The sequence below is a fragment of the Burkholderia sp. MSMB1835 genome, assembly GCF_001526365.1.
Taxonomy (GTDB): domain Bacteria; phylum Pseudomonadota; class Gammaproteobacteria; order Burkholderiales; family Burkholderiaceae; genus Burkholderia.
In genome coordinates this window covers 1-55,558 of the sequence record NZ_LOYP01000034.1, presented here as the reverse complement: position 1 = coordinate 55,558, position 55,558 = coordinate 1, and the positions used below count along the sequence as shown (strand labels likewise).

The following is a 55,558-nucleotide window of genomic DNA, read 5'->3' as shown; positions in this document are numbered from 1 at the left end:
TCGCCCGCGCGGCCGAGCGGTGTCTGCGCGCCGAGACGGGCCGCACGGTCCGGCTGACCGCCGCTTGCATGAATGTCGGTCTCGATCAGGCCGGGGCGCACCGCGTTCACGCGCACGCCGTGCGGGCCGAGTTCCTTTGCCAGGCCGATCGTCAGCGAATCGACCGCGCCTTTCGAGCCCGCGTAGTCGACGTACTCGTTCGGCGAGCCGAGCCGCGACGCGATCGACGACACATTGACGATCGCGCCGCCGCGGCCGCCGCGGTCGGTGGACAGCCGGCGCGCGGCTTCGCGCGCGCACAGGTAGGCGCCGAGCACGTTGGTATCGAACATCCGCCGCAGCCGGTCGATCGGCATGTCGGCGAGCGGCATCGACGGCGCGACGATGCCTGCGTTGTTGACCAGCGCGTCGAGCCGCCCGAATTCGGCGGCAACGGTGTCGAACATCGCAACGACGTCCGCCTCGTTCGCGACATCGCCCGCGACGATGCACGCGCGGCCGCCCGCGTCGCGCACGGCCTGCGCGGTCCGTTCGGCCGCCGCCGCGTCGCGCGCGTAGTTGATGCCCACGTCCCAGCCGCGCTCGGCCGCGAGCACGGCGGTCGCGCGGCCGATGCCACGGCTCGCGCCGGTGATGAGGACGGCCTTGCGGTCGGACGGTGCGGTCATCGCGTGCGGGTTCCGGTGACGGTTACTTCGCTGCGTCGGATGCCCACTTGTCGCGGGCGGGCGGCTGGTAGCGGCGCAGCCGCTCGATCAGCCCGGCGGGTTCCGATTCGACGCACAGCGCGTCGAAATAGGCGGGCCGCATGAAGCCTTCGTCGACCGTATGGCGCAACAGCGCGATCAGCGGATCGTAGAACGCATCGATGTTGTAGAGCGCGACGGGCTTGCGGTGATAGCCGAGCTGCGCCCACGTGTAGACCTCGAAGAGCTCCTCGAGCGTGCCGGCGCCGCCGGGCATCGCGACGAACGCGTCGGAGAGGTCGGCCATCATCTTCTTGCGATGGTGCATGTCGGGCACCACGTGCAGTTCCGACAGCCCCGTATGGCCGACTTCCTTGTCGACGAGCAACTCGGGGATCACGCCGACCGCGCGGCCGCCGGCCGCCATCACTTCGTCGGCGATCACACCCATCAGGCCGACGCGGCCGCCGCCGTACACGAGCGTGAGGCCCGCGTCGACCAGCGCGCGGCCGAACGCGCGCGCGGCATCGGCATAGACGGGCCGCACGCCGGACGACGAGCCGCAGTAAACGCAGACTGCCTTCATTGCTTGGCGTCCTTGGCGGCGGCTTGACCGGTGGCGACGGGGCCGCCGGCCGGGCGCGGCGAACCGTCGCGCGGCGGCAGGTAGTCGGAGAACTGGCGCTTGGGCAGCTTGCCGGAGACCAGATCGTCGAACAGCTGGCGCGAGCGGCCGCGCAGGTACGGCGCCATGATCGAGATCACGTGCATGCTCACCTGGTGCAGCTCTTCGCGGATCGCGTCCTGATCGTTGTATTTGCGCGGATGCATCACGTACTGGTACGACAGCCAGTACGTCGAGATCACCGCCATGTTGGTCGCGATGACTTCGATCTCGGCGGGCGTCGCGACCATTTCGGCGTCGGAGACGAGCAGCTCGCACATGTCGTGCGCGAAGCGCACCTTGTGGCTGATGATCTGCTTGAAGTGCGTCTCGAGCGTGCGGTTGCGTGCGAGCAGGTCGTTGAGGTCGCGATACAGGAACCGGTAGGTCCACATGAAATCGGCCATGTACTGCAGGTACGACCAGGTTTCGTCGATCGTCGGACGATGATCCTCGGGGAAGCGCAGCCGCCGTTCGATCTGCTGCTCGAACTGCGCGAAGATGCTGTTGATGATGTCGTCCTTGTTGCGGAAATGGTAGTACAGGTTGCCTGGACTGATTTCCATTTCCTCGGCGATCGTCGTGGTGGTGACGTTCGGCTCGCCGATCTCGTTGAAGAGTTTCAACGACAACTCGAGAATCCGTTCGCGGGTGCGGCGGGGAGGTTTCGCTTCCATGTCGTCCGGCCCTGTGTATGCCGGACTGGCGGGCGCTGCAATCGATGCTGCGTGATTCGTCCGGCGCGGGTTGCTGTTCTATGTCTAGCGGACGATTATAAACCGGGGTTTCGCCACATCGGGGCATTTCGTGATCGCGGCCCCGCGCGGCGCATGGTGCAGCGCCGCACGCGGGGGGCGGGGCAGGCGCCCTAGAAGCCGAGCCAGCGTGCGACGACCGGGCCGAGCACGAAGCCCCAGGTCGTCACGCACGCGAACAGCGCGACCGTCACGGCCGCGCTGCCGAGGTCCTTCGCGCGCTTCGAGAGTTCGTGGCGCTCGAGCGAGATGCGGTCGATCGCGGCTTCGACGCTCGAGTTCAGCAGCTCGACGATCAGCACCAGCAGCACCGAGGCGATCAGCAGCGCGCGCGACGCGGCCGGCACCGGCGCGAACGCGCCGATCGGCAGCATCAGCGCGGCGAGCGTGAGCTCCTGGCGAAACGCGCTTTCCTCGCGGATCGCGACGCGAAAGCCGTTCAGCGAATGCTTGAGCGCGAACCACGCACGCGTGATGCCGCGGTGGCGCTTGTACGGGTTCGGCGGCAGCGGCGTCAGTTGATCGTCCGGGCCGAGCGGCTCGTGCGGATGCGCGTCCGTTTCGGCGTGCGGCTCTTCCTCGTCGAACGGCCGGTGCCGTTGCGGCGTTGCGTTAAAGGGCGGGGTCTTGTCGTTCAGGTCTCGTTTCAAACGGCGGCACCTTCGGCGGGCGAGTACGCGGTCTTCGGCAGCGGCTTCAGGTGCGACGCGAACTGCTCGGACGCCGCGCGCCACGAGAAGCGTTCCGCCCACGCGCGCGCAGTCGTGCGTTCGATCTTCAGCGCCTCGAGGCAGGCTTCCTGCAGGTCCTCGTGCATCGCGCCGGCGTCGCCTCCGCTGAGCACGTCGATCGGGCCCGTGACGGGATACGCGGCCACCGGCGTGCCGCAGGCGAGCGCCTCGAGCAGGACGAGGCCGAACGTGTCGGTGCGACTCGGGAACACGAACACGTCGGCCGCAGCATACACCTTCGCGAGCTCGGCCTGCGACAGCACGCCGAGATAGTTCGCCTCCGGGTAGCGCGACTTCAGTTCCGCGAGCGCGGGGCCTTCGCCCGCGACCCATTTCGAGCCGGGCAGATCGAGGCGCAGGAACGCCTCGACGTTCTTCTCGATCGCGACGCGGCCCACGTACAGGAAGATCGGCCGCGCGGTATTGAGCACCTTCGACTCCATCGGCCGGAAGATGTCGAGATCCACGCCGCGCGTCCACAGCACCACGTTCGTGAAGCCGTATTTCTCGAGGTCCTGCTTGACGACCGGCGTCGGCGCCATCACCGCGAGCGACGGGCCGTGGAACCAGTGCAGGAAGCGGTAGGTCGCGGCGAGCGGAATGCCGAAGCGCGCCTGCACGTATTCCGGAAAGCGCGTGTGGTAGGCGGTCGTGTACGGCAGCTTGCGCGAGCGTGCATAGCGCCGCGCGGCGAGCCCGAGCGGCCCTTCGGTCGCGATGTGCAGCGCGTCGGGCGCGAATGCGTCGATCCGCGCGCGCAGCTTGCGGTACGGCAGGATCGACAGACGGATTTCCGGGTAGGTCGGGCAGGGCACCGTGCGGAATTCCAGCGGCGTCAGCAGTTCGACGCGGTGGCCGAGCGCCGTGAGTTCGCGCGACGTGCTCTTCAGCGTGCGCACGACGCCGTTGACCTGCGGTTCCCACGCGTCGGTGACGATCATGATCTTCATCGCGGCATCTGTCCTGTAAGTAAGGGGGTGTCAGGCAGTGGCCTTGGCCTTGCGCGACGTGGTCTCCGACGGTGCGGCGCGCATCACCGTCCAGTAGACGATCTTCAGTTCGCCTTCCATCGTTTCGACGAGCGCGGACAGGCTTTCGACCCAGTCGCCGTCGTTGCAGTACAGCACGCCGTCGATGTCGCGGATCTCGGCCTTGTGGATATGGCCGCACACGACGCCGTCGCAGCCGCGGCGGCGCGCCTCGTCGGTCATCACGGTCTCGAACTGCGAGATGAAGTTGACCGCGTTCTTCACCTGGTGCTTCAGGTACTGCGACAGCGACCAGTACTGGAAGCCCAGCCGGCTGCGGATCCGGTTGAACCAGCGGTTCAGCACGAGGATCAGCGTGTAGAGCGTGTCGCCGAGGTACGCGAGCCATTTCGCGTGCTGGATCACGCCGTCGAACAGGTCGCCGTGCACGATCCACAAACGTTTGCCTGCGAGCGTCGTGTGGAATGCCTCGCCGCGCACCTGGATGTCGCCGAACGCGAGATCGCAGAACTGCCGCGCGCCTTCGTCGTGGTTGCCGGGGATGTAGACCACCTGCGTGCCCTTGCGCGCCTTGCGCAGGATCTTCTGCACGACGTCGTTGTGCGCCTGCGGCCAGTACCAGCCTTTCTTCAACTGCCAGCCGTCGATGATGTCGCCGACGAGGTACAGGTATTCCGAGTCGTTGTGACGCAGGAAGTCCAGCAGGTAGGGCGCCTGACAGCCGCTCGAGCCGAGGTGGATGTCGGACAGCCAGATGGTGCGGTAGCGATGGGCGGACGGCTCGGGGTCCTCGTGCTGCGTGGTGTGCGCGACGGGCGGCTTGTGCGACACCACGCCGTCGGTTGCCCCCGAGCCGGACAGGAACGCAGTGGCGGCGCGAGCGCCGATGGGGTGACGAAACAGTGAGGTCGCGGACGTTTTCTGGCCCATGCATGACTCGCGCCGGTTGACATTACCGGCATTCCGCCATGCGGGCGTGACTGTGCCGTGACAGTCACGAGACGTTCTTATTACGGCCGTCGAAGGATGTTTAGCAGTGAACGGATGGGCGTTGCGTAACCTGCCGCACCGAACGATCGCCGCTTGTCCGGTACGGGCGTCCGGCTCGGCGAGCGCGCCGGACGAGCGGCTTTCGTCTGGCGAATGCGGCGCGTCAGCGCGGGATCGCGACGACGCGCGTGCGCGCGAGCCGGTCGTGCGGGAACTGGCGGCTGGCGTGCAGCCGGGCCGCGCCGGCCCACACGACGATCCATGCGGCGGCGAGCGCGAGCGTGACGGGTACCGACAGGCCGAGGAGCGGGTGCAGCGCGAGCGGCGGCAGGAACCACAGCCAGCCGAGCACGTAGCGGACGAGCGCGTGGCCGGCGCTCAGCGGCCGGCCGCTCGACGATTCGAGCCGTAGCCGCCAGGTTTTCATCGGCAGCGTCTGGCCGCCGTGCGTCCAGAACCACACGAAATATGCGCCGACGACGAGCGCGATCCATGCGGCAAGCAGGTTGTGATGGACGAGGCCGTTGCGTTGCTGTGTCGCGAGGCTGAACGCGAGCCCGGCGAAGAACACGACGCCGAACAGCAGCACGCCTTCGTAGAGCAGGGCGGCGAGGCGCCGCCGTACGGACGGCGCGACGGCCGGGGCTTCGGGTGCGCGGGCGCTCGCCACGGCCGCTCAGGAGCCCTTGAACAGCGAAGGCGCGTCGGCGGGCGACACCGGCGCCACGGCGGCCGGCGCGGATGCGGTGCCGGAGGTCGACGACGCGGGCGCCGGCTGCGCGGCGGCACCGGCCGACGCGGGCGCCGCGGCCGCCGCCGCGCCGCTCGCCGGGTGTTCGTGCGCGTTGACGAGGCGGCGGACGTCACGGTCGGCGGCGGTCGGCGGCGCGCTGACGACACTCGGCTTGCGACGGCGCTCGGCGGCGGCAAGCCGTTCCTTCTGCTCCTCGGGCAGTTGCTGGTAGGCCTTCCACGCGCGCTCGCGCGCCTGGGCGGACAGCTCCTTCGCACTCTGGTAGTTCTCGCGCGCGACGCGGCGCTGCTCGGGCGTCATCTTCGCCCATTCGGTCATCCGCTCCTGCAGGCGCTTCTGGTCATCCGGCGACAACTTCGCGAAACGCGATGCGATCTTCAGCCATTTGCGCTTGCGGGCGTCGCTGAAGCCGTCCCACTGGTCGGCGAACGGGGCGAGGGCCGCGTGCTGCGCCGGCGTGAGGCGCGCCCACGACAGCGGGCCGGCGGCGGCCGGCAGCGGCAGGGGCAGCGGGGGGAGTTCGGCGGTCAGGCCGGTCGCGGTCGACGCGGGCGCGGCGGGGCTGGTGGTCGCGACGGGCGCCGTCGCGGGGGCCGGGTGGAATCGGGGATACGTGGCGACGTAGGAAACGGCGATCGCGATCACGCATCCGAAAAATACGGCCAGGCCGCGCTTCTGACTCACCCGTACGATCCCCTCGTTATTGTCTGTTAGTGAGCGCGCGAAAGATACGCGTTGAACCCGTGGTCGAGATACGCATTGAGCGGCAGGTCGTCGCTGAGCATCGCCGCGTCGATATCGGCGAGTTCGGCGGTGCGCTGCATGTCTTCCCAGTACGCGATGCCGACGAGCCCCGCGAGCAGCAACGCGAGCGGCCATGCGCGCAGCAGCCGGCGCGCGAACGACGGGCGGCCGGCCGGCGGGCGGTTCGCGGGCGTCGGGCCATAGGCGCCGGCCGCGCCGGCGAAGGCCGGCACGAACACCGGCGCGCTCGCGGCTTCGGGCTTCTTGCGCGCGAGCGCAGCCCGGCGGGCGACGGCCAGCCGATCGGTGGTCGCGGCAGGCAGGGCGGCTGCGCGCTCGTCCAGCGCGCGGCGCACCTTCAGCGCGAATTCGAGTTCTCGGTTTGCGGGAGCGGAGCTCATAGCGTGATTCCTTTGGCCTTGAGCGCTTGCGCCAGCGTGTGGGTGGCTCGCGAGCAGTGCGTCTTGACGCTGCCCTCGGAGCACCCCATCGCGGCGGCAGTCTCGGCGACATCCATATCTTCCCAATAACGCATCAGGAACGCTTCCCGTTGACGCGCCGGAAGTTTCTGGATTTCCTCGTCGATCAGGGCCAGAACCTGCTCTCTTTCGAGGCGGTGCTCGCTGCTCTCGACGCCCGCGTTGTCGTCCGCGGATTCGAGCGTTTCGAGCGGGTCGAAGTCGTCGTCGTCGGTGTTGTTCAGCGACGAGAACAGCGTCACCCACGTGTTGCGGACCTTCTGTCGGCGGAACCAGTCGTGGATCGCGTTCTGCAGGATCCGCTGAAAAAGCAGCGGCAGCTCGGCCGCCGGCCGGTCGCCGTACTTTTCAGCGAGCTTGATCATCGCGTCCTGAACGATGTCGAGCGATGCATCGTCGTCACGCACGGCGTACGCGGCCTGCTTGAACGCGCGCCTTTCGACGCCCGCCAGAAAGTCGGCGAGTTCCTTGTCTGATGCCATTCCGTGAAGGTATGCGCTGCGGCCCGCTGCGTGGTGTAAAAGGTCGAAAAATTTCGTAAAACCCGCGGATGCTATCAAATTTTCGCGCGGCTTGGCACCGGGTCGGGCGCCGCACGTTGCGCGCGAACCGCGCCGGCGGGGCGCCGGGCGGCGCGCATGATGCGCTGCGGGATATTTTGCTTGACGGCTCAATCGCTACCCGCTATCGTCGGCGATTCGCAACATGAAGTGATGGTCTCATTTGAGGCTGGCCCAAGAAGCCCGCCCTTCAAACTAGACGCGCCGCTTGAACCCGAGCCACAAGCCCGGCAGAGAGCACCCGATCAATTTTTTGCCGAAAATTCGAAAGGTCAACATGAACATGCCCAGCGCGGAATTCTCCACGTCGGAACCCCTTTCCCCTCCCGATAGCGACTCCATCGGCGGCACCGTGCTCATGAAGGCACTGGCCGACGAAAACGTCGAATTCATCTGGGGCTATCCCGGCGGCTCGGTTCTCTACATTTACGACGAGCTGTACAAGCAGGACAAGATTCAGCACGTGCTGGTGCGCCATGAACAGGCGGCCGTGCACGCAGCCGATGCGTATGCGCGCTCCACCGGCAATGTCGGCGTCTGCCTCGTGACGTCGGGCCCCGGTGTCACCAACGCGGTGACCGGCATCGCAACGGCGTACATGGATTCGATCCCGATGGTCGTGATCAGCGGCCAGGTGCCGACGGCCGCGATCGGTCAGGACGCATTCCAGGAGTGCGACACCGTCGGCATCACGCGTCCCTGCGTGAAGCACAACTTCCTCGTGAAGGACGTGCGCGACCTCGCGGAAACCGTCAAGAAGGCGTTCTACATCGCCCGCACGGGCCGTCCGGGCCCGGTGCTGATCGACATCCCGAAGGACATCTCGAAGACGCCGTGCCAGTACGAGCCGATCAAGAGCGTGTCGCTGCGTTCGTACAATCCCGTCACGAAAGGCCATTCGGGCCAGATCCGCAAGGCCGTGTCGCTGCTGCTGACGGCGAAGCGCCCGTACATCTACACGGGCGGCGGCATCATCCTCGCCGACGCGTCGCGCGAACTGAACCAGTTCGCGGACCTGCTCGGCTACCCGGTCACGAACACGCTGATGGGCCTCGGCGGCTATCGCGCGTCGGACAAGAAATTTCTCGGCATGCTCGGCATGCACGGCACCTACGAAGCGAACATGGCGATGCAGCACTGCGACGTGCTGATCGCGATCGGCGCGCGCTTCGACGACCGCGTGATCGGCGATCCTGCCCACTTCGCGTCGCGTCCGCGCAAGATCATCCATATCGACATCGACCCGTCGTCGATCTCGAAGCGCGTGAAGGTCGACATCCCGATCGTCGGCGACGTGAAGGAAGTGCTGAAGGAGCTGATCGAACAACTGCAGACGGCCGAGCATGGCCCCGACACCGAGGCGCTCGCGCAATGGTGGAAGGACATCGAGAGCTGGCGTGCGAAGGACTGCCTGAAGTACGACCGCGAAAGCGAGATCATCAAGCCGCAGTACGTGGTCGAGAAGGCGTGGGAGCTGACGGACGGCAACGCGTTCGTGTGCTCGGACGTCGGCCAGCACCAGATGTGGGCCGCGCAGTTCTACCGTTTCAACAAGCCGCGTCGCTGGATCAACTCCGGCGGTCTCGGCACGATGGGCTTCGGCCTGCCGGCGGCGATGGGCGTCAAGATGGCCCATCCGGACGACGACGTGCTGTGCATCACGGGCGAAGGCTCGATCCAGATGTGCATTCAGGAACTGTCGACCTGCCTGCAGTACGACACGCCCGTGAAGATCATTTCGCTGAACAACCGCTACCTCGGCATGGTCCGCCAGTGGCAGCAGATCGAATACAGCAAGCGCTATTCGCATTCGTACATGGATGCGCTGCCCGATTTCGTGAAGCTCGCCGAAGCGTACGGCCATGTCGGCATGCGGATCGAAAAGACCTCGGATGTGGAGCCGGCGCTGAAGGAAGCGCTGCGCCTGAAGGACCGCACCGTGTTTCTCGACTTCCAGACCGATCCGACCGAAAACGTCTGGCCGATGGTACAGGCCGGCAAGGGCATCACCGAGATGCTGCTCGGATCGGAAGATCTGTAACGGCGCGACGCGCGCAGCGCGCGATGCGGCCGCCTTCACGAAGGGCGGCGCGGCACGCGGCGGCGCGCGGCGCGAGCGAATCGACACGGACACATTCTGGAAGAAGCGAACATGAGACACATCATTTCCGTCCTGCTGGAAAACGAACCGGGCGCGCTGTCGCGCGTGGTCGGTCTGTTTTCCGCACGCGGCTACAACATCGAAACCTTGACGGTGGCGCCGACCGAAGACCAATCGCTGTCGCGGCTGACCATCGTTTCCATTGGCTCGGACGACGTGATCGAACAGATCACGAAGCATCTGAACCGCCTGATCGAGGTGGTGAAAGTGGTGGACCTGACCGACGGTGCACACATCGAACGCGAGCTGATGCTGATCAAGGTCCGTGCAGTGGGCAAGGAGCGCGAAGAAATGAAGCGGATGTCGGACATTTTCCGCGGCCGCATCATCGACGTGACCGAGAAGACCTACACGATCGAATTGACGGGCGCGAGCGACAAGCTCGACGCATTCATCCAGGGGCTGGACGCCACCGCGATCCTCGAGACCGTGCGGACCGGCAGCTCCGGCATCGGACGCGGCGAGCGCATCCTGAAGGTGTGATGCCGATATTGCAAGAAGGCACGCCGGGTGCGCCGTCATGTCCCGGCCCGCAGTACCCCATCCGAACGAATTGTTGAATTTTTGAATTAGCGAAGGAACCATCATGAACGTTTTCTACGACAAAGACGCCGACCTCTCCCTCATCAAGGGCAAGCAAGTCACGATCATCGGCTACGGCTCGCAAGGCCATGCGCACGCACTGAACCTGAAGGACAGCGGCGTGAACGTGACGGTCGGCCTTCGCAAGGACGGCGCGTCGTGGAGCAAGGCCGAGAACGCCGGCCTGTCGGTCAAGGAAGTCGCGGAAGCGGTGAAGGGCGCGGACGTCGTCATGATGCTGCTGCCGGACGAGCAGATCGCCGACGTGTACGCGAAGGAAGTGCACGCGAACATCAAGCAGGGTGCGGCGCTGGCATTCGCCCACGGCTTCAACGTCCACTACGGCCAGGTGATCCCGCGCGCCGACCTCGACGTGATCATGATCGCGCCGAAGGCCCCGGGCCACACCGTGCGCGGCACGTATGCACAAGGTGGCGGCGTGCCGCACCTGATCGCGGTTGCGCAGAACAAGTCGGGCGCGGCACGCGACATCGCGCTGTCGTACGCGGCGGCGAACGGCGGCGGCCGTGCCGGCATCATCGAGACGAACTTCCGCGAAGAAACCGAAACCGACCTGTTCGGCGAGCAGGCCGTGCTGTGCGGCGGTACCGTCGAGCTGATCAAGGCGGGTTTCGAGACGCTGGTCGAAGCCGGCTACGCGCCGGAAATGGCGTACTTCGAGTGCCTGCACGAACTGAAGCTGATCGTCGATCTGATCTACGAAGGCGGCATCGCGAACATGAACTACTCGATCTCGAACAACGCCGAGTACGGCGAGTACGTGACCGGCCCGCGCGTCGTCACGGAAGAGACGAAGAAGGCGATGAAGCAGTGCCTGACCGACATCCAGACGGGCGAGTACGCGAAGAGCTTCATTCTCGAGAACAAGGCGGGCGCCCCGACGCTGCAGTCGCGCCGCCGCCTGACGGCCGAGCACCAGATCGAGCAGGTCGGCGCGAAGCTGCGTGCGATGATGCCGTGGATCGCGAAGAACAAGCTCGTCGACCAGACGAAGAACTAAGCACCCCGTGCTGTTCCGGCCCTTCGAGCGAAGGGCCGGCATCAAAAAGCCGTCCGAAGGCAGCAGTGCCCCGGGCGGCTTTTGTTATGCTACGGGCTTTGCAATTCACCGAACACAGAACGAATCCATGAACTATCCTCATCCGATCATCGCGCGCGAAGGCTGGCCGTTCATCGCGATTGCAGCCGTCATCGCGCTGTTGATCCATGCCGTCGGGGGCTTCGGCTTCGCGTGGCCGTTCTGGCTGCTGCTCGTCTTCGTCGTCCAGTTCTTCCGCGATCCGCAGCGCCCGATCCCGGCGCAGCCGAACGCGGTGCTGTGCCCGGCAGACGGCCGCATCGTCGCGGTCGAGACCGCGCAGGATCCGTACGCGAACCGCGAAGCGCTGAAGATCAGCGTGTTCATGAATGTCTTCAATGTCCATTCGCAGCGTTCGCCGGTCGATGGCGCGATCAGCAAGGTCGAGTATTTCCCGGGCGCGTTCCTGAACGCGGCGATCGACAAGGCGTCGACCGAGAACGAGCGCAACGCGGTCGTGATCCAGACGGCGAGCGGCAAGACGGTCACGTCCGTGCAGATCGCCGGCCTGATCGCGCGCCGGATCCTCTGCTACGTCCGCGCCGGCGAGCCGCTGTCGCGCGGCCAGCGCTACGGTTTCATCCGCTTCGGTTCGCGCGTCGACGTGTACCTGCCGCTCGGCAGCCGCGCGAAGGTGTCGATCGGCGAGAAAGTCTACGCGTCGTCGACGATCCTCGCCGAGCTCGAGCAGTAAGGGGCGGGGCGCACGATGGCCGCATTCAAACCGCGTCGGCCGCGCAACGGCTCCAGCCAGACGCCACGCCCGTTCCGCCGCAACAAGGTGATGGCGCCCGATCAGGCGCCGCTCGAAAGCCGCCGCGCCGCGCGCCAGCGGTTCCTGAAGACGCGCGGCATCTATCTGCTGCCGAACGCATTCACGACCGCCGCGCTGTTCTGCGGCTTCTTCGCGGTCGTGCAGGCGATGAACGTGCGCTTCGAGATCGCCGCGATCGCGATTTTCGTCGCGATGGTGCTCGACGGAATGGACGGGCGCGTGGCGCGCATGACGCATACGCAGAGCGCGTTCGGCGAGCAGTTCGACAGCCTGTCGGACATGGTGTCGTTCGGCGTGGCGCCCGCGCTCGTGATGTACGAGTGGGTGCTGAAGGATCTCGGCCGCTGGGGTTGGCTCGCCGCGTTCGTCTATTGCTCGGGCGCCGCGCTGCGTCTCGCGCGCTTCAACACGAACATCGGCGTGGTCGACAAGCGCTTTTTCCAGGGGCTGCCGAGCCCGGCCGCGGCCGCGCTGATCGCGGGCTTCGTGTGGCTCGCGACCGACAACCGCGTGCCGATGAAGCTCGGCTGGCTGCCGTGGGTCGCCTTCGTGCTGACGATCTACGCGGGTGTGACGATGGTGTCGAACGCGCCGTTCTACAGCGGCAAGGCGCTCGACGTGCGGCACCGCGTGCCGTTCGCGGCCATCCTGCTCGTCGTCGTCGCGTTCGTGCTCGTGTCGTCCGATCCGCCGCTGATGCTGTTCTGCCTGTTCGTGCTGTACGGGCTGTCCGGCTACGTGTTCTGGGCCTACATGGCCGTGCGCGGGCGCGCGAATCCGGCGCGTTCGTCGCAGCGCGATCACTGACGCCGACGCTGCGCGTGCTGGAAGCGGCGGCCTCGGGGCCGCCGTTTTCATTTGGCCCTTTTTCGAGCCGGGCCGCGTCGATTCCCGGGTGCCGTCCGATTGCGCGGCCAACGGAATGTCGCTATAGTCTTCGGCATGACTGCATTTCCCCACCTCTCCCTCCTTCTAGCCGGTGCGCCGCTACGCGCGCTAGCTTTGGCGCGCCTGCCGCGCTGACCGTTCTCGCCCTCCGTCTCAAGCCTCGTCTGTTGTTGAACGTCGCCAGCGGTGGCGCGATCTCGTTACGTTTGACTTCCGTATAAAAGAGCCCTGGAGCCCCCCATGACAGACAAGCTGATCATTTTCGATACGACGTTGCGTGACGGCGAGCAATCGCCCGGCGCGTCGATGACGAAGGAAGAGAAAATCCGCATCGCGAAGCACCTCGAGCGGATGAAGGTCGACGTGATCGAGGCCGGCTTCGCGGCCAGCTCGAACGGCGATTTCGACGCGATCCACACGATCGCCGGTCTCGTGAAGGACAGCACGATCTGCTCGCTGGCGCGGGCCAACGACAAGGACATCCAGCGCGCGGCCGACGCACTGAAGCCGGCCAACAGCTTCCGGATCCACACGTTCATCGCGACGTCGCCGCTGCACATGGAAAAGAAGCTGCGGATGACGCCCGATCAGGTGTTCGAGCAGGCGCGCCTCGCGGTGCGTTTCGCGCGCAAGTTCACCGACAACGTCGAGTTCTCGCCGGAAGACGGCAGCCGTTCGGACATGGATTTCCTGTGCCGCGTGCTGGAAGCCGTGATCGCCGAAGGCGCGACGACGATCAACATCGCCGACACGGTCGGCTACGGCGTGCCGGAACTCTACGGCAACCTCGTGAAGACGCTGCGCGAGCGCATTCCGAACTCGGACAAGGCGATCTTCTCGGTGCACTGCCATAACGACCTCGGGATGGCGGTCGCGAACTCGCTCGCCGGCGTGAAGATCGGCGGCGCGCGTCAGGTCGAGTGCACGATCAACGGTCTCGGCGAGCGCGCGGGCAACACGTCGCTCGAGGAAATCGTGATGGCGGTGAAGACGCGCAAGGACTACTTCGGTCTCGACGTCGGCATCGACACGTCGCAGATCGTGCCGACGTCGAAGCTCGTGTCGCAGATCACCGGCTTCGTCGTGCAGCCGAACAAGGCGGTGGTCGGCGCGAATGCATTCGCGCATGCGTCGGGCATTCACCAGGACGGCGTGCTCAAGGCGCGCGACACCTACGAGATCATGCGCGCGGAAGACGTGGGCTGGACCGCGAACAAGATCGTGCTCGGCAAGCTGTCGGGCCGCAACGCGTTCAAGCAGCGCCTGCAGGAGCTCGGCGTATCGCTCGACAGCGAAGCCGAACTGAATGCCGCGTTCATGCGCTTCAAGGATCTGGCCGACCGCAAGGCGGAGATCTTCGACGAGGACATCATCGCGATCGTGTCCGAGGAATCGGCGCTCGCGCAGGAGCAGGAGCACTTCAAGTTCGTGTCGCTGTCGCAGCGTTCGGAAACGGGCGAGCAGCCGCAGGCGAAGGTCGTATTCGCGGTCGAAGGCAAGGAGGTGACTGGCGAGGCGCGCGGCAACGGTCCGGTCGATGCGACGTTCAATGCGATCGAGGGCGAAGTCGGTAGCGGGTCCGAGCTGCTGCTGTACTCGGTGAACGCGATCACGACCGGCACGCAGGCGCAGGGCGAAGTGACCGTCCGGTTGTCGAAGAGCGGGCGGATCGTCAACGGCGTCGGTACCGATCCGGATATCGTCGCCGCGTCCGCGAAGGCATACATTTCCGCACTGAATAAGCTGCATTCGAAGGACGACAAGGTCAACCCGCAGCGCTCGTAAGCGCCGCGCGCGACGCGACCCCGAAACGCCCCGTGCGGCCCTGCGCCGCCGGGGCGTTTTTTCATCGGCCGCTCATTCGGCGGCCGGCGCACGGAACAGCCAGCGGCGCGCAGCCGCGCGTGGCGCCGGATGGCGCCGGCGGAACTCGACCGCGATCCCGCGCCGCGGCGCATCGGCGACGAACGCATCGAGCAGTTCGAGCACGTCGTGATCGATGTAGTCGGCGCGCGTCGCGTCGATGATCACCGCCGCCCGGTCCGGAATGTGCCGCAGGTGGTGCTTGACCTGCACCTTGCCGAGAAACGACACGTCCTTGCGGAACGACAGCAGGAAGTGATCGTCGTGCTGCGCGAGCGTGACTGGGCTCTTCAGGTTGGCAACGGCGACCGCGAGCACGCTGCATGCGAGGCCCATTGCGATGCCGAACAGCAGGTCGACCGCGAGTACGCCCGCGATCGTCGCGGCGAACGGCACGAACGCGGCCGGGCCTTGCTTCATCACCGAGCGGAACAGCGCGGGTTTCGCCAGCTTCAGACCGGTATGGATCAGGATCGCGGCCAGGCTCGCGAGCGGGATCAGGTTGATCAGGCCGGTGAGCGCGAACACGCTCGCGAGCAGCAGGATCCCGTGCACGATCGCCGACATCCGGCTTTGCGCGCCGGCGTTGACGTTGGCCGAGCTGCGCACGATTACCGACGTGATCGGCAGGCCGCCGACGGCGCCCGCGACCAGATTGCCGACGCCCTGTGCCTTCAGCTCACGATCAGGTTGCGTCGGCCGGCGCTTCGGATCGATCTGTTCGACCGCTTCGAGGCACAGCAGCGTCTCGAGGCTCGCGACGACCGCCAGCGTGATCGCCACGCGCCATACGTCCGGATTGGCCAGTTGCGCGAAGTTCGGGCCGAGTTCCGCATGCTTGAGCGATGCCGCGAGGGCCGCGAACGAGTCGAACTCGGGCAACGTGACGCGATGCGCGGCGCCCGGTGCGGCCGCCGGTGCGAGCACGCCGAGCACGAGCGTCGCGCCGATGCCGAGCACGACGACCGCGAGCGGCGCGGGTACCGAGCGCACCCACGCGAAGCGCTTGAGTGCGGGCGTGTCCCACGCGATCAGCAGCGCGAGCGAGGCCAGCGCGATCGCGGTGGCGGCCCATGCGGCCGGTAGATCCGGCCACGCAGCAAACGATTGCGCGGCCGAGCCGCCGATGCCGAACGCGAACGGAATCTGCTTCACGATCAGCAGCAGGCCGATCGCGGCGAGCATGCCCTTGATGACGGGCGACGGCACATAGGCGGCGAAGCGGCCCGCGCGCAGCATGCCGAAGCCGAACTGCAGCACGCCGGACAGCAGCACCGCGAGCAGGAACGCGGAGAAGCTGCCGAGTTGCGCGATCCCTTCGACGACGATCACGACGAGGCCGGCGGCCGGCCCGCTGACGGACAGCGACGAGCCGCTCAGCAGCGCGACGACGATGCCGCCGACGATGCCCGACACGAGCCCGGCGAACGGCTCGACGCCGGAGGCGTTGGCGATACCGAGACAGAGCGGCAGCGCGACGAGGAAAACGACGATGCCGGCGACGATGTCGCGCGGCAGGGTGGACAGGCGCTCGTTCAGTTTCATGGTTGGGCGTGGTTTCGTTGGCATGGAGGGCGGGGCGCGGATCAGCCGAGCGCGGCGGCCGCGGCGGGCTCGGGCTCGGCAACGGCTGGCGACGCCGTGTAGCCGGAATCGAGCTCCTTCAGGCGCCCGTCGGCGAGCGAAAAGATCCAGCCGTGCACGAGCGGCGGCCGTTCGCGGCCGCGTACGATCGGCGACGCGCGCAGCAGCCGCACCTGTTCGAGCACGTTCAGCTCCGCGAGGCGGTCGGCGGCGGCCAGGTCGTCGAGCCCGTCGAGCGTGTCGCGATGACGCCGCGCAAGCGCGCAGAGCGGCGCGATGCGGCGCGCGACGTGCGGCAGGTCGGCGGGCGGCGGCAGCAGCGACGCGCGGACCCCGCCGCACCCGTAGTGACCGCACACGATCACGTGATCGACCTTCAGCACCCGCACCGCGTACTCGAGCACGCTGGCGGAATTGTCGTCGTCGGGGTGGAACAGGTTCGCGATGTTGCGATGGACGAACAGCTCGCCCGGTGCGCAGTGCGTGATGGTTTCGGCCGGCACGCGGCTGTCGGCGCAGCCGATCCACAGGACGCGCGGGTTCTGGCCGCGCGCGAGCGCGTCGAAGAAGCCGGGCGTGTGTTCGCGCGTCTCGCGGGCCCAGGCAATGTTGGCAACCAGCATGCTCTTGGGGCGATTCATGAGGACTCCTTTCCGATAAAGGCAAATAAATACCGAACGAAATGACGTAATGGCATTCTTTCTAAATTGAAAGGTTTGGTTTCGCTGATATTAGGGGTATGCCCTAGCAGTCCGGGTGGGTTGAAACAAATTGTTTCAAATTGATTGGGCGTAGTGCATTGCATGCACCAACGCGACGCATGAGATGCACTGCCCATGCCTGTTTGCGCGCCACGGCCCGCGTGACGGGGCGTTCAGCGGATTGCCATCGCAATGTCATTGATTCGGAAAAGTTTTCCGTCTTATTCGTTGAATCAAATAAGGCGACGGAAAAAATGAAATGGCCATTCAGCAATAATTCGTGAATGGCCATTGCGATAATTGCGCGTAAATGCGCAATCGGTCAGAACAGGTTGCGGCGATCGGGGTCGTGCAGCGGATCAGGCGTTTTCTGCGTGGTGCGCAGAATGCCCTGCGGGTCGAAATAGAAGCTGTACATCATGTACCAGACGTTGTCCTCCAGATACCGGTACGTCCAGACCTCGCGCTTCATCAACGGGAAGTAGGAGGTCTCGACCGGGCGTCCGAAATTGACGAGGACGTCGGTTTTCGTCCACTTGCCGATCTCCGCGCGATAGAACTCGCTCGGCTGCAGCACCTGGCGCACGTTGACGATCCGGTGGGCTGCATCGACGTCGGCCGCGACCGTGATCTCGCCCATCGGCTGGGTTGGCCACATCAGGCGCTTGCCGCCGCCGGGCAGGTCGTAGATCTCGCGCGGCGGCCCCATGCGCGCGACGATCGCCGATTCGTCCTGGCCGGCCTGGTATTGCTGCCACGGTTGCGCGCAACCGGCCAGCAGCGCGGCGGCGCAGGCGGCCAGCACCGGCAGGCGCGCGGGAATGCGAATGCGCATCGGATTCTCCAGAACACGGAAACAAGCCCCGTTTTATCACGGACGGCGCGTGATCGCGCATCGCGCGAAAAAAAGTCGGTGCGGATCGCGCACCGCCGCGCTTGCGGGCGGCGGGCGCGGGGGCCTATGATCCGCGCTTCTCGGGCAGATTGAAGGGCAGGTGGCCGATGCAGGGGTGGAAGCGATGCGCGCTCGCGTGGAGCGCGGGGTGGATGCTGGTGTCGTCCGCATTCGCCGGCGGCGAGCCGGTGCGGATCGCACTGATCGAAGGGATGTCGGGCCCGTTCGCGAACGCGGGCGCGGCGGTCGAGCGCAACCTGCGCTTCGGCGTCGAGCAGGTCAATGCGGCGGGCGGCGTGAAGCTGCGCGACGGCGCGCACCCGCTCGAGCTCGTGGTGCTCGACAGCAAGGGTAGCCCGGAGGAGGCGCTCGTGCAGTTGCGCGCGGCCGCCGACCGCCATATCGGCTTCGTCGCGCAGGGCAACAGCTCGGCCGTCGCGGCCGCCCTCGTCGCGGCGCTCGACAAGCTGAACGCGCGCGATCCGGACCGCCGGATGCTGTTCCTGAACTATTCGGCCGACGATCCGGCGCTGACCGGCGCGCGCTGCAGCTTCTGGCATTTCCGCTTCGACGCGCATGCCGGCATGCGGATGGCCGCGCTCGCGGACGTGATGGCGCGCGATCGCGCGCTGCGCAAGGTCTATCTGTTGAACCAGGACTACAGCTTCGGCCACGACGTCAGCGCCCTCGCGCGGCAGGCGCTGGCCGCACGGCGTCCGGACGTGACGATCGCCGGCGACGAATTTCACCCGATCGGCCGGATCAAGGATTTCTCGCCGTATATCGCAAAGATCCGCGCGAGCGGCGCGGACGCCGTCGTGACCGGCAACTGGGGCAACGACCTCACGTTGCTCGTGAAGGCGGCGCGCGAACAGGGGCTCGACGCGAAGTTCTACACGTTCTACGGCAACAGCCTCGGCGCGCCGGCGGCGCTGGGCGACGCGGGCGTAGGCCGTGTCGTGGCGGTCGCGGACTGGCACCCGAACGCGGGCGGCGCCAGATCCGACGCGTTCTACCGCGCGTTCCGGGCCCGTTTCCCGGTCGCGCAGGACGACTATCCGGTGCGGCGGATGAGCCAGATGATCGACATGCTGGCCGCCGCGATGACCCGCGCGGGGTCGGCCGACCCGGTCGCGGTCGCACGTGCGCTCGAGGGCCTGTCGTTCGACGACGGCTTCCACGCGTCGCGGATGCGCGCGCAGGATCACCAACTGATCCAACCCCTTTACGTGATGGAAATGGACAAGGCCGGTACGCCGGGCGTGCGCTTCGACAACGAAGGGTCGGGCTACGGCTTCCGGACGGTGCTCGCGGTGCCGGCGCCGCGGACGGAGATGCCGTCGACGTGCTCGATGACGCGCCCGTGACAGGAGGCGGTAAGAACGGCACCGAGTTGTGCTACAATGCGCGCCGGTTGTAAATCACGGCACGGCCATTCTTCCGTGTCCGCCTGTTCAGTTAGAAAGGAAATCACATGTCTGTTGCAGATATCAAGAAGTCGGAAGTCGTTGCTCAGTTCGCCCGCGGTACCAACGACACGGGGTCGCCCGAAGTCCAGGTCGCACTGCTGACCGCACGTATCGTCGAACTGACGGGTCACTTCAAGACCCACGCGAAGGATCACCACAGCCGCCGCGGCCTGCTGCGCATGGTGAGCCGCCGCCGCAAGCTGCTCGACTACCTCAAGGGCAAGGATGCCGACCGTTACCGCGCACTGATCGAGAAGCTGGGTCTGCGTAAGTAATCGAGGCGATTGCCGCCAGCAAGATGCCTGTGTCAGTCCGCTGATACAGGCATTTTGTTTTTGCGCGGTGCGTAGCGTCACACGCATCGCAGGCTGTCCGGCACGTTCGTGCGGGGCCGCCGCCACGACCGATACCGGGGCGGGATTTGTGTCATTCCAGCGCGTCGCTGCATGAGCGCCGCGCTGGAATGGCATAAAAAACACACCTTGCTCCGGGTGATTCGGTCGGGACGCCGCCGCGCGGGATCGCCGGCGCGGCGAACGAAATGCATGAATACAAAGGAGCAACCATGTCCATGTTCAACAAGGTCGTGAAGGAATTCCAATGGGGCCAGCACAAGGTGCGCCTCGAAACCGGTGAAGTCGCCCGCCAGGCGAGCGGTGCCGTGATCGTCGACGTCGAAGACACCGTCGTGCTGGCAACCGTCGTCGGCGCGAAGTCGGCGAAGCCGGGCCAGGATTTCTTCCCGTTGACCGTCGACTACCTCGAGAAGACCTACTCGGCCGGCAAGATCCCGGGCGGCTTCTTCCGCCGCGAAGGCCGTCCGTCGGAGCACGAGACGCTGACGTCGCGCCTGATCGATCGTCCGCTGCGCCCGCTGTTCCCGGAAGGCTTCTACAACGAAGTCCAGGTCGTGATCCACGTGCTGTCCGTGAACCCGGAAATCCCGGCGGACATCCCCGCGCTGATCGGCGCATCGGCTGCGCTCGCCGTGTCGGGCCTGCCGTTCAACGGCCCGGTCGGCGCCGCGCGCGTGGCGTACATCGACAACGCGTACGTGCTGAACCCGACGCGTGAGCAGCTCAAGGCATCGAGCCTCGACCTCGTCGTCGCGGGTACGGAGCGCGCCGTGCTGATGGTCGAGTCGGAAGCCGATCAACTGTCGGAAGACGTGATGCTGGGCGCCGTGGTGTTCGGCCACGAGCAGATGCAGGTCGCGATCGACGCGATCCACGATCTGGTCCGCGACGGCGGCAAGCCCGAGTGGGACTGGCAGCCGGCGCCGAAGAACGAGGCGCTGATCGCGCGCGTGACCGAGCTGGCGCAGAACGATCTGCTCGCCGCTTACCAGCTCCGCGACAAGCAGGCGCGTTCGGCGAAGCTGAAGGAAGTCTACGCGGCGACGTCGGCGAAGCTCGAGGAAGAGGCGCTGGCGGCCGGTACGGTCGCGGCCGACAAGGCCACGGTCGGCAACGTGCTGTTCGACATCGAAGCGAAGATCGTCCGCTCGCAGATCCTGAACGGCGAGCCGCGCATCGACGGCCGCGACACGCGCACCGTGCGCCCGATCGAGATCCGCACCGGCGTGCTGCCGCGTACCCACGGCTCGGCGCTGTTCACGCGCGGCGAGACGCAGGCGCTGGTCGTCGCGACGCTCGGCACCAAGGGTGACGAGCAGATCATCGACGCGCTCGAAGGCGAATACCGCGAGCGCTTCATGCTTCACTACAACATGCCCCCGTTCGCGACCGGCGAAACGGGCCGCGTCGGCTCGCCGAAGCGCCGCGAAATCGGCCACGGCCGCCTCGCGAAGCGCGCGCTGGTCAAGTGCCTGCCGAGCGCCGACGAATTCGGCTACTCGATCCGCGTCGTGTCGGAAATCACCGAGTCGAACGGTTCGTCGTCGATGGCGTCGGTGTGCGGCGGCTGCCTCGCGCTGATGGACGCCGGCGTGCCGATGAAGGCGCACGTCGCGGGGATCGCGATGGGCCTGATCCTCGAAGGCAACAAGTTCGCGGTGCTGACCGACATCCTCGGCGACGAAGATCACCTCGGCGACATGGACTTCAAGGTGGCCGGCACGGAGCAGGGCGTGACGGCGCTGCAGATGGACATCAAGATCCAGGGCATCACGAAGGAAATCATGCAGGTCGCGCTCGCGCAGGCGAAGGAAGGCCGCATGCACATCCTCGGCAAGATGACCTCGGCGGTGTCGGGTGCGAACACGCAACTGTCGGAATTCGCGCCGCGCATGATCACGATCAAGATCAACCCGGAAAAGATTCGCGACGTGATCGGCAAGGGCGGTTCGGTGATCCGCGCGCTGACGGAAGAAACGGGCACGACCATCGACATCTCGGACGACGGCGTCGTGACGATCGCGAGCACGAACAGCGACGGCATGGCCGAAGCGAAGAAGCGCATCGAGCAAATCACGGCTGAAATCGAAGTCGGTCAGGTGTACGAAGGCACGGTGCTCAAGCTGCTCGATTTCGGCGCGATCGTGAATCTGCTGCCGGGCAAGGACGGCCTGCTGCACATCTCGGAAATCGTCAACGAGCGCGTGAAGGACATCAACGACTACCTGAAGGAAGGTCAGCAGGTGAAGGTCAAGGTGATCCAGACGGACGAGAAGGGTCGCGTGCGTCTGTCGGCCAAGGCGCTGCTGAATGAAGCAGCGGCGGCAGCGCAGTCGGATACGCCGCCGCAGCAGTAAGCGGACAGGCGGATCAACGGCCGGCAGTGCGAAAGCGTGCCGGCCGTTTTTTCTGTAGCATCGTTGTGCGGCGCAGCAGCGCCGGCCAGGCGCCCGCGCCGTGCGCGCGGGCGTGCCATCCGATTCCGATCCTGGAGCGACTCTCACCATGAAAGCCATCGAAATCACCGAATTCGGCGCCCCCGACGTGCTGAAGCTCGCGGAGCGTCCGCGGCCCGAACCGAAGCGCGGCGAGGTGTTGATCAAGGTGGCGGCTTCCGGCGTGAACCGGCCCGACGTGTTCCAGCGCAAGGGCGCCTATGCGCCGCCGCCGGGTGCGTCGGATCTGCCGGGCCTCGAGGTCGCGGGCGAGATCGTCGGCGGCGATTTGTCCGATGCGGCGCTGAATCCGTTCGGCCTGAAGCTCGGCGATCGCGTGTGCGCGCTGCTCGCGGGCGGCGGCTATGCCGAGTACGCGGTCGCGCCGCTGCCGCAGTGCCTGCCGGTGCCCGACGGCCTCACCGACATCGAGGCCGCATCGTTGCCCGAAACGTTCTTCACCGTATGGAGCAACGTGTTCGACCGTGCGCAGCTCGGCGCGGGCGAGGGCGGCGAACAGGAGACGCTGCTCGTGCAGGGCGGTTCGAGCGGCATTGGCGTCACGGCGATCCAGATCGCGCATGCGCTCGGCTTTCGCGTGTTCGCGACGGCAGGCACCGCCGACAAGTGCCGTGCGTGCGAGGCGCTCGGCGCCGAGCGCGCGATCGACTACAAGACGGAAGACTTCGTCGAAGTCGTGAAGTCGCTGACGCACGATCGCGGCGTCGACGTGATCCTCGACATGGTGGCGGGCTCGTACGTGCCGCGCGAGCTGTCCGCGCTCGCGGACGGCGGCCGTCTCGTGCTGATCGCGCTGCTCGGCGGCGCGAAGGCCGAGGTCAACCTGAACGAGATCCTGCGGCGCCGGCTGACGGTGACGGGCTCGACGTTGCGCCCGCGCCCGGTCGAGTTCAAGGCGCGCATCGCAGCGCAGCTGAAGGCGCGCGTGTGGCCGCTGCTGGCCGACGGCCGCATCAAGCCCGTGATCTATCGTGTGCTGCCGGCCGGCGAGGCCGCGCAGGCGCATGCGCTGATGGAGAGCGGCGAGCACATCGGCAAGATCGTGCTTGATTGGGGTGCGAACGCATGACGGCCCGCGCGGCGGGCTTGACATTCGCGGTTTGACCGGTTCAAGCCGCGCGCAGTAAAATCGCGGGTTTGCTTCGCCAGATCCAACCTGACGGCCGGGTTCCGGCACGTTAATGACAAGATAGTGACGAGACAGACACGATGTCGAAACAACGAACAAAGCGAGTGATCGGCAACTGGAAGATGCACGGCCGGCTGGCCGGCAACCAGGCGCTGCTGAACGAAGTGGTGCAGGGTGCGGGCGCGGTGGCGGCTGAAACGTCGATCGGCGTGTGCGTGCCGTTCCCGTATCTCGCGCAGGTTCAGGCGCAGCTCGGCGGCGGCCGTGTCGCGTTCGGTGCACAGGACGTGTCCGCGCACGAGCAAGGCGCGTTCACCGGCGAGGTCGCGGCTGCGATGGTGGCGGAGTTCGGCGCGCAATATGCGATCGTCGGTCATTCGGAGCGCCGCGCGTATCACGGCGAGCGCAACGAGACGGTCGCTGCGAAGGCGCAGCGCGCGCTGGCAGCGGGCCTCACGCCCGTCGTGTGCGTTGGCGAAACGCTCGACGAGCGCGAAGCGGGCACGACCGAGCAGGTGGTCGGCGCGCAGCTCGACGCCGTGCTCGCGGTGCTGAGCACCGACGAAGCGGCGCGCATCGTCGTTGCCTACGAACCGGTCTGGGCGATCGGCACGGGCAAGAGCGCGAGCTCGGCGCAGGCGCAGGACGTGCACGCGTTCCTGCGTACGCGTCTCGCGGCAAAGGGTGCGGCGGACGTGTCCGTGCTGTACGGCGGCAGCGTGAAGCCGGACAACGCGGAAGAGCTGTTCGCGCAACCGGACATCGACGGCGGCCTGATCGGCGGCGCGTCGCTGAAGGCGGAAGATTTTCTGGCGATCTGCCGGGCCGCGCGTTGAGCGGTCCGCGATCGAATTGAACCATGACGGCGGCCGGTCGGTCCGGTCGCCCGATCCAATCGGGTGGATGTGATGCTGTTATTCAAGACGCTGATTATTGTGGTGCAGGTGCTGTCTGCACTCGGTGTGATTGGGCTCGTGCTGCTGCAGCACGGCAAGGGCGCCGACATGGGCGCCGCGTTCGGCAGCGGCGCGTCGGGCAGCCTGTTCGGTGCGACGGGCTCGGCGAACTTCCTGTCGCGCACGACGGGCATTCTCGCGGCGATTTTCTTCGTCGCGACGCTCGCGCTGACGTACCTCGGTTCGTACAAGTCGACGCCGTCGGCGGGCGTGCTCGGCGCGGCGGTGACCGCGCCGGCATCGGCTCCCGCGGCATCGGCGCCGGCCGTCGCGGCGTCTGCCGCCGCCGGTTCGGCCGCAAGCGCGCCGGGCCAGGACGTCCCGAAATAAAAAGTTAATTTTTTGCGGTTGTGCGTTGAACAAATCCTGAACTCGGGTTAGAATTTAATTCTTGAAGCGATTCGCGGGAACAAGCAGCACAACCCGAGTTGCATGCAGTGCCGACGTGGTGAAATTGGTAGACACGCTATCTTGAGGGGGTAGTGGCGAAAGCTGTGCGAGTTCGAGTCTCGCCGTCGGCACCAAAGTTACTCAATGCCAGCCGCTTCTAGTGGCTGGCATTTTTCATTTGTGGGGTGTGCTTGCGGTTGTCTTGCGATCGCCTGCACTCCGAAATGATTCCTTCCGCCGGAAGTGGTATTCTCCGGACGCTCAGAACCAACCGATAGAGGATTGCCTTGAACCTCGCAGCCTATTACCCCGTCTTGTTGTTCCTCCTCGTGGGCACTGGTTTAGGTATAGCGCTGGTCAGCATCGGCAAGCTCCTTGGTCCCAACAAGCCGGACGTCGAGAAGAACGCACCGTACGAGTGCGGCTTCGAAGCCTTTGAAGACGCCCGGATGAAATTCGACGTACGGTATTACCTCGTCGCCATCCTGTTCATCATCTTCGATCTCGAAACCGCATTCCTGTTTCCGTGGGGCGTCGCGCTCCGGGACATCGGCTGGCCGGGTTTCATCGCAATGATGATTTTTCTGCTCGAATTCCTGCTGGGCTTTGCCTATATCTGGAAGAAAGGCGGCCTCGACTGGGAGTGATGGGTTAATCGCCGGTTTGCATGGGCGGCCACGCTCGGTCGCTCGTCTGGAGTGGAAAGCAAATGAGTATCGAAGGGGTCTTGAAGGAAGGGTTTGTCACCACGACGGCTGACAAGCTGATCAACTGGACGCGTACCGGCTCGCTGTGGCCGATGACGTTCGGGCTCGCGTGTTGCGCCGTCGAGATGATGCATGCGGGCGCGGCCCGTTACGATCTGGACCGGTTCGGCGTCGTGTTCCGTCCGAGTCCGCGTCAGTCGGACGTGATGATCGTCGCCGGCACGCTGTGCAACAAGATGGCGCCCGCGCTGCGCCGCGTGTACGACCAGATGGCCGAGCCGCGCTGGGTGATCTCGATGGGGTCGTGTGCGAACGGCGGTGGTTACTACCACTACTCGTACTCGGTGGTCCGCGGCTGCGACCGGATCGTGCCGGTCGACGTCTACGTGCCGGGCTGTCCGCCCACGGCCGAGGCGCTGGTCTACGGCGTGATCCAGCTTCAGGCGAAGATCCGCCGCACCAATACCATCGCCCGTCAATAAAGCCCCGAGCGTCCCCTCAATATGGCAAGCAAAATCGAGACCCTCAAGGCCAACCTCGAAGCCGCGCTCGGCGCGCGCGTGGTGAGCCTCACCGAAGCGATCGGTGAACTGACGCTCGTCGTGAAGGCGAGCGATTACCTCGAAGTCGCAAAGACGCTGCGCGACGATCCGAAGCTCCGTTTCGAGCAACTGATCGACCTCTGCGGTGTCGACTACCAGACCTTCGGCGACGGCGCCTACGACGGCCCGCGCTTCGCGGCCGTGTCGCACCTGCTGTCGGTCACGAACAACTGGCGCCTGCGCCTGCGCGTATTCGCGCCGGACGACGATCTGCCGATCGTGGCGTCGCTGGTCGACATCTGGACCTCGGCGAACTGGTACGAGCGAGAAGCGTTCGACCTGTATGGCATCGTGTTCGAAGGTCACCCCGACCTGCGCCGCATCCTCACCGACTACGGCTTCATCGGTCACCCGTTCCGCAAGGACTTCCCGGTGTCGGGCTACGTCGAAATGCGTTACGACCCGGAAGAGAAGCGGGTCGTGTACCAGCCGGTGACGATCGAGCCGCGCGAAATCACGCCGCGCGTGATCCGCGAGGATCGCTATGGCGGTCTGAAACATTAAGGGGGCGTCATGGCAGAAATCAAGAACTACACGCTCAACTTCGGCCCGCAGCACCCGGCAGCGCACGGCGTGCTGCGCCTCGTGCTCGAGCTCGACGGCGAAGTCATCCAGCGTGCCGATCCGCACATCGGCCTGCTGCACCGCGCGACGGAAAAGCTCGCGGAATCCAAGACCTTCATCCAGTCCGTGCCATACATGGACCGTCTCGACTATGTGTCGATGATGGTCAACGAGCATGGTTACGTGCTCGCGATCGAAAAGCTGCTCGGCATCGACGTGCCGGAGCGCGCGCAGTACATCCGCGTGCTGTTCGACGAAATCACGCGCGTGCTGAACCACCTGATGTGGATCGGCGCGCACGCGCTCGACGTCGGCGCGATGGCCGTGTTCCTGTACGCGTTCCGCGAACGCGAGGACCTGATGGACGTGTACGAAGCGGTGTCCGGCGCCCGGATGCACGCGGCCTACTACCGTCCGGGCGGCGTCTATCGCGATCTGCCTGACGCAATGCCGCAATACAAGGCGTCGAAGATTCGCAACGAGAAGGCGCTCGCGAAGATGAACGAAGCGCGCAGCGGCTCGGTGCTCGACTTCATCGACGATTTCTTCACGCGCTTCCCGAAGTGCGTCGACGAATACGAAACGCTGCTGACCGACAACCGGATCTGGAAACAGCGTCTGGTCGGGATCGGCGTGGTCAGCCCCGAACGTGCGCTGCAGATGGGCCTGACGGGCCCGATGCTGCGCGGCTCGGGCATCGCGTGGGACCTGCGCAAGAAGCAGCCCTACGAAGTGTACGATCGGATGGATTTCGACGTGCCGGTCGGCGTGAACGGCGATTGCTACGACCGCTATCTGGTGCGCGTCGAAGAAATGCGCCAGTCGGTCCGCATCGCGAAACAGTGTATTGATTGGCTCCGCAAGAATCCGGGCCCGGTGATGACGGACAATCACAAGGTTGCCCCGCCGTCGCGCGTCGGCATGAAGACCAACATGGAAGACTTGATTCACCACTTCAAGCTCTTCACCGAAGGTTTCCATGTGCCGGAAGGTGAAGCGTACGCGGCGGTCGAGCATCCGAAGGGCGAGTTCGGCATCTACCTCGTGTCCGACGGCGCCAACAAGCCGTATCGCCTCAAGATTCGCGCGCCGGGTTTCGCGCACCTGGCGTCGCTAGACGAAATGGCGCGCGGTCACATGATCGCCGACGCCGTCACGATCATCGGTACGCAGGACATCGTGTTCGGCGAAATCGATCGCTAATGGTTGCGCCGCCCGCAAGCGCGGGCGGCGAGCAGTCAGTCGCACGCGAAGTCACATGCGGTACGCGCCGAACCGGCGCGGCTTCGCAAGCTGTCAACAGAGTGAGCGCCAGGTCTGCCGTCCATGCACCCCAATGTGCGGCAGGTTGTTCGTTCGGTAGGAATTGAAAGAGTCGTGTCTGAAAATGATCTCAGCTGAAGGCCTGAAGGAAATCGATCGCGCGTTGACGAAGTATCCCGCCGATCAGAAACAGTCCGCCGTGATGTCGGCGTTGGCCGTTGCTCAGGAAGAGCATGGCTGGCTGTCGCCCGAACTGATGCAGTTCGTCGCGGACTATCTCGGCATGCCGGCCGTCGCCGTGCAGGAAGTCGCGACGTTCTACACGATGTACGAGCTCAAGCCGGTCGGCAAGCACAAGATCACGCTCTGCACGAACCTGCCGTGCCAGCTCGGCCCGCACGGCGGCGCGGAAGCGACTGCCGACTACCTGAAACAGAAGCTGGGCATCGACTTCGGCGAGACCACGCCCGACGGCAAGTTCACGCTGAAGGAAGGCGAATGCATGGGCTCGTGCGGCGATGCGCCGGTGCTGCTGGTGAACAATCACAGAATGTGCAGCTTCATGAGCCGCGAGAAGATCGACCAGCTGCTTGAGGAGCTCTCGAAATGACGTCCCTCCACGACCGTCACATCAAACCGCTGATCCTCGCTGGTCTGAACGGCGAGAACTGGCATCTCGAAGATTACGTTGCGCGCGGCGGCTACAAGCAGCTGCGCCGCATTCTCGAAGAAAAGATCCCGCCGGAGCAGGTGATCGCCGACGTGAAGGCGTCGGGCCTGCGCGGCCGCGGCGGTGCGGGCTTCCCGACCGGCCTGAAGTGGAGCTTCATGCCGCGCCAGTTCCCGGGGCAGAAGTACCTCGTCTGCAACTCGGACGAAGGCGAGCCGGGCACGTTCAAGGATCGCGACATCCTGCGCTGGAACCCGCACGCGCTGATCGAAGGCATGGCCATCGGCGCGTACGCGATGGGCATCACCGTCGGCTACAACTATATCCACGGCGAAATCTTCGAAGTGTATCGACGCTTCGAAGCCGCGCTCGACGAAGCGCGCGCGGCCGGGTTCCTCGGCGACAACATCATGGGCTCGGAATTCTCGTTCCAGCTGCACGCGCACCACGGTTACGGCGCGTACATCTGCGGCGAGGAAACGGCGCTGCTCGAGTCGCTCGAAGGCAAGAAGGGTCAGCCGCGCTTCAAGCCGCCGTTCCCGGCGAGCTTCGGCGTGTACGGCAAGCCCACCACGATCAACAACACCGAGACGTTCGCGGCGGTCCCGTTCCTGCTGTCCATCGGGCCGCAGAATTACCTCGAGATCGGCAAGCCGAACAACGGCGGCACGAAGATTTTCTCGGTGTCGGGCGACGTCGAACGTCCGGGCAACTACGAAGTGCCGCTCGGCACGCCGTTCGCGACGCTGATGGAGCTCGCCGGCGGGATGCGCGGCGGCAAGAAGATCAAGGCCGTGATTCCGGGCGGGTCGTCGGCGCCGGTGATCCCGGGCGACATCATGATGCAGACGGATCTCGACTACGATTCGATCGCGAAGGCGGGCTCGATGCTCGGGTCCGGCGCGGTGATCGTGATGGACGAGACGCGCTGCATGGTGCGCTCGCTGCTGCGCCTGTCGTACTTCTACTACGAGGAATCGTGCGGCCAGTGCACGCCGTGCCGTGAAGGCACCGGCTGGCTGTATCGCGTCGTGAACCGTATCGAGCACGGCGAAGGCCGCCAGGAAGATCTGGACCTGCTGAATTCGGTGGCCGAGAACATCATGGGCCGCACGATCTGTGCGCTCGGCGATGCGGCGGCGATGCCGGTACGCGGGATGCTCAAGCACTACTGGGACGAATTCGCGTACCACGTCGAGCACAAGCACTGCATGGTCGGCGGCCACGCGCACGCGGCGGCAGCCTGAAGCGCACCGGTTGCGGAATTTGAGCGCACGGTCGGGCGAAGGCGCGAACGGGCGGAAATAGGTTAAGGACCATTCACCATCATGGTTGAACTTGAAATAGACGGCAAGAAGGTCGAGGTGCCCGAAGGCAGCATGGTGATCCAGGCTGCGCACAAGGCGGATACGTACATTCCTCACTTCTGCTATCACAAGAAACTGTCGGTCGCGGCCAACTGCCGGATGTGTCTCGTCGAAGTCGAGAAGATGCCGAAGGCCGTGCCTGCCTGCGCGACCCCCGTGTCGGCCGGCATGATCGTCCGCACGCAGTCCGACAAGGCTGTGAAGGCGCAGCAGTCGGTGATGGAATTCCTCCTCATCAATCACCCGCTCGATTGCCCGATCTGCGATCAGGGCGGCGAATGTCAGCTGCAGGATCTGGCGGTCGGCTACGGCAAGTCGTCGTCGCGCTACTCGGAAGAAAAGCGCGTGGTGTTCCACAAGAATGTGGGCCCGCTGATCTCGATGGAAGAAATGTCGCGCTGCATCCACTGCACGCGCTGCGTCCGCTTCGGCCAGGAAATCGCCGGCGTGATGGAGTTCGGCATGCTGGGCCGCGGCGAGCATTCGGAAATCACGACGTTCGTCGGCAAGACGGTCGACTCCGAAATGTCGGGCAACATGATCGATCTGTGCCCGGTCGGCGCGCTGACCAGCAAGCCGTTCCGCTACAGCGCCCGTACGTGGGAACTGTCGCGCCGCAAGTCGGTGAGCCCGCACGATTCCGTCGGCGCGAACCTCGTCGTGCAGGTGAAGAACAACCGCGTGATGCGCGTGCTGCCGTTCGAGAACGAAGCCATCAACGAATGCTGGATCTCGGACAAGGACCGCTTCTCGTATGAAGGCCTCAACAGCGAAGAGCGTCTGACGAAGCCGATGCTGAAGCAGGGCGGCCAGTGGATCGAAACCGACTGGCAGACCGCGCTCGAATACGTCGCGAAGGGCCTGAAGGGCATCGCCGCGGATCACGGCGCGAACGCGCTGGCGATGCTCGCGAGCGCGCACAGCACCGCGGAAGAGCTGTTCCTCGTGAAGCAGCTCGCCACCGAACTGAAGACGCCGAACGTCGACTTCCGTCTGCGTCAGCAGGATTTTTCGGCGCCGGTCCAGGGCGCACCGTGGCTCGGCATGCCGATCGCCGATCTGTCGAACGTGGACGCCGCGTTCGTCGTCGGTTCGTTCCTGCGCCGCGACCACCCGCTGTTCGCATCGCGCCTGCGTCAGGCCGCGAAGAACGGCGCGAAGCTGCACTTCCTGCACGCGACCGGTGACGATTCGCTGATCCCGACCGCGCAGCGCATCGTCGCCGCGCCGTCCGCCTGGCTCGACGAGCTGGCCGGCATCGCCGCGGCCGTCGCGCAACTGCGCGGCGTCGCGCTGCCCGACGCGCTCGCAGGCGTTACCGCATCGCCGGCCGCGCAAGCTGTCGCGCAGTCGCTCGCGAACGGCGAGCGCCGCGCGGTGCTGCTCGGCAACGTCGCGGTCCGTCATCCGCAATTCGCGCAGCTGCACGCCGTCGCGCAGTGGATCGCCGACAACACCGGCGCCACGTTCGGCTTCCTGACGGAAGCGGCGAACACGGTCGGCGCGCACGTCGTCGGCGCACTGCCGGGCGAAGGCGGCCTGAACGCACGCGAAGCGTTCGCGCAGCCGCGCAAGGGCTACGTGCTGCTGAACGTCGAGCCGGAATTCGACACCGCTGATCCGGCACAGGCGCTGGCCGCGCTGAACCAGGCGGAGATGGTCGTCGTGATGTCGCCGTTCAAGCACGGCCTCGACTACGCCGACGTGCTGCTGCCGATCGCGCCGTTCACTGAAACGGCCGGTACGTTCGTCAACGCCGAAGGCACCGTGCAGGGTTTCAACGGCGTCGTGCGCCCGCTCGGCGACACGCGTCCGGGCTGGAAGGTGCTGCGCGTGCTCGGCAGCCTGCTCGGCCTGCCGAACTTCGAATACGAGACCGCGGAAGAAGTGCGTGTCGCCGCGCTCGGCGACGCCGGCGTCGCGGGTCGCCTGTCGAACCGGACGTCGGTCGCGCCGGCTCGCGCCGCGGCGAATGCCGCGAACGGCGGTTTCGAGCGCCTGGCCGACGTGCCGATCTATCACGCCGACGCGCTCGTGCGCCGCGCAGGTGCGTTGCACCTGACGGCCGCCGCGAAGGCGGCGAATGCCGCAGCCCTGCCGGCCGCGCTGTTCGACAAGCTGGGCTTGAAGGAAGGCGACGCCGTGCGCGTGCGCCAGGGCGAGCGTGCGGTGCAGTTGCCGGCCGTGCGCGACGCGAATCTTGCGGAGACGGTCGTTCGCGTGTCGGCGGCGACGCCTGCCGGCGCAGCGCTCGGCAGCCTGTCCGGTGAACTGGTGGTGGAGAAGGCGTAAATGAGCTTGTTCGATACGATCAACGCGGGCGGGGCCGAGCTTCTCGGCTTCGCGTGGCCGACGGTGTGGGCAGTCGTGCGCATCCTCGTCGTCTCCGTCGTCATCCTGCTGTGCGTCGCGTACCTGATTCTGTGGGAGCGCAAGCTGATCGGCTGGATGCACGTGCGTCTCGGCCCGAACCGCGTCGGCCCCGGCGGCCTGCTGCAGCCGATCGCCGACGTGCTGAAGCTGCTGCTGAAGGAAGTCATTCAGCCGAGCGCCGCCAGCCGCTGGCTGTACCTGATCGCGCCGGTGATGACCGTCGTGCCGGCCTTCGCCGTGTGGGCCGTGATTCCGTTCCAGGCCGAAGCCGTGCTCGCGAACGTGAACGCGGGCCTGCTGTACGCGATGGCGATCTCGTCGATCGGCGTGTACGCGGTGATTCTCGCCGGCTGGGCGTCGAACTCGAAGTACGCGTTCCTCGGCGCGATGCGCGCCGCGGCACAGATGGTGTCGTACGAAATCTCGATGGGCTTCGCGCTGGTGCTCGTGCTGATGACCGCCGGCAGCCTGAACCTGTCGGAAATCGTCGGTTCGCAACAGCACGGCTTCTTCGCCGGCCACGGCGTGAACTTCCTGTCGTGGAACTGGCTACCGCTCTTGCCGGCGTTCGTCGTCTACTTCATCTCGGGCATCGCCGAAACGAACCGTCACCCGTTCGACGTGGTGGAAGGGGAGTCGGAGATCGTCGCGGGTCACATGATCGATTACTCGGGCATGGCGTTCGCGCTGTTCTTCCTCGCCGAGTACATCAACATGATCGTGATCTCGGCGCTGGCGGCGACGCTGTTCCTCGGCGGCTGGGACGCACCGTTCGAATTCCTGTCGTTCATTCCGGGCATCTTCTGGCTGGTGCTGAAGGTCTTCGCGCTGCTGTCGGTGTTCATCTGGGTGCGCGCGACGTTCCCGCGCTTCCGTTACGACCAGATCATGCGTCTGGGCTGGAAGGTGTTCCTGCCCGTCACGGTGGTCTGGGTGGTCGTGGTCGGCTTCTGGATGATGTCGCCGCTGAACATCTGGGTGAAGTAAAGATCGGACGAAATCATGACGGCTATCCAACACTTCTTTAAGACTTTCTTCCTGACCGAGCTGCTGAAGGGGCTCGCGCTGACCGGTCGTTACACGTTCAAGCGCAAGTTCACCGTGCAGTTCCCGGAAGAGAAGACCCCGATTTCGCCGCGTTTTCGCGGGCTGCATGCACTGCGCCGCTACGAGAACGGCGAAGAGCGCTGCATCGCGTGCAAGCTGTGCGAGGCCGTGTGCCCCGCGCTCGCGATCACGATCGAGTCTGAAACGCGCGCGGACAACACGCGCCGCACGACGCGCTACGACATCGACCTGACGAAGTGCATCTTCTGCGGTTTCTGCGAAGAGAGCTGCCCGGTCGATTCGATCGTCGAGACGCAGATTCTCGAGTACCACGGCGAAAAGCGCGGCGACCTGTATTTCACGAAGGAAATGCTGCTCGCGGTGGGCGATCGCTACGAGAAGGACATCGCCGCGGCGAAGGCTGCCGACGCGCCGTATCGTTGATTGTGTTTGCAGTGCCGGCCCGGCATCGACGGGCCGAGCCGCCGCGACGGGTGCGGGCGTCCCGCAAGCCGCGCCTGACTATGGCCTAACGATGAACCGGTAATCATGGAATTCACGACCGTACTGTTCTACATCTTCGCGCTGCTCCTGGTGGTATCAGGGCTGAAGGTGATCACTTCGCGCAACCCGGTGGCGTCTGCGCTTTTCCTTGTGCTGGCGTTCTTCAACGCCGCCGCGATCTGGATGCTGCTGGAGGCGGAATTCCTCGCGATCCTGCTGGTTCTCGTCTACGTGGGCGCGGTGATGGTGCTGTTCCTGTTCGTCGTGATGATGCTGGACATCAACATCGACTACCTGCGCCGCGACTTCAAGCGCTTCGTGCCGATGGCAACCGTGGTCGGCGCGATCATCGTGATCGAAACCGCGCTGATCCTGTGGCGCGGTTACGGCGACACGCACACCGTGCATGCGATGGCGACGGGCGAGATGGCCAACTGGTCGAATACGCGCCTGATCGGCAAGGTGATCTACACCGACTACATCTTCGCGTTCGAAATCGCCGGCCTCGTGCTGCTGGTCGCGATCATCGCCGCGATCGGGCTGACCGAGCGCAAGGGCAAGGACAGCAAGCGCCAGCGCGTGTCGGATCAGGTCAAGGTGCGCCGCAACGACCGCGTGCGTCTCGTGAAGATGGAAGCGGACAAGCCGCAGCCGGAAACGGCGCAAAGCGAAGCCGGTTCGGGCACCAACGGCTAAGCGGAGGAAAAGAAAACCATGCTGACCCTTGCTCACTACCTCGTGCTCGGCGCGATCCTGTTCGCGATCGCGATCGTCGGGATCTTCCTGAACCGCCGCAACGTCATCATCATCCTGATGTCGATCGAACTGATGCTGCTGGCGGTGAACACCAACTTCGTCGCGTTCTCGCATTACCTCGGCGACGTGCACGGCCAGATCTTCGTGTTCTTCGTGCTGACCGTCGCCGCAGCGGAAGCCGCGATCGGTCTCGCGATTCTGGTGACCCTGTTCCGTAAGCTCGACACGATCAATGTCGAGGATCTCGATCAGCTCAAAGGTTAATTTCAGGCAACGCTGTTATGTCAACGACACTCAATGAAAACCTGCTGCTGGCGATTCCGCTCGCTCCGCTGGCCGGCTCGCTGATTGCGGGGCTGTTCGGGAACGCAGTCGGGCGCAAGGGCGCACACCGGATCACGATCCTCGGCGTATTGATCGCGTTCCTCCTGTCGGCGAAAGTCTTCTTCGACGTGATGGGCGGCGCAAGCTTCAACGCGACCGTCTACGAATGGATGAACGTCGGCTCGCTGAAGCTCGAAGTCGGCTTCCTCGTCGATTCGCTGACCGCGATGATGATGGTCGTCGTGACCTTCGTCTCGCTGATGGTGCACGTGTACACGATCGGCTACATGGCGGAAGAAGACGGCTACCAGCGCTTCTTCTCGTACATCTCGCTGTTCACGTTCTCGATGCTGATGCTCGTGATGAGCAACAACTTCCTGCAGCTGTTCTTCGGCTGGGAAGCGGTGGGTCTGGTGTCGTACCTGCTGATCGGCTTCTACTTCACGCGTGAGAGCGCGATCTACGCGAACATGAAGGCGTTCCTCGTGAACCGCGTGGGCGACTTCGGCTTCCTGCTCGGCATCGGCCTGCTGCTCGCGTTCGCCGGCTCGATGAACTACGGCGAAGTGTTCGCGAAGCGCGCGGAGCTCGCGAGCCTGCACTTCCCGGGCACCGACTGGGGCCTGCTGACCGTTGCCTGTATCTGCCTGTTCATCGGCGCGATGGGCAAGTCGGCGCAATTCCCGCTGCACGTGTGGCTGCCGGACTCGATGGAAGGCCCGACCCCGATCTCGGCGCTGATTCACGCGGCGACGATGGTGACGGCCGGCATCTTCATGGTGTCGCGTATGTCGCCGCTGTTCGAACTGTCGGATACCGCGCTGTCGTTCATCACGGTGATCGGCGCGATCACGGCGCTCTTCATGGGCTTCCTCGGCATCGTCCAGAACGACATCAAGCGCGTGGTCGCGTACTCGACGCTGTCGCAGCTCGGCTACATGACCGTCGCGCTCGGCGTGTCCGCTTACCCCGTCGCCGTGTTCCACCTGATGACGCACGCGTTCTTCAAGGCGCTGCTGTTCCTCGGCGCCGGCTCGGTCATCATGGGCATGCACCACGACCAGGACATGCGCAACATGGGCGGCCTGCGCAAGTACATGCCGATCACGTGGATCACGTCGCTCGTCGGTTCGCTCGCGCTGATCGGTACGCCGTTCTTCTCGGGCTTCTACTCGAAGGACTCGATCATCGACGCGGTGAAGCTGTCGCACCTGCCGGGTTCGGGCTTCGCGTACTTCGCGGTCGTCGCGAGCGTGTTCGTCACGGCGCTGTACTCGTTCCGCATGTACTTCCTGGTGTTCCACGGCGAAGAGCGCTTCCGCAATCCGAAGCATCCGGAATCGCCGATGGGCATGGCGGCCGCACACGGCCACGACGATCACGGCCATGGCCACGGCCATGACGACCACGCGCACGAGCCGCACGAGACCCCGTGGGTCGTGTGGGTGCCGCTGGTCCTGCTGGCGATCCCGTCGGTGATCATCGGCGCGATCGCGATCAGCCCGATGCTGTTCGGCGACTTCTTCCAGCACGGCGTCGCATTCGACAAGGTGATCTTCATCGGCGAAAACCATCCGGCGCTGGCCGAGATGGCCGAAGAGTTCCACGGCTGGGTCGGCATGGGCCTGCACTCGGTGTCGGGCCTGCCGGTGTGGCTGGCGCTCGCCGGTGTCGTCGTCGCGTGGTTCCTGTATCTGAAGCGTCCGGAGCTGCCGGCGTCGATCCGCCGCGCGTTCGGCCCGATCTACACGCTGCTGGACAACAAGTACTACATGGACAAGATCAACGAAGTGGTGTTCGCCCGCGGTTCGGTGGCGATCGGCCGCGGCCTGTGGAAGGAGGGCGACGTCGTGGTGATCGACGGCCTCGTCAACGGCAGCGCCCGGTTCATCGGCTGGTTCGCCGGCGTGATCCGCTTCCTCCAATCCGGTTACATCTATCACTACGCGTTCGCCATGATCATCGGCATGCTGGGGCTCCTGACCCTGTTTGTAACGCTCGGCGGCAAATAAGGCGGGGGACAACACTAATGCACGCTTTTCCGATTCTCAGTACCGCGATCTGGCTGCCGATCGTCTTCGGCCTCCTCGTGCTTGCGGTCGGTAACGACAAAAATCCGGGGACGGCCCGCTGGGTCGCGCTGATCGGTGCGCTGCTCGGCCTCGCGGTCACGATCCCGCTGATCACCGGCTTCGACTCGAGCACGGCTGCGCTGCAGTTCGTCGAGAAGTCGACCTGGATCGAACGCTTCGATATCGCGTATCACCTCGGCGTCGACGGCATCTCGATGTGGTTCGTCGTGCTGACCGCGCTGATCACGGTGATCGTCGTGATCGCCGCATGGGAAGTGATCACCGAGAACGTCGCGCAGTACCTCGCGGCGTTCCTGATCCTGTCCGGGATCATGATCGGCGTGTTCTCGGCGGCCGACGGCCTGCTGTTCTACGTGTTCTTCGAGGCGACCCTGATCCCGATGTACATCATCATCGGCGTGTGGGGCGGCCCGAACCGCGTGTATGCGGCGTTCAAGTTCTTCCTGTACACGCTGGCCGGTTCGCTGCTGATGCTGGTCGCGCTGATCTACCTGTACACGGAAACGCACTCGTTCGACCTCGCGACGTGGCAGAACGCGAAGATCGCGATGACGCCGCAGATCCTGCTGTTCATTGCGTTCTTCCTCGCGTTCGCGGTGAAGGTGCCGATGTGGCCGGTGCACACGTGGTTGCCGGACGCGCACGTGGAAGCGCCGACGGGCGGCTCGGTCGTGCTGGCGGCGATCATGCTGAAGCTCGGCGCATACGGTTTCCTGCGTTTCTCGCTGCCGATCACGCCTGACGCGAGCCATTTCCTGGCGCCCGTCGTGATCACGCTGTCGCTGATCGCGGTGATCTACATCGGCCTCGTCGCGATGGTGCAGGCCGACATGAAGAAGCTGGTCGCGTATTCGTCGATCGCGCACATGGGCTTCGTCACGCTGGGCTTCTTCATCTTCAACCAGCTCGGCGTCGAAGGCGCGATCATCCAGATGATCTCGCACGGCTTCGTGTCGGGCGCGATGTTCCTCTGCATCGGCGTGCTGTACGACCGCGTGCACTCGCGCCAGATCGCTGACTACGGCGGCGTCGTCAACGTGATGCCGAAGTTCGCGGCGTTCGCGATGCTGTTCTCGATGGCCAACTGCGGCCTGCCGGGTACGTCGGGCTTCGTCGGCGAGTTCATGGTGATTCTCGCGGCCGTCCAGTACAACTTCTGGATCGCGTTCGGCGCGGCATTCACGCTGATCCTCGGCGCGGCCTACACGCTGTGGATGTACAAGCGCGTGTATTTCGGCGCGGTGGCCAACGATCACGTCGCCAAGCTGAAGGACATCGGCCGTCGCGAATTCCTGATGCTGGCCGTGCTCGCCGCGTTCACGCTGCTGATGGGCCTGTATCCGAAGCCTTTCACCGACGTGATGCACGTTTCCGTGGAAAACCTCCTCTCCCACGTCGCGCAGTCGAAGCTGCCGCTGGCCCAGTAATCGCGAGCGGAGGAACTCAAGATCATGCAAAACGCCTCTATGAATGTCCTGTTGCCTGACGCGCTGGTGCTGGCCGCCATCGTCGTCGCATGGCTGAACGACACCTTTACCGGTGCTTCCGGCCGCCGCCTGACCTATCTGATCGCGGTCGTCTCGTCGGTCGTCGCCGGCGTGTGGTTCGCGGTCCAGGCGCTCGACCCGCAGCAGTACTACTTCTTCTCGAAGATGGTCGTCGTCGACTCGTTCGCGAGCATGATGAAGGCTGTCGTGTCGTTCGGGTTCGCGGTCTCGCTCGTCTATTCGCGCAAGTACCTCGAAGACCGCGACATGTTCCGCGGCGACGTGTTCCTGCTCGGCATGTTCTCGCTGCTCGGTCAGCTGGTCATGGTGTCGGGCAACAACTTCCTGACGCTGTATCTCGGCCTCGAACTGATGTCGCTGTCGCTGTACGCGGTCATCGCGCTGCGTCGCGACGCAGCGCAGTCGAGCGAAGCCGCGATGAAGTACTACGTGCTGGGCGCGCTCGCATCGGGCTTCGTGCTGTACGGCATCTCGATGCTCTACGGCGCGACCGGCTCGCTCGAGCTCGGCGAAGTGTACAAGGCGGTCGGCGGCAATACCGACGCGGCCGTGCTGATGTTCGGCGTGATCTTCATCGTCGCCGGTATCGCGTTCAAGCTCGGCGCCGTGCCGTTCCACATGTGGGTGCCCGACGTCTACCAGGGCGCACCGACCGCGATGACGCTGTTCGTCGGCGGCGGTCCGAAGGTTGCCGCGTTCGCGTGGGGCCTGCGCTTCCTGGTGATGGGCCTGCTGCCGCTCGCGCAGAACTGGCAGACCGCGCTCGTGATCCTCGCCGCGCTGTCGCTGATCGTCGGCAACATCACCGGTATCGTCCAGCGCAACATCAAGCGGATGCTCGCGTACTCGGCGATCTCGAACATGGGCTTCGTGCTGCTCGGCCTGCTCGCGGGCATCGTGAAGGGCGACGCGGCGGCGCCGGCGAACGCGTACAGCTCGGCGATGTTCTACGCGATCGTCTATCTGATCACGACGCTCGGCTCGTTCGGTGTGGTGATGCTGCTCGCGCGCCGCGATTTCGAAGCCGAAACGATCGACGACTTCAAGGGCCTCAACAAGCGCAGCCCGGTGTTCGCGTTCGTGATGATGGTCATGATGTTCTCGCTGGCCGGCATCCCGCCGACCGTCGGCTTTTACGCGAAGCTCGCCGTGCTCGAGGCGACCGTCAACGCGGGCCTCACGTGGCTGGCCGTGCTGGCCGTGATCACGTCGCTGTTCGGCGCGTTCTACTACCTGCGCATCGTCAAGGTGATTTACTTCGATGCTCCGCAGGATTCGACGCCGATCACGGGCGATTTCTGCAAGCGCACGATCCTCGTGCTGAACGGCGTCGCGGTCGTCGTGCTCGGCCTGATCCCGAGCCCGCTGCTGACCGCCTGCCTGCAGGCAATCCGTCACACGCTGCCGCTGTAATGTCGGCAGCCGGCTGGTTCATCGTGCTGTTGGCGCTCGTGGGCGCCAACTTGCCGTTCCTGAACCAACGCCTCTTCGCCGTCGTGCCGTTCGGCGCGACGAAGAAGAATGCGTGGGTGCGGATCGGCGAGCTGATCGTGCTGTACTTCGTCGTCGGCGCGCTCGGCTTCTGGCTCGAGTCGCGTGCCGGCAACCGCTTCGAACAGGGCTGGCAGTTTTACGCGATCACGTTCAGTCTCTTCGTCGTGTTCGCGTTTCCCGGCTTCACGTTCCAGTATCTCGTCAAACGACGCTGACGGCTTCGGCCGTCCGTCGTGCTCATTCAGGAGCCGCCGATGGCCGAACTACCCAATCACGACGCCGCACTGACCGAAACCTGCCTCGAGAGCGAGGCGATTTTCGACGGCGCGTTCCTCAAGCTCAAGCGCGACACCGTCCGTCTGCCGGACGGCAAGAAGGCCACGCGCGAATACGTGCAGCACCCGGGTGCGGTGATGGTGATCCCGCTGTTCGACGACGGCCGCGTGCTGATGGAAAGCCAGTTCCGCTATCCGATCGGCAAGGTGATGGCCGAATTCCCGGCCGGCAAGCTCGACCCGAACGAAGGCGCACTCGCGTGCGCGGTGCGCGAGTTGCGCGAGGAAACGGGCTACACGGCGCGCGAATACGTGTTCCTGGCCCGCATTCATCCGATCATTTCCTATTCGACCGAATTCATCGACCTCTATCTCGCGCGCGGGCTCACGGCCGGCGAACGCAAGCTCGACGACGGCGAATTCCTCGAAACTTTCACAGCGACGCCGGCCGACCTGCAGGAATGGGTGCGCACGGGCCAGATCACCGACGTGAAGACGATCATCGGCGCGATGTGGCTCGACAAGGTGCTGTCCGGCACGTGGCCGCTCGGGCCGGTCGTCACGCCCTGAGCGCGGCGTCGGCGGCGCGTTACAATTCCGTGACGCGGCGCGCGCGTGCCGCGCGATCCGGATTTAGCACGATCGTTCACAAAACCGCTTTTTGCGCTACACTCGTCACACGCCCTGATTCAGCATGAAGGTCCTCGATTTACAGTGTCCGCACGGTCATCGGTTCGAAGGCTGGTTCGCTTCCGCCGATGAATTCGAAGCGCAGTTGTCCCGCAAGCTGGTCGAATGCCCGGTGTGCGGAACGACGGAGATCAATCGGATGCCGTCGGCGCCGCGCCTGAACTTGTCGGGCGCGACGCAGGCGCAGCCGGCCGATCCGCGTGCGCTGCAGGCGCAGGTGATGCGCGCGCTGCGCGAGGTGCTGGAGAAGACCGAGAACGTGGGCGAGCGCTTCGCCGAGGAAGCGCGGCGCATCCATTACAACGAGGCGCCGGCACGCAGCATTCGCGGCGTCACGACGCCTGAGGATGCGCAATCCTTGGTCGAAGAAGGCATCGACGTGATGCCGCTGCCGATTCCAGCCGCGCTGAAAGAACCGCTGCAATAACCTACGCAGTGTGTCCTTGCCGGGCCGGACGGTCGCGGCGAGCCTTGCATGGGATCAGAGAAGCGCTGAAGCGCCAATGCTGATCGACCGCGAAGCATGGGACCGGAGTAAGTGCTAAAGCACTAACTCCGGTCGACAGGAGACACTGCGCATGGATCTGGACTATTCCCCCGCCGACGACGCGTTCCGCGCCGACGTCCGCGCCTGGCTCGAGGCCAACCTGCCTCACGCACTGCGCGCCAAGGTACTCGATCACAAACGACTCGACCGCGAGGATTTCGCGAGCTGGCACCGGATTCTCGGCCAGCGCGGCTGGTCCGCGCCCGCGTGGCCGGTCGACTATGGCGGCCCGGGCTGGAACGCGACACAGCGACACATCTGGGACGAGGAGTGCGCGCGGATCGGTGCGCCGACCGTGTTGCCGTTCGGGGTGTCGATGGTCGCGCCGGTCCTGATGAAATACGGCAGCGAAGCGCAGAAGCGCCACTACCTGCCGCGTATTCTCGACGGCTCGGACTGGTGGTGCCAGGGTTATTCGGAGCCGGGTTCCGGGTCCGATCTCGCGTCGCTGCGCACGCGCGCCGAGCGCCACGGCGATCACTACGTCGTCAACGGCCAGAAGACCTGGACCACGCTCGGCCAGTACGCCGACATGATGTTCTGCCTCGTGCGCACCGATCCGGCCGCGAAGAAGCAGGAGGGCATCTCGTTCCTGCTGATCGACATGAAGACGCCCGGCATCACGGTGCGCCCGATCGTGATGCTCGACGAGGATCACGAGGTCAACGAGGTGTTCTTCGAGGACGTGAAGGTGCCGGTCGAGAACCTCGTCGGCGACGAGAACCGCGGCTGGACCTACGCGAAATACCTGCTCGGCCACGAGCGCACCGGCATCGCGCGCGTCGGCGCGTCGAAGCGGGAGCTTGCGTTCCTGAAGCGCGTCGCATCGAATCAGCGCAAGAACGGCAAGCCGTTGCTCGCCGATCCCGTGTTCGCCGCGAAGGTCGCGGCGCTCGAAGTCGAGTTGATGGCGCTGGAAGTGACGGTGCTGCGCGTCGTCAGCCGCGAGACGAGCGGCAAGGGGCCCGGCCCCGAGGCGTCGATGCTGAAGATCAAGGGCACCGAGGTGCAGCAGGCGCTCACCGAGCTGATGGTCGAAGCGATCGGCCCGCTGGCCGCCCCGTTCGACGTGCCGTTCCTCGACGGCGAGCGCGAACACAGCATCGCGGGCGACGACGATGCGGCGCCGCTCGCCGCGTACTACTTCAATTACCGGAAGACGTCGATCTACGGCGGTTCGAACGAGATCCAGAAGAACATCATCGCGCAGATGATTCTGGGGCTGTGATCAGGGAACGGAGACAACCATGGATTTCAGCTTTACCGATGAGCAGCAGCAGTTCGCCGACGCGCTGCGCCGGTATCTCGGCGAGCAATACGGCTTCGACGCGCGCCAGGCGATCGTGCGCAGCGATGCCGGTGTGTCGGATGCGCAGTGGAGCGCATTCGCTGAGCTGGGATTGACCGCGTTGCCCGTGCCGGATGCACAGGGCGGCTTCGGCGGCGGCCCGGTCGACATGCTGGTCGTGATGCAGGAGCTCGGCCGCGCGCTCGTGATCGAGCCGTACTGGGCCACGGCGGTCGGTGTCGAAGCACTGCGGATCGCCGGCTCCGGCGCAGGCGCCGACGCCGCGCTGCTGGAGGCGGTCGCGCAGGGGCAAAAGCGCGTGGCGGTCGCGTTCCACGAACCGCGGGCGCGCTACGACCTGTACGAACTCGACACGCACGCGCGCGAGCAGGGCGGCACGTATCGGCTGACCGGCACCAAGTCGGTGGTTCAGCACGGCGCCCAGGCGCATGCGTGGATCGTGCCGGCGCGGGTCGACGGCGGCGGCATCGGCCTCTTCGTCGTCGAACGCGATGCGGCCAACGCGAAGGTGGTCGACTACCGGACCATCGACGGCCAGCGTGCCGCGACGATCGCGTTCGACGACACGCCGGCCCGGCTGCTGACGGGCGGCGCGCGCGACGCGGCGGCACTCGAGCAGATCGCCGATTACGCGACCTTCCTGCTGTGCGCGGAAGCGGTCGGCGCGCTCGACGAGCTGAATCGCGCGACGGTCGAATACACGAAGACGCGCGAGCAGTTCGGTGTGCCGATTGCGCGTTTTCAGGCGCTGCAGCACCGGATGGTCGACATGCTGATTCATGCTGAGCAGGCGCGTTCGCTGACCTATCTCGCGGCGGTGCGCTACGCGAGCGGCGATGCCGATGCGCGGCGCAAGGCCGTGTCGGCCGCGAAGGCGCGGGTCGGCGCGGCCGCGCGCTTCGTCGGCCAGCAGGCCGTCCAGTTGCACGGCGGCATGGGCGTGACCAACGAGGTGGCCGCCGCGCACCTGTTCAAGCGGCTGTCGATCATCGAGACGACGCTCGGCGATACCGATCATCATCTCGCCCGCATCGCGGCGCTGCCCGATTTCGCGCAGACCGACGTAGCATGACGGCGACGCGCGAGCGCGCCAGACAAGGAGACTTATCCGTGGGCATCAGTTACGAAGACCTGGTGGTCGGCAGTACGACCGAAGTGGGCCGCTACACGTTCGAGCCCGACGACATCAAGGCGTTCGCGAAGCGCTACGATCCGCAACCGTTCCATGTCGACGAGGAAGCGGGGAAGGCATCGCATTTCGGTGGCCTCGTCGCGAGCGGCTGGCATACGTGCTCGGTGTTCATGAGCCTGCTGGTCCGCAAGCTCGGATCGGATTCGACCAGCATGGGCTCGCCGGGCATCGATTCGATCCGCTGGCTGAAGCCGGTCCGCGCCGGCGATACGATCACGATGTACCAGAAGGTGCACGACAAGCGCGTGTCGGAGAGCAAGCCCGATCGCGGCATCGTGTCGACCGAATGGGTCGGCGTGAACGAAGCCGGCGAGACGGTGATCACCGTGCAGACCAAAGTGATTTTCGGGCTGCGCCATCCGGGGGGCGCGAACCCATGACCGACGTGACCTTGCCGCTGATCGCATCGGCGCAGGCGTTGCGGGAGCGGGTCGGCGCGGAGCCGCTCGCGAGCGGCTGGAGCGAGATCGATCAGGCGCGCGTCGACGGTTTCGCCGACGCGACCGGCGATCATCAATGGATTCACGTCGACCCCGAGCGCGCGCGGCGCGAGTCGCCGTTCGGCGGGCCGATCGCGCACGGGTTCCTGACGCTGTCGCTGATTCCCGCGTTGATGACCGACGCAATGCGCTTCGAGCAAAAGATGGGCGTGAACTACGGGCTGAACCGCGTGCGGTTCTTGAAGCCGGTGCCGGTCGGGGCGCGCGTGCGTGCGCTATTCGCGGTGAAGGAAACCGCCGACGCCGCGCGCGGCGGCATCCAGGTGACGTGGTCGGTATCGATGCAGGTCGAGCGTCCCGACGCGCCGCTGCCGGTATGCGCGGCGGAGTTCATCACGCTGCATTACTTCTGACGCACGGAGCGGCATGCACGGATGCCGCTCCGCGCGTCATACGCTCGTCAGTGTTTCGCGTACTGCGTTGCGCCGAACAGCACTTCGCGCGCCTTGTCGTCCTGCAGCGCCTTGCGCATCGACGCGAGCACCTCGACGCCGCGCTGCACGGCCGGTCGCGCGGCGATCGCCTCGTGCCAGCGCTTCACGTTCGGCAACGCGTCGAGCACGATGCCCTGGTTCTGCCACGAGCGCGTCCACGGGAACGTCGCAATGTCCGCGATCGTGTACGCGTCGCCCGCGAGATACTCGGATTCGCCGAGACGCTTTTCCATCACGTTGTACAGGCGCTTCGCTTCGTTCGTGTAGCGGTTGACCGCATACTCGATCTTCTCCGGCGCATACAGGCGGAAGTGGTGCGCCTGCCCGAGCATCGGGCCGACACCGCCCATCTGGAACATCAGCCACTGGAGCGTCGCATAGCGCGCGGCCGGATCGGTCGGCAGGAACTTGCCGGTCTTCTCTGCGAGGTAGATCAGGATCGCGCCCGATTCGAACAGCGAGATCGGTTGGCCGCCGGGGCCGTCCGGATCGACGATCGCGGGGATCTTGTTGTTCGGGCTGATCTTTAGGAACTCGGGCTCGAACTGGTCGCCCGCGCCGATATCGACCGGATGCGCGCGATACGCGAGGCCCGTTTCCTCGAGCATGATGTGCACCTTGTGGCCGTTCGGGGTCGCCCAGCTATAGACGTCGATCATCGTCAACTCCTGTGTGGCATGCGCGAAAACGGCGCCGGCGGCGCCGCGACAGGCGGTCATTAGAGCATGGATCGACACGGGCTGCTGGCGGCGGAAACGCGCGTGCCGACGCGCATGCGCGGCCGGCCCGGAGAGCGCCGCGACGTAGCGCGCGGCGGCGACGGGCCGCATCGGACGGACGCGGCGGCGTGGTGTCGGTTCGAAGGCCGACGCGGCGGATCAGCGCTTGTAGCGTGGCTGGCGCTTCTCGAGAAAGGCAGTGATGCCTTCGAGGCCGTCCGCATGATGCAGTGACGCGACGAAATGATCGCGCTCGGTGCCGAGGTGCGCATCCAGCGGTTGCGCGGTCGCGTCGTCGAGCAGCGACTTGATGCGCGTCAGCGCATTCGGCGAGATGCCGGCGAGCGCGTCGGCCCATGCCAGTGCGTCGCCCAGTGCCGAGCCGGGCGCGGCGAGCCGGTTGACGACGCCGAGCGCATGCAGGCGTTCGGCGGCCACCGGCTTGCCTTCGAACAGGATCTCGGCCGCGATCGCACGCGGCAGCGCGCGGGCGAGAAACCACGAGCCGCCGCCGTCGGGCGTCAGACCGACGCGCGCATACGACATCACGAATTTCGCGTCGTGTGCCGAGACGATCAGGTCGCACGCGAGCGCCAACGAGAAGCCCGCGCCGGCCGCGGCGCCTTCGACGGCTGCGATCACCGGCTTCGTCGACGCGCGGATCGCGGTGACCCATGCCGCGAGCTGATCGATGCTGTCGGCCTGGAAGGACGGATCCTTCGAGCGATTCTCGAGCAGCCGGTTCAGGTTGCCGCCTGCGCAGAAGAAGCGATCGGCGCCCGTCAGCACGACGGCGCGAATCGCCGGATCGCGCTCGGCGGTGGCGAGTGCTTCGATGCCGGCCGCGTACATGTCGGGATGCAGCGCGTTGCGCGCGCCGGGATTGGACAGCGTGAGGACGAGCGTCGATTCGCTCTCGGGCGGACGCGAGGCCAGCAGTTCAGCACTCATGCGAGCGTGTCTCCATCGGGTGGCGCGGCGGCGACGCCGCGTGTGTCGCGTGGACGGACGGAGCTGCCGCCGCAGCGGAGGTAATGTCGTCGTGACGGACGCACGACTTGCTTTAGACTAGCACGAACGTGCTTTTCAGCGCGATGAATCCCGATGCGGCCCGCGTCGATGCGGCCGCGCTTCAGCAAGGAAGGAGATGCCAATGCTACAGCTGTGCGGTATTCCGTTGTCCAACTACTACAACAAGGTGAAGTTCGTCCTGCTCGAGCACGACATTCCGTTCGAGGAGGTGGTGTGTGGTTTGCCGATCAGCGACCCGGCCCGGCTTGCCGATTCGCCGCTCGGCAAGATTCCGTTCCTGAAGACCGAAGAGGGCGCGCTGTTCGAGTCGCAGGTGATCGTCGAATACCTGGCGGCGCGCTATCCCGAGAAAGGCATTTTCCCCGCGAGCCCGTTCGCGGCGGCGAAGGTGCGTGAACTGGTCGAGACGCTCGAGCTGTATCTCGAATGGATGGTGCGCGAGGTGTATACGGAAGCGTTTTTCGGCGGCAAGGTGAGCGACGGGATGAAGGCGCACGTCGAGAAGCGCCTGCCGCGCGCGATCGATGCATTCAGGCAGATGACGCGGTTTTCGCCGTATGTGCTCGGCGAGTCGTTCGGCCTCGCGGACATTGCCGCCTGGGTTCATCTGCCGGTCATCGGGATGGCGACGAAGGCCATATTCGGCCGCGACTTCCTGCTCGAGGCAGGCATCGACTGGAAGGCGCACGCGAAGACGGTGGGTGAACGCCCGGCCGCGCAACGCGTGGCAGCCGAGCGCAAGGCGTATGTCGAAGCGGCGAACGTCGCACGTTCGTAAGCGCGGTTCCCGAAGGGCGGCGCGCGGCCGGCCGTGCGGCGCTTACAGGCGGGCCAGCCGATCGAGCGCGGACGCGAGCGTGCTTTCCTGCTTTGCGAAGCAGAAGCGGACGACGCCCGATTCGTGCGGCTCGTGATAGAACGCCGACACCGGAATGGCGGCCACGCCGATCTCCGACGTGAGCCACTTCGAGAATTCCGCTTCGGGCAGGTCGCTGATCGCCGAGTAATCGACGCACTGGAAGTACGTGCCCGTGCACGGCAGCAGCTTGAAGCGCGTGCGTTCGAGGCCGGCCCGGAAGAAGTCGCGCTTCCGTTGATAGAAGCCCGCGAGCGACAGGTACGGCGCCGGGTCGCGCAGGTAGTCGGCGAGCCCGATCTGCATCGGCGTGTTCACCGTGAACACGTTGAACTGGTGGACCTTGCGGAATTCCGCGGTCAGCGCGGCTGGCGCCGCGACGTAACCGACCTTCCAGCCCGTCACGTGGTAGGTCTTGCCGAAGCTCGACACGATGAAGCTGCGCGCGGCGAGTTCCGGGTAGCGCGCGACGCTCTCGTGGCGCGCACCGTCGTAGACCATGTGTTCGTAGACCTCGTCGGACAGGATCAGCACGTTGGTGCCGCGCACGATGTCCTCGAGCTTGCGCATGTCCGCCTCGCGCCACACGGTGCCCGTCGGGTTGTGCGGCGTGTTGATCAGGATCATCCGTGTTTTCGGCGTGATCGCTGCCGCGAGGCGGTCGAACGGGATCGCGTAGTCGGGCGCTTCCAGCGTGACGAACACGGGCTTGCCGCCGGCGAGCTCGATCGACGGCAGGTAGCTGTCGTAGGTCGGCTCGACGACGATCACTTCGTCGCCCGGATGCACCGCGCACAGGATCGCCGTCAGCAGCGCCTGCGTCGCGCCGGCCGTCACGGTGATTTCGGTGGCCGGATCGTAGCGTCGGCCGTACACCTGCGCGATCTTGTCGGCGATCGCGTCGCGCAGCGGCGCGACGCCGGCCATCGGCGGATACTGGTTGTGCCCGTTGCGCATCGCGGTTGCGACCGCATCGACGATGCGCGGATCGCAATCGAAATCAGGAAAACCCTGGCCGAGGTTCACCGCACCTTTTTCGGCGGCAAGCGCGCTCATGACCGTGAAGATCGTCGTGCCGACGTTCGGCAGGCGCGAGGGGAAAACGGGCGTCGTTGGCATATCTGAAGGAGCGTTCATCGATACGGTCGGATTCGGATGAGGTTGCGTCAGGCGGGCGTCGTCGTGGCGGGCGGCGCGGCGTCGAGCGCGCAGGCTTCCACGAACGGCGCGGGTTGCGCGATCCGGAAACCGAAGTCGCGTGCGGTGCGCTTCGCGAGCTTCAGCAGCGCGCGGTCTTTCGACACGAGCCACTCGGCCTGCGCGGCGCGGGCGAGTTCGAGAAATTTCTGATCGTCGCGGTCCTTGCACTTCGGCAGCGGAGGCGCGTCGGCGTCGACGGGCGGCGGTTCGACGAGGCTCGCGAGCCGGGCGACCGTGGCGAGCGCGTCGGCCTTGTCGATCGCCCGCGACTGGAACTGCGGATAGTCGAGCACGTATTCGAGTTCCGTCAGGCAGCGGCCGTCGATCACGGCGGCAAGCATGCCGTGCTCCAGCGCGGCACGGATCGGGCGCGTAGCGGGGTCGTCGAATACGAGGATGTCGATCCAGACGTTCGAGTCGAGCACGACGCGGTGTGCGGCATGCGGGGCGAGAGAGCGGGCCATTCGTTACAATCGGAGGTTTTCGTCTGACCGCAAGGCACGGCGTGCCAGCGAGCCTCTATGATAATCGTTCTCTCTCCCGCCAAATCCCTCGACTACGATACGCCCCCGCACGTCCAGTCTTACACGAAGCCTGCATTCGTCGACGACGCATCGGAGCTGATCGACGGCCTGCGCAAGCTGTCGCCGCAGGACATCGCGGCGCTGATGGATATCTCCGATCCGCTCGCGCGCCTGAACTTCCAGCGCTATGCCGACTGGTCGCCGACGTTCACGCCGGCCAACGCGAAGCAGGCCGTGCTGGCGTTCAATGGCGACGTCTACGAGGGTTTCGACGCGAAATCGCTGTCGTCCACCGATCTCGACTATGCGCAGCAGCACGTGCGCGTGTTGTCGGGCCTGTACGGGCTGCTCCGTCCGCTCGATCTGCTGCAGCCGTACCGGCTCGAGATGGGCACGCGGTTCGCGAACGCGCGCGGCAAGGATCTGTATGCGTTCTGGGGCGACCGCATCACGCGGGCGCTGAACGAGCAGCTCGAGACGCGCAGCGGCGCCGCGCGCGTGTTGATCAACTGCGCGTCGACCGAATACTTCAAGTCGGTCAAGCCGAAGCTGCTGGCCGCACCGGTCATCACGCCGGTATTCGAGGACTGGAAGGGCGGCCGCTACAAGATCATCAGCTTCCATGCGAAACGCGCGCGCGGCCTGATGGCGCGTTTTGTCGTCGAGAACCGTATCGCCGACCCGAAGGCGCTGAAGGCATTCGCGACCGAAGGCTATGCGTTCGATGCGGCCGCATCGAACGATTCGACTTACGTATATCGCCGGCGCGTCGGCGAGTAACCCTGCCGGCCGTTCACGAGACGGCCGCCGCATGCACGAGGCCGGCCGGGCGGTACACCGCCTGCTTCGGTCGACAGCGTTGCATGGGATCGGTGTAAGCGCTAAAGCACTAACACCGGTCGACAGCTTTGCATGGGACCGGTGTAAGCGCTGAAGCGCTAACACCGGTCGACAAAGGAGAGATAGATGGCCCTTTCGATTACCAGTAATTTCGACGCAGGCGCAATCGACGTCGTGTCGTGCGACAGCCCCGATGCAATCCGGCTGCGCGTGCGTGGCGACAATCGTTCGGAGTTCGCGCAATGGTTTTACTACCGCTTGACGGGGGCGCGCGGCGAGCGGTGCGTGATGACGTTCGAGAACGCAGCCGAATGCGCGTATCCGTCCGGTTGGCGCAACTACCAAGCGGTCGCGAGCTACGACCGGGTCGACTGGTTCCGGGTGCCGACGACGTTCGACGGCAAGACGATGACCATCGACCATACGCCGGAGTTCGACAGCATCTACTACGCGTATTTCGAACCGTACTCGGAAGAGCGTCACGCGGCGTTTCTCGGCGCGGTCCAGCAGTTGCCGCAGGCCAGCGTCGTCGAGCTCGGCCGCACGGTCGAAGGCCGTCCGATGTCGCTGCTGACGCTCGGCACGCCGGAAACCGATGGTGCGCCGAAGAAGAAGGTGTGGATCATCGCGCGCCAGCATCCGGGCGAGTCGATGGCCGAGTGGTTCGTCGAAGGCCTGGTCAAGCGGCTGGCCGGCTGGGGCGACTGGGCCGGCGACCCGGTGGCGCGCAAGCTCTACGATCGCGTGACCTTCTACATCGTCCCGAACATGAACCCGGACGGCAGCGTGCACGGTAACCTGCGCACCAATGCGGCCGGCGCGAACCTGAACCGCGAGTGGATGGCGCCCGATGCCGAGCGCAGCCCCGAGGTGCTGGCCGTGCGCGACGCGATCCATGCAATCGGCTGCGACATGTTCTTCGATATTCACGGCGACGAGGATCTGCCGTACGTGTTCGTCGCCGGCTCGGAGATGCTGCCGAGCTTTACCGAGCAGCAGGGCAAGGAGCAGGCTGCGTTCATCGACGCGTTCAAGGTCGCAAGCCCCGACTTCCAGACCGAGCATGGCTACGCGGCGAGCAAGTACAAGGAAGATGCGTTGAAGCTCGCGTCGAAGTACATTGGTCACCAGTTCGGTTGTCTGTCGCTGACGCTCGAAATGCCGTTCAAGGACAACGCGAACCTCCCCGACGAGCGCGTCGGCTGGAACGGCGAGCGCAGCGCGGCGCTCGGTGCGGCGATGCTGGCCGCGATCCTGGTGCACGTCGACACGTTCGCGTAAGCGCAGCCGTCGGCGCATGAAAAAGCCGGCGCATCGCGAGATGCGCCGGCTTTTTTGCTGCTGCCGTTGCCGCTCCGCCGTATCAGGACTTCTTCGCGGTTTTTTTCTTCACGGCTTTGTGCTGGCCGCTCGATTTCTTCGTTGCGACGGCCTTCTTGCTGCCGGTGCGGCCCGATGCCTTCGCCTTGGCTTTGCCGCGGTGCGACTTGCCCTTGAACTTCTTCGTCGAAGACGACGAGCGCTCGACGCGCGGCTTCAGCGGCGGAACCGGATCGTTCCAGCTGAACGCGAGCATTTGCTGGCCGACATAGCCGCAACGGAATTTCAGCGGCGTCGGATCGCTGCCGTCGCTGTGGATGCCGAGCCCGTCGACGGTGACGATATTGTCGACTTTCACGCGCTGTTTGCCTTGGTCGAACGAGTCATTCCACGGCGTGATCGTCGCGTTGCCGCTGTCGAATGCATTCGGCGCGAAGTCGACTCGGTCGAAGGCCGTCGAGGTGCTGGCGATGAAGCTGCCGTGCGCCGCACAATCGGCGGCGAGCGGATCGGCATGCATCTCGTTGACGAATTTGTTGATCAGTTCGGAGCGCTGGTCGAGCAGGTCGGCGAATACCGGAGCGGGAAGCGCAAGCGACAGGCCCGCGATACAGGCTGCCAGCTTGCCGAGCGCCCGGAAAATCCGGAGCGAGGCAGGTGAGCTGTCCATCTGGTTATTGGTGAGGAGCGAAGGAGACATCGGGCACGTATAGATGCCCGATGAAGAACAGGAGTTCAATCTTAGCGTAAAAAAGTTGTGCGGCAGTAGGTGGCGTATTCGGCGCGCGCCGTGGAATCCGTCGGTATGCGTGTGCGCCGAGCCGATTCGGAGGAATTCAGGCCCGCGGGCCGCCGAGGCGGTAGCGCCGGACGTCGAAGGTCGTGACCCACGCAGGACGATAGACGGCGATGAGTGCCGTTGCCATGCCGGTGAACCATGCTTCGCCGAGCGCAAGCAGCGCGGTGTTCAGCAGATAGCCGGCCGGAATCACGACGGGCACGCCGTCCGCGAGCGCGAGCTGGACACCGGCCGCCGCGGCGGCGACCGCGACGATCGCGATGGCCGGCGACAGGAAACCCTGCCCGGTGATGAACGACGCGAGGTTGTGCGGCAACCACGCGAGCGCGGCGCGTTGCAGCAACGCCGACACGCCGACAGGCAGCGCACCGTAGATCAGATAGGTCAGGCCGATGCCTTGCCACGGTGCGTCGAAGATGAGCGCGGCAACCGCCGTGACGGCGCCCATGGCGACCAGTGCGAGTGTCCAGTCGAACAGCGTGACGAGCAGCGTTGCGCCAAGCAGATGCATGACGATGCCATCTTCGAGCCATGCGTTCGAGGCCCACAGGACCGTGATCGCAGTGACGAGCGCAAGCCACACGTGCTGAAGCGTGGCGTCTTGCAGACGGACGAAAGGGCGATTCCAGATCGCGAGCGCGAGCAGGGCCACGGCGGCGATCCAGCCACCGATGCCAACCCAGAGCGGAAGCGGTGTGAAAAGAAAACCCATGCGTCCATATTACTCGTTGAGCATCAAAGGTGGGAGCCTGCACATGTCCGACCGTCGCAATATCGAGACTGTTGGCCTAGCGTCCGCGCCGGAACCGTGCCGGCGGCTCGGCGGCGAGCGGCAGGTCTTGCGTGCCGGCATTCGCGATGGGCAACGGGTACGGACGGTCGTGCCGTTGCGTACGCAGCGGAGCCGGGCCGTGTTCGCCGATGGCCGGCTTGCGGGCGCGGTTGCGGTTCGCCAGCAGCACCTCGAGATGGGGCGACAGCCAGCCGTTGTAGATCGCGACCGCGGCGGCGCGGTTTGCGGCACCGAGTTGTTGGAAGATGCTCGCGAGGTGGATTTTCACGGTGCCTTCGCTGATGCCGAGCGTACGCGCGATCATCTTGTTCGTGCTGCCCATGTGGACGAACCGCATGATCTGCGCTTGGCGCGGCGACAGGAGGCCGCTCGGCGGGCGCCGGGGCAGCGAGCCGGCGAGCGTCTGGAAATGGGCATCGTGGCGCGCCGTCGCTGTCGCCGTGGACGGCAGGAGGCTGAGGGCGATCGGCGGAATGTAGTATCCGCCCAGCAGGACGATCTCGAGCGCGCGTACGATCAGGTGCGGCCGCGTGGAGTGCGGGATCACGCCCGCGACGCCGTAATTGAAGAAGCGCTGGATGGCGTCGGGCGAGATGTCGTCGACCAGCACGGCGACCGGTGTCGGCGAGCACGCGTTGCCGAGTGCCTGAAGCTCGCTCACCCGGCCCACGTCCAGCCAGTCGATCGCGACGAGGTCGAAACGCTGGGTGCGCAGCAGCCGGCGCGCCTGGAAACCGTCAGGCGCATCATTGATGCTGGCGTGCCGGTCGATCTGCCGCAACAGGGTCTTCAGTCCGTCACGCCGCTCGGCGTCTGAGTTAAGTACCAAGAACCGCATATTCAACCTCCGTGAAGTGAGTCATTGACTGCTGTCGGGTATTAGCTGGCCCCGATAATGACAAAGACCTTACACGATGTCTGCTTGGCTGAAAGGCTTAGGAAAAGTTCGAAATTTTGGACGACGGGCATCCGATAAGAAAAAAGCCGCTTCGGTGGGCACCGGAAGCGGCTTCGGGCAGGGCAGGCCATCGAGGCCTGCGGGGCGGGTCAGTGGAAGTGCGGCTGGGCGGGCGACGCGTCTTCCGGCATTTCCGCATGGACGATTTCGCCGAGCGGATCGGCGTAAAGTGGCACGCCGCAGTCGTCGCAGTATTCGGGCTCGAAGCGGCCCGCGTGCCGGCGGACGTCGGTTACGCCGCATTCTTTCAGCAGGCTCACGATTTCCTCGAGCGGCCCTTCGATCGGCGCTTCGCCTTCGAGCGTCGCGTTGTCGATCGATACGTCGCCGTTTTCACGGCCGTAGAGCGGCCACACGACGCCGTAGATCACGTCGTTGCTGGCACGCCGCGTGAAGCCGACGCGATACTCGTCGACACGACGTTCGCCGAAGCCGGCGACCACCGCGCGCAATTCCTGCGGCGCCGCACCAAGTGTGTCGAATAGATAACGAATGGCCGTTCGGACGGTGTGCGGACGCACGCGTTCGTCCGCATCGCGACAGGCCGAGTAGTACGCGTCCGGAAGCAGGCATTCGAACTCGCAGCCGGGCAACGCGATCGACAGGTTCGGGCCGCCTTGGGCCGTCCATTGTTCGAGGCACTGGCCGCGCTCGATCCGGCTGCCGTTTTCTTCTTCCTGCCAGCGGAACAGCGGCGAGCCGGCCGGCGCGGCGACGACGGCCAGCAGGAAGCGCGGATCGGCCAGGATCGGCGAGGTTTCCGGCAGGTCGCCGAAGCTCAGCTTCGGGGTGTGCTGGCCGATTGCCGCATGGGCGAGTTGCTGGGCCAGCCGATAGGTTTCCACGTGGTGCCGCGGCAACTGGTCGATGCTGTAGAGAAACGGTGCGAGCCCGACGAGGGTGCCGTTCGCGAGCACATGCGCCTGCAGGTGCGTTCGCAGCGCGTCGGCAACGTCGCCTTTGAGCGGGCCTGACGGAATCATGTAGCGCGTCCAGGCGAGAACCGGGACGGCGACCAGCAGCGCATCGTAGGGTTGGCCGTCGTGTTCGATCACCATCGACTCGCTGTGCGTCTCGGCCATGTCGGCGAGCGCGCCGTAGGCGTCGGGATGATTTTGCTGAAGATGGTCGAGCGCGGCGTCGAGCGTGGTCTGATTGCCGTTGCGGACAATCTTGGCGAGCAGCGCATCGAGCTTCGCTTCCCAGAAGCGATCCTCGATGCGGCTGCCCGACGCGAAGAGCGCAAGTGACAGACCGACCAGTTTGTCGGCATCGGGGGGGAGGCGTTTGGCGATTCGCTGGCGCATATTAAAGACGTATATAGAAAGAGGCGAAGAACCTCACATTCTAGTCCGTTCTTTGCACCATAAGCGGCATCGTGCCCGGGCACGGCCGGACGGCCGAATTGCGGCGTCTGTAAAAAAGTTGTTTCGAACCCCTTGCGCTCGCGGTGTGAGCTGCATAGAATCACGCCTCTTTCGCGCCAACGGAAACACGGCGCGGGAGGAAGGGAAGCAGTGCTGTTGGAGTTCGGAGGTAGCGAGCCCGACGGCGCAGGAAGAGGACCCCGCAGTCGCAACGATGTAGTGCAGAAAGTTGTTGACGAGCTGCGAAACACGGTTCATAATCTCGCTTCTCTGCT

57 protein-coding genes and 1 tRNA gene (1 of these 58 cut by a window edge) are annotated in these 55,558 nt (G+C 65.4%); 37 read left to right on the top strand and 21 right to left on the bottom strand.

Going from position 1 to position 55,558, the window contains the following annotated elements; all coding sequences use genetic code 11:
- The 10 genes from WS96_RS14665 to WS96_RS14620 form a co-directional block, all read right to left on the bottom strand.
- Positions 1 to 668, bottom strand: partial view of an SDR family oxidoreductase gene (locus WS96_RS14665; protein WP_059833349.1) — the 5' portion only. 94 nt of this gene lie to the left of the window's left edge; 668 of the gene's 762 nt are visible here — the first part of the coding sequence; the start codon lies at positions 666 to 668; its stop codon lies beyond the left edge, outside the window.
- A 22-nt stretch (positions 669 to 690) separates the two neighbouring features.
- Positions 691 to 1,272, bottom strand: coding sequence for a TIGR00730 family Rossman fold protein (locus WS96_RS14660; RefSeq protein WP_059833347.1), 582 nt, complete (start codon positions 1,270 to 1,272; stop codon positions 691 to 693).
- A complete protein-coding gene (locus WS96_RS14655) occupies positions 1,269 to 2,027 on the bottom strand; it encodes a TetR/AcrR family transcriptional regulator (RefSeq protein ID WP_034207986.1) in 759 nt (252 codons plus the stop codon). Before WS96_RS14655 ends, WS96_RS14660 begins: the two co-directional genes overlap by 4 nt.
- 191 nt (positions 2,028 to 2,218) lie before the next feature.
- Positions 2,219 to 2,755, bottom strand: coding sequence for a diacylglycerol kinase (locus WS96_RS14650; RefSeq protein ID WP_034207985.1), 537 nt, complete (start codon positions 2,753 to 2,755; stop codon positions 2,219 to 2,221).
- Positions 2,752 to 3,786 (bottom strand): glycosyltransferase family 4 protein, encoded by a 1,035-nt coding sequence (locus WS96_RS14645; RefSeq protein WP_059833345.1) that lies wholly within the window; start codon positions 3,784 to 3,786, stop codon positions 2,752 to 2,754. The genes WS96_RS14650 and WS96_RS14645 overlap by 4 nt, the downstream gene beginning before the upstream one ends.
- A 30-nt stretch (positions 3,787 to 3,816) precedes the next feature.
- Positions 3,817 to 4,755: a UDP-2,3-diacylglucosamine diphosphatase gene (locus WS96_RS14640; protein WP_034207983.1), complete on the bottom strand. Its 939-nt coding sequence runs from the start codon at positions 4,753 to 4,755 to the stop codon at positions 3,817 to 3,819.
- A gap of 223 nt (positions 4,756 to 4,978) precedes the next feature.
- Positions 4,979 to 5,485, bottom strand: a complete 507-nt coding sequence (locus WS96_RS14635) for an RDD family protein (RefSeq protein ID WP_059833343.1) — start codon at positions 5,483 to 5,485, stop codon at positions 4,979 to 4,981.
- A gap of 6 nt (positions 5,486 to 5,491) precedes the next feature.
- Positions 5,492 to 6,253, bottom strand: coding sequence for a DUF3106 domain-containing protein (locus tag WS96_RS14630; protein WP_059781337.1), 762 nt, complete (start codon positions 6,251 to 6,253; stop codon positions 5,492 to 5,494).
- A gap of 26 nt (positions 6,254 to 6,279) precedes the next feature.
- The gene (locus WS96_RS14625) at positions 6,280 to 6,714 is read right to left on the bottom strand and encodes a DUF3619 family protein (protein ID WP_034207980.1); all 435 of its coding nucleotides are present in this window, start codon (positions 6,712 to 6,714) and stop codon (positions 6,280 to 6,282) included.
- Complete coding sequence (locus tag WS96_RS14620; protein ID WP_021162797.1) at positions 6,711 to 7,274, bottom strand: RNA polymerase sigma factor; 564 nt, start codon at positions 7,272 to 7,274, stop codon at positions 6,711 to 6,713. The genes WS96_RS14625 and WS96_RS14620 overlap by 4 nt, the downstream gene beginning before the upstream one ends.
- 355 nt (positions 7,275 to 7,629) lie before the next feature.
- Between WS96_RS14620 and WS96_RS14615 the strand changes: the two genes are divergently transcribed.
- The 6 genes from WS96_RS14615 (at position 7,630) to WS96_RS14590 (ending at position 14,642) form a co-directional block, all read left to right on the top strand.
- Positions 7,630 to 9,393: an acetolactate synthase 3 catalytic subunit gene (locus tag WS96_RS14615; protein ID WP_034207978.1), complete on the top strand. Its 1,764-nt coding sequence runs from the start codon at positions 7,630 to 7,632 to the stop codon at positions 9,391 to 9,393.
- A 111-nt stretch (positions 9,394 to 9,504) separates the two neighbouring features.
- The gene (gene ilvN / locus WS96_RS14610; RefSeq protein ID WP_034207977.1) at positions 9,505 to 9,996 is read left to right on the top strand and encodes an acetolactate synthase small subunit; all 492 of its coding nucleotides are present in this window, start codon (positions 9,505 to 9,507) and stop codon (positions 9,994 to 9,996) included.
- Between the two features lie 103 nt (positions 9,997 to 10,099).
- Positions 10,100 to 11,116: a ketol-acid reductoisomerase gene (gene ilvC / locus WS96_RS14605; RefSeq protein WP_027784996.1), complete on the top strand. Its 1,017-nt coding sequence runs from the start codon at positions 10,100 to 10,102 to the stop codon at positions 11,114 to 11,116.
- A gap of 127 nt (positions 11,117 to 11,243) precedes the next feature.
- On the top strand, positions 11,244 to 11,888 hold the full coding sequence (locus tag WS96_RS14600) for a phosphatidylserine decarboxylase (protein ID WP_006491035.1): 645 nt from the start codon (positions 11,244 to 11,246) through the stop codon (positions 11,886 to 11,888).
- 15 nt (positions 11,889 to 11,903) lie between these two features.
- Positions 11,904 to 12,776, top strand: coding sequence for a CDP-diacylglycerol--serine O-phosphatidyltransferase (gene pssA, locus WS96_RS14595; protein ID WP_034207976.1), 873 nt, complete (start codon positions 11,904 to 11,906; stop codon positions 12,774 to 12,776).
- Positions 12,777 to 13,097: 321 nt separating this feature from the next.
- Positions 13,098 to 14,642 (top strand): 2-isopropylmalate synthase, encoded by a 1,545-nt coding sequence (locus tag WS96_RS14590; RefSeq protein WP_034207975.1) that lies wholly within the window; start codon positions 13,098 to 13,100, stop codon positions 14,640 to 14,642.
- Between the two features lie 72 nt (positions 14,643 to 14,714).
- Here the strand turns inward: WS96_RS14590 and WS96_RS14585 are convergent, their stop codons facing one another.
- The 3 genes from WS96_RS14585 to WS96_RS14575 form a co-directional block, all read right to left on the bottom strand.
- Positions 14,715 to 16,265: a SulP family inorganic anion transporter gene (locus WS96_RS14585; RefSeq protein WP_059833341.1), complete on the bottom strand. Its 1,551-nt coding sequence runs from the start codon at positions 16,263 to 16,265 to the stop codon at positions 14,715 to 14,717.
- Between the two features lie 41 nt (positions 16,266 to 16,306).
- Positions 16,307 to 16,945: a carbonic anhydrase gene (locus WS96_RS34895; RefSeq protein ID WP_059825074.1), complete on the bottom strand. Its 639-nt coding sequence runs from the start codon at positions 16,943 to 16,945 to the stop codon at positions 16,307 to 16,309.
- A 382-nt stretch (positions 16,946 to 17,327) separates the two neighbouring features.
- Positions 17,328 to 17,840, bottom strand: coding sequence for a hypothetical protein (locus WS96_RS14575; protein ID WP_027784990.1), 513 nt, complete (start codon positions 17,838 to 17,840; stop codon positions 17,328 to 17,330).
- 167 nt (positions 17,841 to 18,007) lie between these two features.
- Here WS96_RS14575 and WS96_RS14570 point away from each other — a divergent pair, with 167 nt between their 5' ends.
- From WS96_RS14570 to WS96_RS14435, 28 genes are all read left to right on the top strand, one after another.
- Positions 18,008 to 19,267, top strand: a complete 1,260-nt coding sequence (locus WS96_RS14570; protein ID WP_059833340.1) for a branched-chain amino acid ABC transporter substrate-binding protein — start codon at positions 18,008 to 18,010, stop codon at positions 19,265 to 19,267.
- 107 nt (positions 19,268 to 19,374) lie between these two features.
- Positions 19,375 to 19,644, top strand: a complete 270-nt coding sequence (gene rpsO, locus WS96_RS14565; RefSeq protein WP_006398792.1) for a 30S ribosomal protein S15 — start codon at positions 19,375 to 19,377, stop codon at positions 19,642 to 19,644.
- 290 nt (positions 19,645 to 19,934) lie between these two features.
- On the top strand, positions 19,935 to 22,082 hold the full coding sequence (pnp, locus tag WS96_RS14560) for a polyribonucleotide nucleotidyltransferase (protein WP_059833337.1): 2,148 nt from the start codon (positions 19,935 to 19,937) through the stop codon (positions 22,080 to 22,082).
- 148 nt (positions 22,083 to 22,230) lie between these two features.
- Complete coding sequence (locus WS96_RS14555) at positions 22,231 to 23,250, top strand: NAD(P)H-quinone oxidoreductase (RefSeq protein WP_059499240.1); 1,020 nt, start codon at positions 22,231 to 22,233, stop codon at positions 23,248 to 23,250.
- Positions 23,251 to 23,390: 140 nt separating this feature from the next.
- Positions 23,391 to 24,146 (top strand): triose-phosphate isomerase, encoded by a 756-nt coding sequence (gene tpiA, locus WS96_RS14550; protein WP_059833335.1) that lies wholly within the window; start codon positions 23,391 to 23,393, stop codon positions 24,144 to 24,146.
- A gap of 72 nt (positions 24,147 to 24,218) precedes the next feature.
- Entirely contained in the window at positions 24,219 to 24,596 is a 378-nt protein-coding gene (secG, locus tag WS96_RS14545) for a preprotein translocase subunit SecG (protein ID WP_059833333.1), read from the top strand.
- Positions 24,597 to 24,705: 109 nt separating this feature from the next.
- Positions 24,706 to 24,790 (top strand) — tRNA-Leu (locus tag WS96_RS14540).
- A 153-nt stretch (positions 24,791 to 24,943) separates the two neighbouring features.
- Complete coding sequence (locus WS96_RS14535; RefSeq protein ID WP_006398798.1) at positions 24,944 to 25,303, top strand: NADH-quinone oxidoreductase subunit A; 360 nt, start codon at positions 24,944 to 24,946, stop codon at positions 25,301 to 25,303.
- 62 nt (positions 25,304 to 25,365) lie between these two features.
- Entirely contained in the window at positions 25,366 to 25,845 is a 480-nt protein-coding gene (locus WS96_RS14530) for a NuoB/complex I 20 kDa subunit family protein (RefSeq protein ID WP_006398799.1), read from the top strand.
- A 21-nt stretch (positions 25,846 to 25,866) separates the two neighbouring features.
- Positions 25,867 to 26,469: an NADH-quinone oxidoreductase subunit C gene (locus WS96_RS14525; RefSeq protein WP_034207966.1), complete on the top strand. Its 603-nt coding sequence runs from the start codon at positions 25,867 to 25,869 to the stop codon at positions 26,467 to 26,469.
- Positions 26,470 to 26,478: 9 nt separating this feature from the next.
- A complete protein-coding gene (locus WS96_RS14520; protein WP_059646605.1) occupies positions 26,479 to 27,732 on the top strand; it encodes an NADH-quinone oxidoreductase subunit D in 1,254 nt (417 codons plus the stop codon).
- 184 nt (positions 27,733 to 27,916) lie between these two features.
- Positions 27,917 to 28,402: an NADH-quinone oxidoreductase subunit NuoE gene (gene nuoE, locus WS96_RS14515; protein ID WP_009694121.1), complete on the top strand. Its 486-nt coding sequence runs from the start codon at positions 27,917 to 27,919 to the stop codon at positions 28,400 to 28,402.
- Positions 28,399 to 29,709: an NADH-quinone oxidoreductase subunit NuoF gene (gene nuoF / locus WS96_RS14510; RefSeq protein WP_006478267.1), complete on the top strand. Its 1,311-nt coding sequence runs from the start codon at positions 28,399 to 28,401 to the stop codon at positions 29,707 to 29,709. The genes nuoE and nuoF overlap by 4 nt, the downstream gene beginning before the upstream one ends.
- 81 nt (positions 29,710 to 29,790) lie before the next feature.
- Positions 29,791 to 32,121 (top strand): NADH-quinone oxidoreductase subunit NuoG, encoded by a 2,331-nt coding sequence (gene nuoG, locus WS96_RS14505; RefSeq protein WP_059833331.1) that lies wholly within the window; start codon positions 29,791 to 29,793, stop codon positions 32,119 to 32,121.
- Entirely contained in the window at positions 32,122 to 33,189 is a 1,068-nt protein-coding gene (gene nuoH, locus WS96_RS14500) for an NADH-quinone oxidoreductase subunit NuoH (protein WP_059499246.1), read from the top strand. It abuts the gene before it with no gap.
- Between the two features lie 15 nt (positions 33,190 to 33,204).
- Entirely contained in the window at positions 33,205 to 33,693 is a 489-nt protein-coding gene (nuoI, locus tag WS96_RS14495) for an NADH-quinone oxidoreductase subunit NuoI (protein ID WP_006478270.1), read from the top strand.
- 105 nt (positions 33,694 to 33,798) lie between these two features.
- Positions 33,799 to 34,449 carry an NADH-quinone oxidoreductase subunit J gene (locus tag WS96_RS14490; RefSeq protein ID WP_011545812.1) on the top strand — a complete coding sequence of 217 codons (651 nt, stop codon included), beginning with the start codon at positions 33,799 to 33,801 and terminating at the stop codon, positions 34,447 to 34,449.
- Between the two features lie 18 nt (positions 34,450 to 34,467).
- Positions 34,468 to 34,773 carry an NADH-quinone oxidoreductase subunit NuoK gene (gene nuoK, locus WS96_RS14485; RefSeq protein WP_006478272.1) on the top strand — a complete coding sequence of 102 codons (306 nt, stop codon included), beginning with the start codon at positions 34,468 to 34,470 and terminating at the stop codon, positions 34,771 to 34,773.
- A 17-nt stretch (positions 34,774 to 34,790) separates the two neighbouring features.
- Positions 34,791 to 36,845, top strand: a complete 2,055-nt coding sequence (gene nuoL, locus WS96_RS14480; RefSeq protein WP_059833329.1) for an NADH-quinone oxidoreductase subunit L — start codon at positions 34,791 to 34,793, stop codon at positions 36,843 to 36,845.
- Positions 36,846 to 36,862: 17 nt separating this feature from the next.
- Positions 36,863 to 38,353 carry an NADH-quinone oxidoreductase subunit M gene (locus WS96_RS14475; protein ID WP_006484881.1) on the top strand — a complete coding sequence of 497 codons (1,491 nt, stop codon included), beginning with the start codon at positions 36,863 to 36,865 and terminating at the stop codon, positions 38,351 to 38,353.
- Positions 38,354 to 38,392: 39 nt separating this feature from the next.
- The gene (gene nuoN / locus WS96_RS14470) at positions 38,393 to 39,847 is read left to right on the top strand and encodes an NADH-quinone oxidoreductase subunit NuoN (RefSeq protein ID WP_034207961.1); all 1,455 of its coding nucleotides are present in this window, start codon (positions 38,393 to 38,395) and stop codon (positions 39,845 to 39,847) included.
- Positions 39,847 to 40,143 (top strand): DUF2818 family protein, encoded by a 297-nt coding sequence (locus tag WS96_RS14465; protein WP_059833327.1) that lies wholly within the window; start codon positions 39,847 to 39,849, stop codon positions 40,141 to 40,143. The genes nuoN and WS96_RS14465 overlap by 1 nt, the downstream gene beginning before the upstream one ends.
- A gap of 39 nt (positions 40,144 to 40,182) precedes the next feature.
- Entirely contained in the window at positions 40,183 to 40,773 is a 591-nt protein-coding gene (locus tag WS96_RS14460) for an NUDIX domain-containing protein (protein WP_059833325.1), read from the top strand.
- A 124-nt stretch (positions 40,774 to 40,897) separates the two neighbouring features.
- Positions 40,898 to 41,320 (top strand): DUF1178 family protein, encoded by a 423-nt coding sequence (locus tag WS96_RS14455; protein WP_006750470.1) that lies wholly within the window; start codon positions 40,898 to 40,900, stop codon positions 41,318 to 41,320.
- A gap of 151 nt (positions 41,321 to 41,471) precedes the next feature.
- Positions 41,472 to 42,668, top strand: a complete 1,197-nt coding sequence (locus WS96_RS14450; protein WP_059833323.1) for an acyl-CoA dehydrogenase family protein — start codon at positions 41,472 to 41,474, stop codon at positions 42,666 to 42,668.
- Between the two features lie 19 nt (positions 42,669 to 42,687).
- Positions 42,688 to 43,821: an acyl-CoA dehydrogenase family protein gene (locus WS96_RS14445; protein ID WP_059833321.1), complete on the top strand. Its 1,134-nt coding sequence runs from the start codon at positions 42,688 to 42,690 to the stop codon at positions 43,819 to 43,821.
- Positions 43,822 to 43,859: 38 nt separating this feature from the next.
- Positions 43,860 to 44,321, top strand: coding sequence for a MaoC family dehydratase (locus WS96_RS14440; RefSeq protein WP_034207957.1), 462 nt, complete (start codon positions 43,860 to 43,862; stop codon positions 44,319 to 44,321).
- Positions 44,318 to 44,794: a MaoC family dehydratase gene (locus tag WS96_RS14435; protein ID WP_034207956.1), complete on the top strand. Its 477-nt coding sequence runs from the start codon at positions 44,318 to 44,320 to the stop codon at positions 44,792 to 44,794. The genes WS96_RS14440 and WS96_RS14435 overlap by 4 nt, the downstream gene beginning before the upstream one ends.
- Positions 44,795 to 44,841: 47 nt before the next feature.
- Here WS96_RS14435 and WS96_RS14430 read toward each other — a convergent pair whose 3' ends face one another.
- Both WS96_RS14430 and WS96_RS14425 read right to left on the bottom strand, forming a co-directional pair.
- Entirely contained in the window at positions 44,842 to 45,534 is a 693-nt protein-coding gene (locus WS96_RS14430; protein WP_059833488.1) for a glutathione binding-like protein, read from the bottom strand.
- A 219-nt stretch (positions 45,535 to 45,753) separates the two neighbouring features.
- Positions 45,754 to 46,545: an oxepin-CoA hydrolase, alternative type gene (locus WS96_RS14425; RefSeq protein ID WP_059499256.1), complete on the bottom strand. Its 792-nt coding sequence runs from the start codon at positions 46,543 to 46,545 to the stop codon at positions 45,754 to 45,756.
- 202 nt (positions 46,546 to 46,747) lie between these two features.
- On the opposite strand from WS96_RS14425, the gene WS96_RS14420 reads away from it, so the two are divergent.
- A complete protein-coding gene (locus WS96_RS14420) occupies positions 46,748 to 47,404 on the top strand; it encodes a glutathione S-transferase family protein (RefSeq protein ID WP_059833319.1) in 657 nt (218 codons plus the stop codon).
- A 42-nt stretch (positions 47,405 to 47,446) separates the two neighbouring features.
- Here WS96_RS14420 and WS96_RS14415 read toward each other — a convergent pair whose 3' ends face one another.
- Entirely contained in the window at positions 47,447 to 48,550 is a 1,104-nt protein-coding gene (locus WS96_RS14415) for a pyridoxal phosphate-dependent aminotransferase (RefSeq protein WP_257127983.1), read from the bottom strand.
- A 98-nt stretch (positions 48,551 to 48,648) separates the two neighbouring features.
- The gene (locus tag WS96_RS14410; RefSeq protein WP_059781358.1) at positions 48,649 to 49,146 is read right to left on the bottom strand and encodes a putative toxin-antitoxin system toxin component, PIN family; all 498 of its coding nucleotides are present in this window, start codon (positions 49,144 to 49,146) and stop codon (positions 48,649 to 48,651) included.
- Between the two features lie 57 nt (positions 49,147 to 49,203).
- On the opposite strand from WS96_RS14410, the gene yaaA reads away from it, so the two are divergent.
- Together yaaA and WS96_RS14400 are read left to right on the top strand one after the other, a co-directional pair.
- Positions 49,204 to 49,986, top strand: coding sequence for a peroxide stress protein YaaA (gene yaaA, locus WS96_RS14405; protein WP_059833317.1), 783 nt, complete (start codon positions 49,204 to 49,206; stop codon positions 49,984 to 49,986).
- Positions 49,987 to 50,172: 186 nt separating this feature from the next.
- A complete protein-coding gene (locus tag WS96_RS14400; protein ID WP_034207950.1) occupies positions 50,173 to 51,327 on the top strand; it encodes a M14 family metallopeptidase in 1,155 nt (384 codons plus the stop codon).
- An 82-nt stretch (positions 51,328 to 51,409) separates the two neighbouring features.
- Here WS96_RS14400 and WS96_RS14395 read toward each other — a convergent pair whose 3' ends face one another.
- The 4 genes from WS96_RS14395 to WS96_RS14380 form a co-directional block, all read right to left on the bottom strand.
- Complete coding sequence (locus WS96_RS14395) at positions 51,410 to 52,066, bottom strand: BspC domain-containing protein (protein WP_059825086.1); 657 nt, start codon at positions 52,064 to 52,066, stop codon at positions 51,410 to 51,412.
- Positions 52,067 to 52,202: 136 nt separating this feature from the next.
- Entirely contained in the window at positions 52,203 to 52,877 is a 675-nt protein-coding gene (locus tag WS96_RS14390; protein ID WP_034207948.1) for an energy-coupling factor ABC transporter permease, read from the bottom strand.
- Positions 52,878 to 52,953: 76 nt separating this feature from the next.
- The gene (locus tag WS96_RS14385; RefSeq protein WP_059781362.1) at positions 52,954 to 53,796 is read right to left on the bottom strand and encodes a response regulator transcription factor; all 843 of its coding nucleotides are present in this window, start codon (positions 53,794 to 53,796) and stop codon (positions 52,954 to 52,956) included.
- Between the two features lie 209 nt (positions 53,797 to 54,005).
- Positions 54,006 to 55,223 carry a DUF2863 family protein gene (locus WS96_RS14380; RefSeq protein ID WP_059781363.1) on the bottom strand — a complete coding sequence of 406 codons (1,218 nt, stop codon included), beginning with the start codon at positions 55,221 to 55,223 and terminating at the stop codon, positions 54,006 to 54,008.
- Positions 55,224 to 55,558: the final 335 nt, after the last annotated feature.

What these genes read in the sequence shown, in the direction of transcription:
- WS96_RS14520 (WP_059646605.1), top strand. Translation starts at nt 26,479, where the DNA reads ATGGCAGAAATCAAGAACTACACGCTCAACTTCGGCCCGCAGCACCCG.
- WS96_RS14590 (WP_034207975.1), top strand. Translation starts at nt 13,098, where the DNA reads ATGACAGACAAGCTGATCATTTTCGATACGACGTTGCGTGACGGCGAG.
- nuoE (WP_009694121.1), top strand. Translation starts at nt 27,917, where the DNA reads ATGATCTCAGCTGAAGGCCTGAAGGAAATCGATCGCGCGTTGACGAAG.
- pssA (WP_034207976.1), top strand. Translation starts at nt 11,904, where the DNA reads ATGGCCGCATTCAAACCGCGTCGGCCGCGCAACGGCTCCAGCCAGACG.
- tpiA (WP_059833335.1), top strand. Translation starts at nt 23,391, where the DNA reads ATGTCGAAACAACGAACAAAGCGAGTGATCGGCAACTGGAAGATGCAC.
- WS96_RS14465 (WP_059833327.1), top strand. Translation starts at nt 39,847, where the DNA reads ATGTCGGCAGCCGGCTGGTTCATCGTGCTGTTGGCGCTCGTGGGCGCC.
- WS96_RS14585 (WP_059833341.1), bottom strand. Translation starts at nt 16,265, where the DNA reads ATGAAACTGAACGAGCGCCTGTCCACCCTGCCGCGCGACATCGTCGCC.
- pnp (WP_059833337.1), top strand. Translation starts at nt 19,935, where the DNA reads ATGTCCATGTTCAACAAGGTCGTGAAGGAATTCCAATGGGGCCAGCAC.
- WS96_RS14420 (WP_059833319.1), top strand. Translation starts at nt 46,748, where the DNA reads ATGCTACAGCTGTGCGGTATTCCGTTGTCCAACTACTACAACAAGGTG.
- WS96_RS14645 (WP_059833345.1), bottom strand. Translation starts at nt 3,786, where the DNA reads ATGAAGATCATGATCGTCACCGACGCGTGGGAACCGCAGGTCAACGGC.
- nuoH (WP_059499246.1), top strand. Translation starts at nt 32,122, where the DNA reads ATGAGCTTGTTCGATACGATCAACGCGGGCGGGGCCGAGCTTCTCGGC.
- WS96_RS14620 (WP_021162797.1), bottom strand. Translation starts at nt 7,274, where the DNA reads ATGGCATCAGACAAGGAACTCGCCGACTTTCTGGCGGGCGTCGAAAGG.
- WS96_RS14425 (WP_059499256.1), bottom strand. Translation starts at nt 46,545, where the DNA reads ATGAGTGCTGAACTGCTGGCCTCGCGTCCGCCCGAGAGCGAATCGACG.
- nuoL (WP_059833329.1), top strand. Translation starts at nt 34,791, where the DNA reads ATGTCAACGACACTCAATGAAAACCTGCTGCTGGCGATTCCGCTCGCT.
- ilvN (WP_034207977.1), top strand. Translation starts at nt 9,505, where the DNA reads ATGAGACACATCATTTCCGTCCTGCTGGAAAACGAACCGGGCGCGCTG.
- WS96_RS14660 (WP_059833347.1), bottom strand. Translation starts at nt 1,272, where the DNA reads ATGAAGGCAGTCTGCGTTTACTGCGGCTCGTCGTCCGGCGTGCGGCCC.
- WS96_RS14555 (WP_059499240.1), top strand. Translation starts at nt 22,231, where the DNA reads ATGAAAGCCATCGAAATCACCGAATTCGGCGCCCCCGACGTGCTGAAG.
- WS96_RS14615 (WP_034207978.1), top strand. Translation starts at nt 7,630, where the DNA reads ATGAACATGCCCAGCGCGGAATTCTCCACGTCGGAACCCCTTTCCCCT.
- WS96_RS14455 (WP_006750470.1), top strand. Translation starts at nt 40,898, where the DNA reads ATGAAGGTCCTCGATTTACAGTGTCCGCACGGTCATCGGTTCGAAGGC.
- WS96_RS34895 (WP_059825074.1), bottom strand. Translation starts at nt 16,945, where the DNA reads ATGAATCGCCCCAAGAGCATGCTGGTTGCCAACATTGCCTGGGCCCGC.
- WS96_RS14385 (WP_059781362.1), bottom strand. Translation starts at nt 53,796, where the DNA reads ATGCGGTTCTTGGTACTTAACTCAGACGCCGAGCGGCGTGACGGACTG.
- WS96_RS14445 (WP_059833321.1), top strand. Translation starts at nt 42,688, where the DNA reads ATGGATTTCAGCTTTACCGATGAGCAGCAGCAGTTCGCCGACGCGCTG.
- WS96_RS14525 (WP_034207966.1), top strand. Translation starts at nt 25,867, where the DNA reads ATGGCAAGCAAAATCGAGACCCTCAAGGCCAACCTCGAAGCCGCGCTC.
- WS96_RS14430 (WP_059833488.1), bottom strand. Translation starts at nt 45,534, where the DNA reads ATGATCGACGTCTATAGCTGGGCGACCCCGAACGGCCACAAGGTGCAC.
- nuoG (WP_059833331.1), top strand. Translation starts at nt 29,791, where the DNA reads ATGGTTGAACTTGAAATAGACGGCAAGAAGGTCGAGGTGCCCGAAGGC.
- WS96_RS14570 (WP_059833340.1), top strand. Translation starts at nt 18,008, where the DNA reads ATGCAGGGGTGGAAGCGATGCGCGCTCGCGTGGAGCGCGGGGTGGATG.
- WS96_RS14640 (WP_034207983.1), bottom strand. Translation starts at nt 4,755, where the DNA reads ATGGGCCAGAAAACGTCCGCGACCTCACTGTTTCGTCACCCCATCGGC.
- WS96_RS14600 (WP_006491035.1), top strand. Translation starts at nt 11,244, where the DNA reads ATGAACTATCCTCATCCGATCATCGCGCGCGAAGGCTGGCCGTTCATC.
- WS96_RS14575 (WP_027784990.1), bottom strand. Translation starts at nt 17,840, where the DNA reads ATGCGCATTCGCATTCCCGCGCGCCTGCCGGTGCTGGCCGCCTGCGCC.
- nuoK (WP_006478272.1), top strand. Translation starts at nt 34,468, where the DNA reads ATGCTGACCCTTGCTCACTACCTCGTGCTCGGCGCGATCCTGTTCGCG.
- WS96_RS14400 (WP_034207950.1), top strand. Translation starts at nt 50,173, where the DNA reads ATGGCCCTTTCGATTACCAGTAATTTCGACGCAGGCGCAATCGACGTC.
- WS96_RS14460 (WP_059833325.1), top strand. Translation starts at nt 40,183, where the DNA reads ATGGCCGAACTACCCAATCACGACGCCGCACTGACCGAAACCTGCCTC.
- WS96_RS14380 (WP_059781363.1), bottom strand. Translation starts at nt 55,223, where the DNA reads ATGCGCCAGCGAATCGCCAAACGCCTCCCCCCCGATGCCGACAAACTG.
- WS96_RS14530 (WP_006398799.1), top strand. Translation starts at nt 25,366, where the DNA reads ATGAGTATCGAAGGGGTCTTGAAGGAAGGGTTTGTCACCACGACGGCT.
- secG (WP_059833333.1), top strand. Translation starts at nt 24,219, where the DNA reads ATGCTGTTATTCAAGACGCTGATTATTGTGGTGCAGGTGCTGTCTGCA.
- WS96_RS14450 (WP_059833323.1), top strand. Translation starts at nt 41,472, where the DNA reads ATGGATCTGGACTATTCCCCCGCCGACGACGCGTTCCGCGCCGACGTC.
- rpsO (WP_006398792.1), top strand. Translation starts at nt 19,375, where the DNA reads ATGTCTGTTGCAGATATCAAGAAGTCGGAAGTCGTTGCTCAGTTCGCC.
- WS96_RS14435 (WP_034207956.1), top strand. Translation starts at nt 44,318, where the DNA reads ATGACCGACGTGACCTTGCCGCTGATCGCATCGGCGCAGGCGTTGCGG.
- nuoN (WP_034207961.1), top strand. Translation starts at nt 38,393, where the DNA reads ATGAATGTCCTGTTGCCTGACGCGCTGGTGCTGGCCGCCATCGTCGTC.
- WS96_RS14475 (WP_006484881.1), top strand. Translation starts at nt 36,863, where the DNA reads ATGCACGCTTTTCCGATTCTCAGTACCGCGATCTGGCTGCCGATCGTC.
- WS96_RS14655 (WP_034207986.1), bottom strand. Translation starts at nt 2,027, where the DNA reads ATGGAAGCGAAACCTCCCCGCCGCACCCGCGAACGGATTCTCGAGTTG.
- nuoF (WP_006478267.1), top strand. Translation starts at nt 28,399, where the DNA reads ATGACGTCCCTCCACGACCGTCACATCAAACCGCTGATCCTCGCTGGT.
- yaaA (WP_059833317.1), top strand. Translation starts at nt 49,204, where the DNA reads ATGATAATCGTTCTCTCTCCCGCCAAATCCCTCGACTACGATACGCCC.
- ilvC (WP_027784996.1), top strand. Translation starts at nt 10,100, where the DNA reads ATGAACGTTTTCTACGACAAAGACGCCGACCTCTCCCTCATCAAGGGC.
- WS96_RS14390 (WP_034207948.1), bottom strand. Translation starts at nt 52,877, where the DNA reads ATGGGTTTTCTTTTCACACCGCTTCCGCTCTGGGTTGGCATCGGTGGC.
- WS96_RS14625 (WP_034207980.1), bottom strand. Translation starts at nt 6,714, where the DNA reads ATGAGCTCCGCTCCCGCAAACCGAGAACTCGAATTCGCGCTGAAGGTG.
- WS96_RS14410 (WP_059781358.1), bottom strand. Translation starts at nt 49,146, where the DNA reads ATGGCCCGCTCTCTCGCCCCGCATGCCGCACACCGCGTCGTGCTCGAC.
- nuoI (WP_006478270.1), top strand. Translation starts at nt 33,205, where the DNA reads ATGACGGCTATCCAACACTTCTTTAAGACTTTCTTCCTGACCGAGCTG.
- WS96_RS14395 (WP_059825086.1), bottom strand. Translation starts at nt 52,066, where the DNA reads ATGTCTCCTTCGCTCCTCACCAATAACCAGATGGACAGCTCACCTGCC.
- WS96_RS14490 (WP_011545812.1), top strand. Translation starts at nt 33,799, where the DNA reads ATGGAATTCACGACCGTACTGTTCTACATCTTCGCGCTGCTCCTGGTG.